Origin of the sequence: Achromobacter sp. RTa, from assembly GCF_000757485.1 — a bacterium.
In the GTDB taxonomy this organism is placed as follows: domain Bacteria; phylum Pseudomonadota; class Gammaproteobacteria; order Burkholderiales; family Burkholderiaceae_B; genus Achromobacter.
In genome coordinates, this window is the sequence record NZ_JPYO01000001.1 from 167,463 (window position 1) to 216,644 (window position 49,182).

46 protein-coding genes and 1 pseudogene (1 of these 47 cut by a window edge) are annotated in these 49,182 nt (G+C 67.3%); 17 read left to right on the forward strand and 30 right to left on the reverse strand.

The annotated features are described in order from the left end of the window. The 9 genes from JL37_RS00770 to JL37_RS00810 all read right to left on the reverse strand — a co-directional run. A protein-coding gene (locus JL37_RS00770) for a tripartite tricarboxylate transporter substrate binding protein (protein WP_043541296.1) crosses the window boundary here: on the reverse strand, positions 1 to 317 show its 5' portion. Its footprint begins 700 nt before the window's first position; only the first 317 of its 1,017 coding nucleotides appear in the window; its start codon is at positions 315 to 317; its stop codon lies off the left edge, out of view. A 39-nt stretch (positions 318 to 356) separates the two neighbouring features. Continuing rightward, on the reverse strand, positions 357 to 1,589 hold the full coding sequence (locus JL37_RS00775) for a CaiB/BaiF CoA-transferase family protein (RefSeq protein ID WP_043541297.1): 1,233 nt from the start codon (positions 1,587 to 1,589) through the stop codon (positions 357 to 359). Positions 1,590 to 1,647: 58 nt separating this feature from the next. Beyond that, positions 1,648 to 2,226, reverse strand: a complete 579-nt coding sequence (locus tag JL37_RS00780) for a UGSC family (seleno)protein (RefSeq protein ID WP_043541298.1) — start codon at positions 2,224 to 2,226, stop codon at positions 1,648 to 1,650. Between the two features lie 33 nt (positions 2,227 to 2,259). Next, complete coding sequence (locus tag JL37_RS00785; protein ID WP_043541299.1) at positions 2,260 to 3,375, reverse strand: hypothetical protein; 1,116 nt, start codon at positions 3,373 to 3,375, stop codon at positions 2,260 to 2,262. Between the two features lie 209 nt (positions 3,376 to 3,584). Next, positions 3,585 to 5,597 (reverse strand): acetyl/propionyl/methylcrotonyl-CoA carboxylase subunit alpha, encoded by a 2,013-nt coding sequence (locus tag JL37_RS00790; RefSeq protein ID WP_043541300.1) that lies wholly within the window; start codon positions 5,595 to 5,597, stop codon positions 3,585 to 3,587. A 56-nt stretch (positions 5,598 to 5,653) separates the two neighbouring features. Then, on the reverse strand, positions 5,654 to 7,261 hold the full coding sequence (locus JL37_RS00795) for a carboxyl transferase domain-containing protein (protein ID WP_043541301.1): 1,608 nt from the start codon (positions 7,259 to 7,261) through the stop codon (positions 5,654 to 5,656). A 305-nt stretch (positions 7,262 to 7,566) separates the two neighbouring features. Next, a complete protein-coding gene (locus tag JL37_RS00800; RefSeq protein WP_043541302.1) occupies positions 7,567 to 8,748 on the reverse strand; it encodes an acetyl-CoA C-acetyltransferase in 1,182 nt (393 codons plus the stop codon). Between the two features lie 33 nt (positions 8,749 to 8,781). Then, on the reverse strand, positions 8,782 to 10,689 hold the full coding sequence (aceK, locus tag JL37_RS00805) for a bifunctional isocitrate dehydrogenase kinase/phosphatase (protein WP_043541303.1): 1,908 nt from the start codon (positions 10,687 to 10,689) through the stop codon (positions 8,782 to 8,784). 19 nt (positions 10,690 to 10,708) lie between these two features. Further along, positions 10,709 to 11,887: an isovaleryl-CoA dehydrogenase gene (locus JL37_RS00810; RefSeq protein WP_043541304.1), complete on the reverse strand. Its 1,179-nt coding sequence runs from the start codon at positions 11,885 to 11,887 to the stop codon at positions 10,709 to 10,711. A gap of 247 nt (positions 11,888 to 12,134) precedes the next feature. On the opposite strand from JL37_RS00810, the gene JL37_RS00815 reads away from it, so the two are divergent. Genes JL37_RS00815 through JL37_RS00825 form a run of 3 tightly spaced genes read left to right on the forward strand, consistent with a single transcriptional unit; the run spans position 12,135 to position 15,025 of the window. Continuing rightward, on the forward strand, positions 12,135 to 13,313 hold the full coding sequence (locus JL37_RS00815; RefSeq protein ID WP_043541305.1) for a M20 aminoacylase family protein: 1,179 nt from the start codon (positions 12,135 to 12,137) through the stop codon (positions 13,311 to 13,313). Between the two features lie 57 nt (positions 13,314 to 13,370). Continuing rightward, the gene (locus JL37_RS00820; RefSeq protein WP_043541306.1) at positions 13,371 to 14,342 is read left to right on the forward strand and encodes a tripartite tricarboxylate transporter substrate binding protein; all 972 of its coding nucleotides are present in this window, start codon (positions 13,371 to 13,373) and stop codon (positions 14,340 to 14,342) included. Next, positions 14,339 to 15,025, forward strand: coding sequence for a TetR/AcrR family transcriptional regulator (locus JL37_RS00825; RefSeq protein WP_231570260.1), 687 nt, complete (start codon positions 14,339 to 14,341; stop codon positions 15,023 to 15,025). The genes JL37_RS00820 and JL37_RS00825 overlap by 4 nt, the downstream gene beginning before the upstream one ends. Before the next feature lie 31 nt (positions 15,026 to 15,056). On the opposite strand, the gene JL37_RS00830 is transcribed toward JL37_RS00825, so the two are convergent. Further along, positions 15,057 to 15,437 (reverse strand): MerR family DNA-binding transcriptional regulator, encoded by a 381-nt coding sequence (locus JL37_RS00830; protein WP_043541307.1) that lies wholly within the window; start codon positions 15,435 to 15,437, stop codon positions 15,057 to 15,059. Between the two features lie 73 nt (positions 15,438 to 15,510). On the opposite strand from JL37_RS00830, the gene JL37_RS00835 reads away from it, so the two are divergent. After that, a complete protein-coding gene (locus JL37_RS00835; RefSeq protein ID WP_043541308.1) occupies positions 15,511 to 16,578 on the forward strand; it encodes an MBL fold metallo-hydrolase in 1,068 nt (355 codons plus the stop codon). A gap of 29 nt (positions 16,579 to 16,607) precedes the next feature. Here the strand turns inward: JL37_RS00835 and JL37_RS00840 are convergent, their stop codons facing one another. After that, the gene (locus JL37_RS00840) at positions 16,608 to 17,234 is read right to left on the reverse strand and encodes a LysE family translocator (RefSeq protein WP_043541309.1); all 627 of its coding nucleotides are present in this window, start codon (positions 17,232 to 17,234) and stop codon (positions 16,608 to 16,610) included. A 135-nt stretch (positions 17,235 to 17,369) separates the two neighbouring features. Here JL37_RS00840 and JL37_RS00845 point away from each other — a divergent pair, with 135 nt between their 5' ends. Both JL37_RS00845 and metC read left to right on the forward strand, forming a co-directional pair. Further along, positions 17,370 to 18,092, forward strand: a complete 723-nt coding sequence (locus tag JL37_RS00845) for a nitroreductase (protein ID WP_043541310.1) — start codon at positions 17,370 to 17,372, stop codon at positions 18,090 to 18,092. Between the two features lie 91 nt (positions 18,093 to 18,183). Further along, positions 18,184 to 19,377, forward strand: coding sequence for a cystathionine beta-lyase (gene metC / locus JL37_RS00850; protein WP_043541312.1), 1,194 nt, complete (start codon positions 18,184 to 18,186; stop codon positions 19,375 to 19,377). Between the two features lie 19 nt (positions 19,378 to 19,396). Here the strand turns inward: metC and JL37_RS00855 are convergent, their stop codons facing one another. The 5 genes from JL37_RS00855 to argS form a co-directional block, all read right to left on the reverse strand. Beyond that, positions 19,397 to 20,344 carry an alpha/beta fold hydrolase gene (locus tag JL37_RS00855; RefSeq protein ID WP_231570261.1) on the reverse strand — a complete coding sequence of 316 codons (948 nt, stop codon included), beginning with the start codon at positions 20,342 to 20,344 and terminating at the stop codon, positions 19,397 to 19,399. Continuing rightward, positions 20,341 to 21,552 carry an ABC transporter substrate-binding protein gene (locus JL37_RS00860; RefSeq protein WP_043541315.1) on the reverse strand — a complete coding sequence of 404 codons (1,212 nt, stop codon included), beginning with the start codon at positions 21,550 to 21,552 and terminating at the stop codon, positions 20,341 to 20,343. Before JL37_RS00860 ends, JL37_RS00855 begins: the two co-directional genes overlap by 4 nt. 166 nt (positions 21,553 to 21,718) lie before the next feature. After that, positions 21,719 to 22,348 carry a thiol:disulfide interchange protein DsbA/DsbL gene (locus tag JL37_RS00865; RefSeq protein WP_043541316.1) on the reverse strand — a complete coding sequence of 210 codons (630 nt, stop codon included), beginning with the start codon at positions 22,346 to 22,348 and terminating at the stop codon, positions 21,719 to 21,721. Between the two features lie 80 nt (positions 22,349 to 22,428). Next, positions 22,429 to 23,136: an SPOR domain-containing protein gene (locus JL37_RS00870; RefSeq protein WP_043541317.1), complete on the reverse strand. Its 708-nt coding sequence runs from the start codon at positions 23,134 to 23,136 to the stop codon at positions 22,429 to 22,431. A 9-nt stretch (positions 23,137 to 23,145) separates the two neighbouring features. Next, the gene (gene argS / locus JL37_RS00875) at positions 23,146 to 24,843 is read right to left on the reverse strand and encodes an arginine--tRNA ligase (protein ID WP_043541318.1); all 1,698 of its coding nucleotides are present in this window, start codon (positions 24,841 to 24,843) and stop codon (positions 23,146 to 23,148) included. 324 nt (positions 24,844 to 25,167) lie between these two features. Here argS and JL37_RS00880 point away from each other — a divergent pair, with 324 nt between their 5' ends. The 6 genes from JL37_RS00880 (at position 25,168) to JL37_RS00905 (ending at position 29,269) form a co-directional block, all read left to right on the forward strand. After that, complete coding sequence (locus tag JL37_RS00880) at positions 25,168 to 25,515, forward strand: DUF1840 domain-containing protein (protein WP_043541319.1); 348 nt, start codon at positions 25,168 to 25,170, stop codon at positions 25,513 to 25,515. Between the two features lie 85 nt (positions 25,516 to 25,600). Further along, on the forward strand, positions 25,601 to 25,918 hold the full coding sequence (locus JL37_RS00885) for a hypothetical protein (RefSeq protein WP_043541320.1): 318 nt from the start codon (positions 25,601 to 25,603) through the stop codon (positions 25,916 to 25,918). Positions 25,919 to 26,137: 219 nt separating this feature from the next. After that, entirely contained in the window at positions 26,138 to 26,821 is a 684-nt protein-coding gene (locus tag JL37_RS00890) for a GntR family transcriptional regulator (protein WP_231570262.1), read from the forward strand. Beyond that, entirely contained in the window at positions 26,811 to 27,314 is a 504-nt protein-coding gene (locus tag JL37_RS00895; protein WP_052096723.1) for an ureidoglycolate lyase, read from the forward strand. Before JL37_RS00890 ends, JL37_RS00895 begins: the two co-directional genes overlap by 11 nt. A gap of 8 nt (positions 27,315 to 27,322) precedes the next feature. After that, entirely contained in the window at positions 27,323 to 28,240 is a 918-nt protein-coding gene (locus tag JL37_RS00900) for an allantoinase PuuE (RefSeq protein WP_231570263.1), read from the forward strand. A gap of 39 nt (positions 28,241 to 28,279) precedes the next feature. Then, positions 28,280 to 29,269, forward strand: a complete 990-nt coding sequence (locus JL37_RS00905) for a tripartite tricarboxylate transporter substrate binding protein (protein WP_043541323.1) — start codon at positions 28,280 to 28,282, stop codon at positions 29,267 to 29,269. A gap of 111 nt (positions 29,270 to 29,380) precedes the next feature. Here JL37_RS00905 and JL37_RS00910 read toward each other — a convergent pair whose 3' ends face one another. The 6 genes from JL37_RS00910 to JL37_RS00935 form a co-directional block, all read right to left on the reverse strand. Further along, positions 29,381 to 30,181, reverse strand: a complete 801-nt coding sequence (locus JL37_RS00910) for a carbohydrate ABC transporter permease (protein ID WP_043541324.1) — start codon at positions 30,179 to 30,181, stop codon at positions 29,381 to 29,383. Continuing rightward, entirely contained in the window at positions 30,178 to 31,053 is an 876-nt protein-coding gene (locus JL37_RS00915) for a carbohydrate ABC transporter permease (protein ID WP_043541325.1), read from the reverse strand. The genes JL37_RS00910 and JL37_RS00915 overlap by 4 nt, the downstream gene beginning before the upstream one ends. Before the next feature lie 15 nt (positions 31,054 to 31,068). After that, entirely contained in the window at positions 31,069 to 32,364 is a 1,296-nt protein-coding gene (locus tag JL37_RS00920; protein ID WP_043541326.1) for an ABC transporter substrate-binding protein, read from the reverse strand. 108 nt (positions 32,365 to 32,472) lie between these two features. Next, positions 32,473 to 33,528, reverse strand: a complete 1,056-nt coding sequence (locus JL37_RS00925) for an ABC transporter ATP-binding protein (RefSeq protein WP_043541327.1) — start codon at positions 33,526 to 33,528, stop codon at positions 32,473 to 32,475. 115 nt (positions 33,529 to 33,643) lie between these two features. Next, positions 33,644 to 34,441 carry a phosphodiesterase gene (locus JL37_RS00930; protein ID WP_043541328.1) on the reverse strand — a complete coding sequence of 266 codons (798 nt, stop codon included), beginning with the start codon at positions 34,439 to 34,441 and terminating at the stop codon, positions 33,644 to 33,646. A gap of 47 nt (positions 34,442 to 34,488) precedes the next feature. Next, complete coding sequence (locus tag JL37_RS00935; RefSeq protein ID WP_043541329.1) at positions 34,489 to 35,520, reverse strand: substrate-binding domain-containing protein; 1,032 nt, start codon at positions 35,518 to 35,520, stop codon at positions 34,489 to 34,491. A gap of 318 nt (positions 35,521 to 35,838) precedes the next feature. On the opposite strand from JL37_RS00935, the gene JL37_RS00940 reads away from it, so the two are divergent. After that, a complete protein-coding gene (locus JL37_RS00940) occupies positions 35,839 to 37,167 on the forward strand; it encodes an amidase (protein WP_043541330.1) in 1,329 nt (442 codons plus the stop codon). Positions 37,168 to 37,246: 79 nt separating this feature from the next. Here JL37_RS00940 and leuA read toward each other — a convergent pair whose 3' ends face one another. From leuA to JL37_RS00955, 3 genes are all read right to left on the reverse strand, one after another. Next, positions 37,247 to 38,956, reverse strand: coding sequence for a 2-isopropylmalate synthase (leuA, locus tag JL37_RS00945; protein WP_043541331.1), 1,710 nt, complete (start codon positions 38,954 to 38,956; stop codon positions 37,247 to 37,249). A gap of 400 nt (positions 38,957 to 39,356) precedes the next feature. Further along, a complete protein-coding gene (locus JL37_RS00950) occupies positions 39,357 to 40,334 on the reverse strand; it encodes a tripartite tricarboxylate transporter substrate binding protein (RefSeq protein WP_043541332.1) in 978 nt (325 codons plus the stop codon). A 183-nt stretch (positions 40,335 to 40,517) separates the two neighbouring features. Continuing rightward, complete coding sequence (locus JL37_RS00955) at positions 40,518 to 41,162, reverse strand: hypothetical protein (protein WP_043541333.1); 645 nt, start codon at positions 41,160 to 41,162, stop codon at positions 40,518 to 40,520. Here JL37_RS00955 and rpoN point away from each other — a divergent pair. Continuing rightward, positions 41,161 to 42,606, forward strand: a complete 1,446-nt coding sequence (rpoN, locus tag JL37_RS00960; protein ID WP_043541334.1) for an RNA polymerase factor sigma-54 — start codon at positions 41,161 to 41,163, stop codon at positions 42,604 to 42,606. The genes JL37_RS00955 and rpoN overlap by 2 nt on opposite strands. A 121-nt stretch (positions 42,607 to 42,727) precedes the next feature. Then, positions 42,728 to 43,009 (forward strand): bacterioferritin-associated ferredoxin, encoded by a 282-nt coding sequence (locus JL37_RS00965; RefSeq protein ID WP_043541336.1) that lies wholly within the window; start codon positions 42,728 to 42,730, stop codon positions 43,007 to 43,009. A 31-nt stretch (positions 43,010 to 43,040) separates the two neighbouring features. Here JL37_RS00965 and JL37_RS00970 read toward each other — a convergent pair whose 3' ends face one another. Beyond that, positions 43,041 to 43,895, reverse strand: coding sequence for a LysR substrate-binding domain-containing protein (locus JL37_RS00970; protein ID WP_043541337.1), 855 nt, complete (start codon positions 43,893 to 43,895; stop codon positions 43,041 to 43,043). Positions 43,896 to 44,027: 132 nt separating this feature from the next. On the opposite strand from JL37_RS00970, the gene JL37_RS00975 reads away from it, so the two are divergent. Together JL37_RS00975 and bfr are read left to right on the forward strand one after the other, a co-directional pair. Beyond that, on the forward strand, positions 44,028 to 44,942 hold the full coding sequence (locus JL37_RS00975; RefSeq protein ID WP_043541339.1) for a DMT family transporter: 915 nt from the start codon (positions 44,028 to 44,030) through the stop codon (positions 44,940 to 44,942). 375 nt (positions 44,943 to 45,317) lie between these two features. After that, positions 45,318 to 45,794, forward strand: coding sequence for a bacterioferritin (bfr, locus tag JL37_RS00980; RefSeq protein ID WP_043541340.1), 477 nt, complete (start codon positions 45,318 to 45,320; stop codon positions 45,792 to 45,794). 81 nt (positions 45,795 to 45,875) lie between these two features. Here the strand turns inward: bfr and JL37_RS00985 are convergent, their stop codons facing one another. From JL37_RS00985 to JL37_RS30630, 4 genes and pseudogenes are all read right to left on the reverse strand, one after another. Further along, positions 45,876 to 46,559 carry a hypothetical protein gene (locus JL37_RS00985; protein ID WP_197064568.1) on the reverse strand — a complete coding sequence of 228 codons (684 nt, stop codon included), beginning with the start codon at positions 46,557 to 46,559 and terminating at the stop codon, positions 45,876 to 45,878. A gap of 24 nt (positions 46,560 to 46,583) precedes the next feature. Continuing rightward, on the reverse strand, positions 46,584 to 48,191 hold the full coding sequence (locus tag JL37_RS00990; RefSeq protein ID WP_043541342.1) for a peptide chain release factor 3: 1,608 nt from the start codon (positions 48,189 to 48,191) through the stop codon (positions 46,584 to 46,586). 109 nt (positions 48,192 to 48,300) lie between these two features. Further along, on the reverse strand, positions 48,301 to 48,930 hold the full coding sequence (locus JL37_RS00995; RefSeq protein ID WP_043541344.1) for a LysE family translocator: 630 nt from the start codon (positions 48,928 to 48,930) through the stop codon (positions 48,301 to 48,303). Between the two features lie 43 nt (positions 48,931 to 48,973). Beyond that, a pseudogene (locus tag JL37_RS30630) lies at positions 48,974 to 49,182 on the reverse strand (RNA helicase); the annotation flags it as partial.

Genomic DNA, 49,182 nt, shown 5'->3' on the forward strand with positions numbered 1-49,182 from the left:
AGCAGCACGTAGCCGTCCGGCGCCGCCTTGGCCACCATGTCGGCGCCTATCATGCCGCTGGCGCCCGGCCGGTTGTCGATGACGACGGATTGCCCCAGCTTGTCCGCCAGCGTCGTTGCGACGATCCGGCCGACGATGTCGGTCGGGCCGCCGGGCGGATAGGGAATGACGACGCGCAACGGCTTGGACGGATAGCCGCTGGCGGCGTACGCCCTGGCGCCGCCGCCCAGCGCGCCCAGGGTGGCGCCGGCGGCGCCGATCAGCAGGCGGCGCCTGCGCGGGTTGCTCAATGCCTCTGCTCGAATGCGTGGTTCCATGGTTTGTCTCCCTTGTCGCTTTCTTGTGTAGGGCACAGCTCAGGGGCCGACCGCGATCGCGCCATCGCGCCGCAGTTCGGCCAGCGCCTGCGGCGCCAGTCCCAGCACGTCGCGCAGGACCGGCTCCGTATGGGCGCCCAATACCGGCGGCGCGCTGCGGTATTCCACGGGCGTCGCCGATAAATGCAGGGGGTTGCCGACCAGGTCGGCGCAGCCGGTTTGCGCGCCGGGCATCGGCACGCGCATGCCGCGTTGCAGGACCTGGGGGTCGGCGAACACTTGTTCCAGGCCGTTTATCGGGCCGCAGGGCACCGCCAGCGCTTCCAGTTCGCGCAGCCAGTGCGCGCTGGGACGGAGCGCCATTTGCGCCTGGATCAGGGGGATCAGCGTCTCGCGCGAGGCCAGGCGCGCGGTATTGGTGGCATAGCGCGGCTCGTCGGCCAGCTCGGGGCGGCCGATGGCGCCGCAGAAGCGGCGGAACTGCGCGTCGTTGCCTACCGTCACGATGACGTGGCCGTCGCGGGTGGCGAAGTCCTGGTACGGCACGATGTTGGGATGGGCATTGCCCAGGCGTTCGGGCTCGCGGCCGCTGGCCAGGAAATTCATGGCCTGGTTGGCCAGCGCCGCCACCTGCACGTCCAGCAGGGCCACGTCCACGTGCTGGCCCTCGCCCGTGCGGTCGCGGTGCGCCAGCGCGGCCTGGATGCCGGCGGTGGCATACAGGCCCGTCAGGATGTCCGTCAGCGCCACGCCCACCTTCAACGGCCCGGCGCCGGGCTGCCCGTCGCCGCGGCCGGTGATGCTCATCAGGCCGCCCATGCCCTGGATCAGGAAGTCATAGCCCGGCCGCGCGGCGTAGGGGCCGTCCTGGCCGAAGCCGGTGATGGAGCAGTACACCAGCCCCGGGTGCCGATGCCTGAGCGTGTCGTAGTCCAGGCCGTAGGCCCGCAGCCCGCCTACCTTGAAGTTCTCGATCAGCACATCGCATTGCGCTGCCAGCGCGGCCACCAGCCGCTGCCCTTCGGCGGTGGCGATGTCCACGGCGACGGACTTCTTGTTGCGGTTGGCGCCGGCGAAATAGGCCGATTGCGCGACTTCGCCCCATTGCGGATCGCTGATCCAGGGCGGACCCCAGCCGCGTGTGTCGTCGCCCTGGCCCGGCCGTTCGATCTTGATGACCTCCGCGCCCAGGTCCGCCAGCAGCTGGCTCGCCCAGGGGCCCGCCAGCACGCGCGAAAGGTCCAGCACCCGCAGGTGCGACAGTGCGCCCATCGTTCCCCTCCCCGTGTCGGCGCGTTCCGTGGCGCGCCATCGCGACGCAATGCGGCCGCTATTGCAGTTCCACGCGCACCTGCAGCGGAGCCTTGGTGCCCAGCCATACCTGCTGCGCCTGCTCCTTGATCTGGGCGACGCGCTGCGCCACCTCCTCGGCCGTGATGGAGCTGACTGGATGCGCGATCACGACAGGCTCCAGCGTCTTCATGCCGATGGCCTGCCGGGTCAGTTCGGTTTCGCGCGCGAATTCGGTGGTGATGATGACGGCGCTGGGCACACCCAATCGTTCCAGCGCGATGGAGTCGCGCACGCAGGCCGAGCAGCACGAACCGCAGTCGCCGATGGCGGTGAGCACGATGTCGTTCTCGGCCGCGATGCGTTCGATGAGTTCGGGGGCCGCATCCTTGGAGAAGCTGTGCTTGACGTAGTAGTTGACCTGGGCGAATTCGATGTCCTCGCCCAGCGCTGCCGCCGCGCCGCGCAGCAGCTTGTTGGCGTTCCACTTGGAGTTGTCGAGGATGCCCAGCCGCAGCCCGGCCAGGGCTGTCTTGCGCGCCGATACCGGCGCGTCCTCGAAGCGCAGAGCGCCGCGCGGGTCGAACACCGCGACTTTTTCACCGTTGTTCATCTGCATGTTCCTGCTCCTGGTTGTGTCCTGGGCGCCGCGTCAGATGGCGCAGGCGCCGCTCGTGCAATCGCCGGCTCCGGCGGCATTGGCGCCGTCGATCGCGCGCAGCACGGGCGTGCTCATGTGCCCCCAGCCGGGGATCAGCACCGAAAAACGGCCGGCCTCGCCGCCCATCACGAACAGATGGATGTGATCGGGGCTGTGCACGATGGGGATACGGGTGTCGTCCTCGCGCTTGTAGTACTTCGGCAGGTTGCGGTTGTAGACCTTGCCGTAGCGGTGGCCATAGGCCAGGTCGATGAAGCGGTTGCCGTGATTGACGTACAGGTAGTTGCGCACGTCGGCGCGCGACCAGCCGTGCTTGCCGATGGTCTGGGCATGCTCCAGGCCCAGCACCACGGCGATGTGGCCGCCCAGCACGGCGCTGTTGGACGCGATGGTGCTCATGGCGGAGCACATGGTGTCCAGGATGCCCTCGGGGTCGTTCGAAATATGGTTGGTCACGCTGTGCGGCGCCTCGGCGGCCATTGCGAAGACGGTGGAGTCCTCGGGCTTGTAGCCATGCTCCACGTGATACGGCGCCAGCGGGCTTTGCAGCTCGTTTTCGCAGACGCAGTAGGTATATTTGCCGGGATGGCCCAGCGTGCTCTTGTCCAGGTCACCGGGCCAGCCGCCGCCCACGTTCAGCATGATCAGGCGCAGCGCCCGGCCGATGGTGGCGTTGGCGCGGTTGCCCGAACCGAAGGCGTTGACGCCGCCGTTCATGCCGATCTCGCGGGCAATGGGCCCGTTGACCACCAGCAGGGGCGAGGCCACGTGCGTGGTCGCCTGCACGCCGTTGAGGTTGAAGGCCTGGTCGGTAATGGCCTTCACGCCCGCCAGCACCACCGGGGCGTACTCCGGCTTGCAGCCGGCCATCACCATGTTGATGGCCAGGACCTCGCGGGTCAGTTCGCCCCAGCGCGGCGCCACGCGGGCTTCCACGAAGCCGGCGTCTCCGCCCAGCCGTTCCACGATCTCGTCGATCTTCTGCCGGGTAGGCGGCACCACCGGCAGGCCATCGGTGAAGCCTCGCTCGTAGTAGTACTCCACCAGGTCCACGCCGGCCGGAACCATGCCCGCCGGCGACGCGTTGGTCTGCAGAACCGCGCTCATCGGAATCTCCTCGTTGCTGTCGGATGACGTTGCGAAGAGGATAGGAGCGGTACGCTATTTATAACAAGAACAATCTATTTCCATAAATGATTGCGAAAAATGCATAAATACATGAATACTGTGGCGCGCATGCGAATCGGGGCGGCCCGCAGGCCGCCCCGAGTTCACTTCCGCGGCGCATGGCGCCGCCGCGCGCGAGATGCGCCAGGCTATTCGCCGATCGCCACCAGTTCCGCTCCTTCGGTCACCTGGTCGCCCACGGCATAGAACACCTCCGCCACCTTGCCGCCCGCCGGCGCGGAGATGGTGTGCTCCATCTTCATGGCTTCCATCACGAGCAGCGGCTGGCCCTTCTCCACGGTGTCGCCGGCCTTGACCGAGATCGAGATGATCTTGCCCGGCATGGGCGCGGTCAGCCCGCCGCCATGTTCGCCCTGGGTGTCCTGCGAATGCGCCAGCGGATCGTAGAGCTCCAGCATGTGCGAGCCGGCGTCGGTGAAGACATTGGCGCGGTCCGCGTGCAGCACGACCGTGCCGGCGCTTTCGTGGCCGTTCAGCGTGATGCGCAGGCCATAGGCAAGGTTCGGATTGGCGCTGGCGTGGGCGCGCCACAGGAAGGCTTGCGGGCCGTCGCCGCAGTCCAGCGTCCAGGCCGCGCCGTCGCGCGCGACGAGCGCCTTGCGGGTCGTGCCGTTGTCCACCCATTGCAGTTCACGGTGGTAGCGGCCGCCCAGGCGCCAGCCGTCGCGGGCGTCCCAGGGATCGGTGCCGCCCTTGCCGGGCGCGCCCAGGCCCTGGCGCACCAGCACCGCGGCGCTGGCCAGGGCCAGCACGGAAGCGCCTGCGGCCTCGGGTTCGGGCAGCAGCGTGGCGCGCTGGCGCTCGATGAGGCCGGTGTCCAGGTCGGCGGCGGCGAAGGCGCTGTCCTTCATCAGCCGCGCCAGGAAGGCGACGTTGGTCTGCACGCCCACCGCCTGCGTCTGGGCCAGCGCCTGCAGCATGCGGGCGCGGGCCTGGTCGCGGTCGGCGCCGTGCACGATCAGCTTGGCGATCATGGGGTCGTAGTAGGGCGTGATCGTGTCGCCCATGCGCACGCCGCCGTCGACGCGGATGTCGCCGTTGACGAAGGCGGTATGCGCCGGCAGGCCCAGGTAGGCCAGCGTGCCGATGGAGGGCAGGAAGCCCTTCTCGGGGTTCTCCGCGTAGATGCGGGCCTCGATGGCGTGGCCGGTGATGCGCAGGTCTTCCTGGCGCGCCGGCAGCGGCTGGCCGGCGGCCACGCGCAGCTGCCATTCGACCAGGTCGTGCCCCGTGATCATTTCGGTGACCGGGTGCTCGACCTGCAGGCGCGTGTTCATCTCCATGAAATAGAAGCGGCCGTCCGGTTCGGCGATGAATTCCACCGTGCCCGCGCCCACGTAGCCCACGGCGCGCGCGGCCGCCACCGCGGCCTCGCCCATCGCCTGGCGGCGCTCTTCCGTCATGCCGGGGGCGGGCGCCTCTTCGATCACTTTCTGATGGCGGCGCTGCACCGAGCAGTCGCGCTCGAACAGGTAGACGCAATTGCCCTGCGTGTCGGCGAACACCTGGATCTCGATATGGCGCGGCTTTTGCAGGTAGCGTTCGATCAGCACGCGGTCGTCGCCGAAGCTGGACGCGGCTTCCCGCTGGCAGGAAGCCAGCGCATCGAGGAAGGCGCCGGACGATTCCACCACGCGCATGCCTTTGCCGCCGCCGCCGGCGCTGGCCTTGATCAGCACGGGATAGCCGATGGCGTCGGCCTGGCTCTTCAGGAACTCCGGGTCCTGATTGTCGCCGTGGTAGCCGGGTACCAGCGGCACGCCGGCCTTTTCCATCAGGGCCTTGGCGGCGGACTTGCTGCCCATGGCGGCGATGGCGGAAGCCGGCGGGCCGACGAAGGCGATGCCGGCGTCGGCGGCCGCCTTGGCGAAGTCTTCGTTTTCGGACAGGAAGCCATAGCCGGGGTGGATGGCCTGCGCGCCGGTGTCGCGCGCGGCCCGCAGGATGGCGTCGGCGCGCAGGTAGCTCGCGCGCGGCTCGGAGCCGCCGATGTATACGGCCTGGTCGCAGGACGCGACGTGGCGGGCGTTGGCGTCGGCGTCGGAATACACCGCAACGGTGCGGATGCCCATCCGGCGGGCGGTGGCGGCCACGCGGCAGGCGATTTCTCCGCGGTTGGCAATCAGCAAAGTGTCGAACATGGATGTCATCCAGGCTGAAATTATTCTTGAACTGCGGTGAGGGCGGCTGCGCCGCCCTACATGCGGAACACGCCGAACTTGGTGTCTTCGATGGGCGCGTTCAGCGCGGCCGACAAGGCCAGGCCCAGCACGCGGCGCGTATCGGACGGGGCGATGATGCCGTCGTCCCACAGGCGCGCGGTGGCGTAATAGGGATGCCCTTCGTGTTCGTACTGTTCGCGGATGGGAGCCTTGAAGGCGGCCTCTTCCTCCGCCGACCATTGGCCGCCGCGGGCTTCGATGCCATCGCGCTTCACGGTGGCCAGCACGCTGGCCGCCTGCTCGCCGCCCATGACCGAGATGCGGGCGTTGGGCCACATGAACAGCATGCGGGGCGAATAGGCGCGGCCGCACATGCCGTAGTTGCCGGCGCCGAACGAGCCGCCGATGAGCACGGTGAACTTGGGCACGTTGGCGGTGGCCACGGCCGTCACCATCTTGGCGCCATGGCGGGCGATGCCTTCGTTTTCGTACTTGCGGCCCACCATGAAGCCCGTGATGTTCTGCAGGAAGACCAACGGGATCTTGCGCTGCGCGCACAGTTCGATGAAGTGCGCGCCCTTCTGCGCGGACTCCGAGAACAGGATGCCGTTATTGGCGACGATGCCCACCGGCATGCCGTGGATGTGGGCGAAACCGGTAACCAGCGTGGGTCCGAAGCGCGCCTTGAACTCGTCGAATTCGGAACCGTCCACGATGCGCGCGATGACTTCGCGCACGTCGTACGGCTTGCGGGTGTCGGCGGGGATGATGCCGTTCAGTTCGGAGGGGTCGTAGCGCGGTTCGCGCACGGGCACGGTGGCCAGCGGCTGCGGTTTCTTGCGGTTCAAACGCGCGACCGCGTTGCGCGCCAGCTGCAGCGCGTGCATGTCGTTCGCCGCCAGGTGGTCGGCCACGCCCGACAGGCGCGTGTGCACGTCGCCGCCGCCCAGGTCCTCGGCGCTGACTTCCTCGCCCGTGGCGGCCTTCACCAGCGGCGGGCCGCCCAGGAAGATGGTGCCCTGGTTCTTGACGATGATCGACTCGTCGCTCATGGCGGGCACGTAGGCGCCGCCGGCGGTGCAGGAACCCATCACCACCGCGATCTGCGAGATGCCCTGCGCGGACATCTGCGCCTGGTTGTAGAAGATACGGCCGAAGTGTTCGCGGTCGGGGAAGACTTCGTCCTGCTGCGGCAGGTTGGCGCCGCCTGAATCCACCAGGTAGACGCAGGGCAGGTGGTTCTGCGCGGCGATCTCCTGCGCGCGCAGGTGCTTTTTGACCGTCATCGGATAGTAGGTGCCGCCCTTGACCGTGGCGTCGTTGCAGACGATCACGCATTCCGTGCCCGCCACCCGCCCGATGCCGGTAATGACGCCGGCGCCCGGCGCTTCGCCGCCGTACATGCCATGGGCCGCCATCGGCGACAGTTCCAGGAACGGGGTGCCCGGGTCGATCAGGTTCTCGACGCGGTCGCGCGGCAGGAGCTTGCCGCGCGCCACGTGCTTGGCGCGCGCGGCCTCGCTGCCGCCCAGCGCGGTGTGCGCCAGCTTCTCGTTCAGGTCGTCCAGCTGCGCCTGCATGGCGCGCGCATTGTCGGTGTAGTCCTGCGACCGCGTATTGATGCGGGATTCAATGATGGGCATGGGGTTCCACCCGTCCTGCTTGTTGGGAATTTGGGGGGGTAGGATGGGTGGAGCGCGAGAGATCAGCGGCAAGAACGCCGCCGCCTCAACGCGCGCAACCCATCGAACTGACGTTGTGTTGGGGCTGAAGATCAAAAAGAACCGCGGTGCTGCATGACGGTTGTGGGGCCCATCCCTTTCTGGCTGAGGCCGCTTGGGGATTTGATCCGGCCTGATGGGTTGCGCGCGTTGAGACGTTTGGGCTTTTGCCATTGGCCTCTCGCGCTTCACCCATCCTACGGCGGGGCTTTTGGCCCCGCCATTCCTCACACCATTTCGATCGCCATCGCCACGGCTTCGCCGCCGCCGATGCACAGCGTGGCCACGCCGCGCTTGCCGCCGGTCTTGCGCAGCGCGCCGACCAGCGTGGCCATCAGGCGGGCGCCGGATGCGCCGATCGGGTGGCCCAGGGCGGTGGCGCCGCCATGCACGTTGACCTTTTCATGCGGAAGCTTGAAGTCGGCCATGGCGGCCATGGTGACCACCGCGAAGGCTTCGTTGATTTCGTACAGGTCCACGTCCTCGGCCTTCCAGCCGGTCTTGGCGAACAGATTCTTCAGCGCGCCCACGGGGGCGGTGGTGAACCAGTTCGGCTCTTGCGAGTGCTGGCTGTGGGCCACGATGCGGGCCAGCGGCTTCACGCCCAGCTTCTCGGCCGTGGAGGCGCGCATCAGCACCATGGCGGCGGCGCCGTCGGAAATCGAGGACGAGTTGGCGGCGGTGACAGTGCCGTCCTTCTTGAACGCGGGCTTGAGCGTGGGGATCTTCTCCGGCATGGCCTTGGTAGGGGCTTCGTCGGTGTCGATCACGGTGTCGCCCTTGCGGCCGGCGACCGTCACGGGGGCGATTTCCCACTTGAAGCTGCCGTCTTCCGAGGCGGCGCGGGCGCGGCGCAGCGATTCCAGCGAGAAGGCGTCCTGCTGTTCGCGGGTGAAGGAATACTTGGAGGCGCAGTCCTCGGCGAACACGCCCATGGCCTTGCCCTTATCGTAGGCGTCTTCCAGGCCATCCAGGGCCATGTGGTCGTACACGGTGTTGTGGCCGTAGCGGTAGCCCTGGCGGCCCTTGAGCAGCAGGTACGGCGCGTTGCTCATGCTTTCCTGGCCGCCGGCGACGACGACGTTGGCGGTGCCCGCGGCCAGCAGGTCATGGCCGAACATGGCGGCCTTCAGGCCCGATCCGCACACCTTGTGGATGGTGGTGCACGACACGCCCAGCGGCAGGCCCGCGCCCAGCGCGGCCTGGCGCGCCGGGGCCTGGCCCTGACCGGCTTGCAGCACGTTGCCCATGATGACTTCTTCGACCAGCTCGGGCTTGATGCCCGCGCGTTCGACGGCGGCCTTGATGGCGACCGAACCCAGTTCGTGCGCGGCCAGGCCGGACAAGGCGCCCAGCATGCCGCCCATGGGCGTGCGGGCGACGGAAACGATGACGATGGGATCTGACATGACTAGCTCCTGTGAGGGTCGGGACAGCTCGGGTTACGAGGCCGCGTCGGTGCCCGGCGGGCGTTCGGGACGCAGGCGTCTGTCCGTATCGTAAGGGAAAAATTCTTCAATCCGGCCTTGCGCCACATGCGTCCGGCAGGCCTGCCACCATTCGGGTTCCAGCAGGTCTGAATGGTGACGCATGAAGGCGCCGCGCACGCGCGCGTCGCCCAGCAGGAAACGGCCGAATTCTTCCGGAAACACGTCATTCGGGCCGATGGCGTACCAGGGTTCCGACGCCATTTCCGCTTCCTCGTTGGGGGCGGGCGGAATGCGCCGGAAATTCATTTCGGTCATGCGCTGGATTTCGTCGTAGTCGTAGAAAACGACCCGTCCCAGCCGCGTGACGCCGAAGTTCTTGTAAAGCATGTCGCCGGGGAAGATATTGGCCGCGGCCAATTGGCGGATGGCGTCGCCGTATTCGCGCACGGCCGGGTCCAGCAGCGCGTCGGACGCCTGTTGCAGATACAGGTTGAGCGGGGTCATCCGCCGTTCGATGTAGACGTGACGGATGAGCACCGTGTCGCCGGTGACCTCGATCAGGCTCGGCACCAGCCGTTGCAGTTCGTCGAGCAGGGCCGGCGCGAAGCGGCTGCGCGGCAGCGCCACCTGGGAATACTCCCAGGTGTCGGCCATGCGCCCCACACGGTCGTGCAGCTTCACCATCTGGTACTTGCGCCGCACGGTGGCGTGGTCCATGCCGTCTTTGTCGATATGGTCCTTGATCAGCTTGAAGACGTAGGGATACGACGGCAGCGTGAACACGCACATCACCATCCCCTTGATGCCGGGCGCGATGTCGAACGCGTCGCGCGAATGGGCCAGGTGGTGCAGGAAATCCCGGTAGAACAGCGTCTTGCCCTGCTTCTGCAGGCCGATCATGGTGTAGAGCTCGGCCTTGGGCTTGCGCGGCAGCAGGCTGGACAGGAAGTTCACCACCGCCGCCGGCGTTTCCATGTCGACCAGGAAGTAGGCGCGGGTGAAGCTGAACAGGGTGCTCAGGTCGTCGGCGCCCAGCAGCAGCGCGTCCAGCCGGACCTGGCCCGCGGGATTGCGCGTGAGCGCCACGGTGAACGGATACACCGTGGACTGATTGATCAGGCGCCCGACGATGTAGGCGCCCTTGTTGCGGAAGAACAGCGAGCCCAGCGCATGGATTTGGCAATCGCTGGCGATGCGCCGGCCCACGTGGCGCGGAAGCTGGGCCCGCAGCTGTTTGACGGCCGCGCGCGCCAGCAGGCGGGTGTCGCGTGGCAGGTCTTCGAAGGGCAGCGCCAGGCCGAAATCCGCCACCATGCGGATCAGGCTTTTCTGCAGGCCCTCGGCCACCGGGTAGTACACCCGGTACGAGGGCTTGTGGCTGTCCAGGTATTCGGTGGCCACCGCGGGCCGCACGAACAGGAAATCGTTGTGGAAGTAATCGCGGTGCAGGATGCGGCAGGACACCGAATTGAAGAAGGTCTCGGCGCATTCGGGCTGGCGGTGCTCGCCCAGCAGGCCCACGTATTCCTGCTTCACTTGCTGCCAGAACGCGGTTTGCGCCTCGTCCAGCGGCGCGGGGCCGCCGGCGCCGTTGGCGCCGTTCGCGCCCGCCCCATTTGCATCGGCTCCGTTCGCCCCAGGCGGGGTCGGCGCCGAGCCCGGGCGGCCGCGCAGCGCGCCTTCCAGTTGCGAGGCGCATTCGCGCACCCGCATGTCGTAGTACTCGATGCGCTCGCGCGACAGGTGCTGGATGCCGTGCCAGTCCCCGGATTCGAACAGCGCCTTGGCGCGCTGCGCGCTGTAGCGGAACAGCGCGTAGTGGCGGTCGAAGCCGGCCAGGATGAGCTGCGCCACGTCCAGCGGCGAGGGCCCCGGGGCGGGGGCCTGCTCGATGTGCTGGACGTCGGACATGCGGATCATGGCGGGGCTCGGCCTGGGGTCAGGCGGTTTCGTTGAACAGCTCGCGGCCGATCAGCATGCGGCGGATTTCGCTGGTGCCGGCGCCGATCTCGTACAGCTTGGCGTCGCGCCACAGGCGGCCCACCGGGTATTCGTTGATGTAGCCGTTGCCGCCCAGGATCTGCACGCCTTCGCCCGCCATCCAGGTGGCCTTCTCGGCCGTGTACAGGATCAGCGCGGCGCAGTCCTTGCGGACCTGGCGCACGTGTTCCGTGCCCAGTTTGTCCAGGTTCTTGCCCACCTGGTAGCAGAAGGCGCGGCTGGCCTGCAGCGTGGTGTACAGGTCGGCGACCTTGCCCTGGATCAGCTGGAATTCGCCGATGGCCTGGCCGAACTGCTTGCGGTCGTGGATGTAGGGCACCACCACGTCCATCACGGCCTGCATGATGCCCAGGGGGCCGCCGGACAGCACGGCGCGTTCATAGTCCAGGCCGCTCATCAGCACCTTGACGCCGCCATTGACCTGGCCCAGCACGTTTTCTTCGGGGATCTCGCAATCCTGGAACACCAGCTCGCCGGTGTGGCTGCCGCGCATGCCCAGCTTGTCGAGCTTCTGCGCGATGGAAAAGCCCTTGAAGCCCTTTTCCACCAGGAAGGCGGTGATGCCGCGCTGGCGCGCTTCGGGATCCGTCTTGGCGTAGACCACGAGCGTGTCCGCGTCGGGGCCGTTGGTGATCCACATCTTGGTGCCGTTGAGCACGTAGCGGTCGCCTTTCTTGTCGGCGCGCAGCTTCATGCTGACCACGTCGGAACCCGCGCCCGGCTCGCTCATGGCCAGGGCGCCGATATGCTCGCCGGAAATCAGCTTGGGCAGGTACTTGGCTTTCTGGGCCGCCGTGCCGTTGCGGTTGATCTGGTTCACGCACAGGTTGGAGTGGGCGCCGTAGGACAGGCCCACCGACGCGCTGGCGCGCGAGATTTCCTCCATTACCACCATATGGGCCAGATAGCCCAGGTTGGCGCCGCCATATTCCTCGTCGGCCGTCATGCCCAGCACGCCGAGTTCGCCGAATTTGCGCCAGAGATCCATGGGGAATTGGTCGCTGCGGTCGACTTCGGCCGCGCGTGGCGCGATCTCGGCCTGCGCGAAATTGCGCACGGCGTCGCGCAGCATGTCCAGGTCTTCGCCCAAGTCGAAGTTCAGGCCGGGAAGATTCATCGATGTCTCCGTGATAGTGGGTACTTACATTCTTATGGATGCCCGTGCTCCGCGCCACGCCGCCTCAGGTGGGCCCATGATGCGCCGATCCGCCATCGCCGCGCAATGATGCACTGCAAATATTACGTTTACGTAAACGTAAATTGGAGTCGGGTTATCCCTAGGGGAAACGTGATTTCTCGCGGAGGGCCGATGAGTAATATTCGAATCTGTCCCTGAAATCCTGTACCACCGCGACGGAGTTGCCGTGCTCGAACTATCCAATCTAGACGAAATCGTGGCGCTGCGGCGCGATATCCACATGCATCCCGAGCTCTGCTACGAAGAGCACCGCACGGCCAAGGTCGTGGCGGACACGCTGCGCGGCTGGGGCATCGAGACGCACACCGGCATCGCCAAGACGGGCGTGGTCGGCGTGATCAAGCGGGGCACGTCCGGCCGCGCCATCATGCTGCGCGCCGACATGGACGCGCTGCCCATGCAGGAGGAAAATCAGTTCGAGCACCGTTCGCGCCATGACGGCAAGATGCACGGCTGCGGCCATGACGGCCACACGGCCATGCTGCTGGCCGCGGCCCGGCACCTGCAGACGGCGGGCGGCTTCGACGGCACGGTGTACCTGTGCTTCCAGCCGGCCGAGGAAGGCGGCGCGGGCGGCCGCGCCATGATCCAGGACGGCCTGTTCGCGCGCTTCCCGTGCGAAGCCGTGTTCGGCATGCACAACTGGCCTGGTTTGCCCGCCGGTTCGTTCGGCGTGTGCGCGGGCCCGATGATGGCGGCGGCCAACGGTTTCAAGATCACGGTCAAGGGCAAGGGCGGCCATGCCGCGGCGCCGCAGGATTGCAATGACCCGGTGCCGGCGCTGTTCGCCATCGGCCAGTCGCTGCAGACCATCCTGACGCGCAGCAAACGCCCGCTGGACGCCGCCGTGCTATCCATCACGCAAGTGCAGGCCGGCGGCAGCGTGATCAACGTCATTCCGAATACCGCCTGGCTGGGCGGCTCGGTGCGTGCCTATAGCACCGCGGTGGTGGACCTGATCGAGCGCCGCATGAACGAAATCGCCGGCAGCATCGCGGCCGCGCACGGCTGCGAGGCGGAGGTGTTCTTCGAACGCCGCTACCCGGCGCTGGTCAACACCGTGGCCGAGACCGGGTTCTGCATGGAAGTCATGCGCGAGGTCGTGGGCGAAGACCGCGCGCTGACGATCGAACCGGCCATGGCCTCGGAGGACTTCGCGTTCCTGCTGCAAGAAAAGCCCGGCTGCTATGTGTTCCTGGGCAATGGCGACGGCGAGCACCGCATGGCGGGCCACGGCCTGGGCCCTTGCATGCTGCATAACGCCAGCTACGACTTCAATGATGCCCTGATTCCGGCGGGCGCATCGTATTGGGTGCGCCTGGCGCAACGCTACCTGGCGGCCTGAGCGCCGCGCCAGCCCCGCTTTATCCAACGCAGTGCTACGCAACATCACTAGGACAATATGAAAAAGAAGACTTTGCTGATCGGGGCCGCGGGGGCGGCCCTGGCGATCATGGCGGGCGGCGCGATGGCGCAAGCCTGGCCGGCCAAGCCCATCACGCTGGTCGTGCCCTACACCGCCGGCGGCAGCGCCGATGCGATCGGCCGCCGCCTGGGCGACGTGCTGCGCAAAGAGGCCAATGCGACGGTCATCGTCGAGAACAAGCCGGGCGCGGGCGCGTCCGTCGGCACCGACTACGTGGCGCGCGCGCAGCCGGACGGCACGACGTTGCTGCTGGCGTCCACCAGTCCGCTGACGATCTTCCCGCACCTGGCCAAGACCAACTACGACCCGATGAAGGACCTGACGCCGGTGGCCAGCGTGGCCGTGGCGCCGGTCGCCATCGTGGCGACCAAGGCGCTGCCCGTGAAGGACTTCGCGGGCCTCGTCGACTACGCCAAATCGCATCCAGAAGGCGTGCGCTACGGCACGCCGGGCCAGGGCACCGTGGCTCACATCGGCATGGCGGCGGTCACCGCGCAGACGGGCACCAAGATGCTGCACGTGCCCTACCGCGGCAACAGCCAGGCGCTGACCGACGGGCTGGGCGGCGTGGTGGAGCTGCTGGTGGTCAATAGCGATGTGGTGCTGCCGCACGTCGCCAACGGCGCGCTCAAGCCGCTGGCCGTGATGGCGCCCCAGCGCCTGGCCGCCTGGCCGGACGTGCCCACCATGGCCGAGCTGAAGCTGCCGCAGGCGCAGTACTACTCGAACTTCGGCGTGTTCGCGCCAGCGAACCTGCCGCCCGCGGTGGCGCAGTCCTTGCAGGCCGCCCTGGCGAAGGCCGTGGCCAGCGCCGAGTTCCAGGACCTGCTGGCCAAGTCCTACCTGCAACCGGGCACCGCCGCCGGCGACGCCTTCGCCAAGCAGGTGCAGGCGGAATACGCAAGCAACGCCCGCCTCATCAAGGAAGGCAACATCAAGGCGGATTGAACTACGCCTTCCCGTCCGCGGCCGTTCCGGCGGCCTCCGGCGCCGCGCCCGCCACGGGCGCGTCCCGGCCCGCCTTGCGGCGCGGCCGGAACATCGTCAACGCCATCCCCGCCGTCACGACGAGCAGGCCCAGCACGATCGTCGCGCCCGTGCTCGACGTGTTCCGGCTGAAGGGCTGGCAGGCCGCCTCCATGGCGGACCTGGCCGAGGCCGCGGACGTCCAGCGCGGTTCGCTGTACCACGCCTACGGCGGCAAGGAACCCCTATTCCTGCTGGCCTTCGGCATTTACGCAGACCGCTTCCTGGCCGAGACGCGCAAGGCGCTCGACGCGCCGGACGCCCGGACGGCATTGCTGCGTTTTTTCGAGGTGGCCATCGCCAACATGACCATCGGCCAGCCCTCGCGCGGCTGCCTCACGACCCGCACGGCCACGGCTCTGGATGCGGCGGGCCCCGAAATCCGCGGCCGCCTGGCCGGCTTGATCGGCGACCTGCGCCAGCTCGTCGGCGAGGCGCTGGCGGCGCCGTCCATGCGGGCGGCGCTGGTCCTGGGGCCTGCGGAAACGGCGGACCTGCTCATCACCTTTGCCCGGGGCCTGGCGGTCATGGAACGTATCGAGGGAGACGCGGGGCGGCTGCGCGCCATGGCGCAGGCGCTGACGCGGACGCTGGTCCGGTCCTAGCCCGCGGGCAGCCGCGGAATGGCCGCGTTCTTCAGGGCTTCTGGGCGAGCAGCTCGCGGCACTGCTGTTCCTGCAGCGAGATTTCCTGCAGGGTGTCTTCGATGTCGCGGCGCTGCTGTTCCAGGGTGGCGCGATGCTGTTGCAGTACGCTCAGGTATTGGCGCAGCTGGACTTCGGTGTCGCCGGGCCCGTCGTACATGTCGATCAGGGTCAGGATCTCGGACAGCTGCAAACCCAACCGCTTGCCGCGCAGCGCCAGCTTCAGGCGCGTGCGGTCGCGCGGCCCGAAAATGCGGTTGCGCCCCTCGCGCGCCGGGCTGACGATCCCCTGGTCTTCATAGAAGCGGATCGTGCGGGGCGTGACGTCGAACTCGCGGGCGAGTTCGGAGATGGTCCAGGTTGACGAGGGCATGCGAGGTATGGCAGTTTACGTAAACGTAAATTATGATGACTTGACCGGAACGTCAAGCGTGGAGCGAGAGGCAATGAACCCCAACGAGCAGAAACTGCAGTACCCCTGGGCCGACTTCCAGCCCGAGGCCGGCCGGGCGCACGTGGTGGCCGAAGGGGTCAAATGGATACGGATGCCTTTGCCGTTCGCGCTGGATCATATCAACCTCTGGCTATTGCGCGACAACATCGACGGCAGGGACGGCTGGACCATCGTCGACTGCGGCATCGCGCGCGACGAGGTGAAGACACTGTGGGAACAGGTCTTCGAGAACGAGCTCGAGGGCCTGCCCGTGCTGCGCGTGCTGGTCACGCACATGCACCCCGACCACGTCGGCCTGGCGCACTGGCTGTGCGAACGCTGGAACGCTGGCCTGTGGATGACGATGACCGATTTCATGGTGGCCTCGCTGTGGTCGTCGCGCCGCGGCGACGCGGGCGCGGGCCCCGGCGGCCAATCGGCGGTCGAGCATTTCGCCCGCCATGGGCTCATCGACCCGGACGCGCAGGAACAGATCCGCCAGCGCGCCAACTACTATCCCAATCTGGTGCCGGCGATGCCGTCGCGCTACACGCGCATCCTGCACGGCGACCAGGTCCGCATCGGGGGGCGCGACTGGCGCGTGATCGTGGGCTACGGGCATGCGCCGGAACATGCGTCGCTGTTCTCCCCGGACCTGGCCGTGCTGATCTCGGGCGATATGGTGCTGCCGCGCATTTCCACCAACGTCAGCGTGTTCGACTACGAGCCGGACGCGAACCCCCTGCCCCTGTACCTGCGCTCGCTGGACCGCTACGCGGACCTGCCTGACGACACGCTGGTGCTGCCGGCTCACGGCCGTCCCTTCAAGGGCCTGCACGAACGCATCAAGCAGCAGCACGACCACCACCGCGACCGTCTTGCGGAAGTGCTGGAAGCCTGTACGGGCCAGGCGCAGTCCACCTCGGACATCGTGCCCGTGCTCTTCAAGCGCAAGCTGGACCTGCACCAGCTGACCTTCGCCATGGGCGAGGCGCTGGCGCACCTGCATGCCCTCTACTTCGAGGGCAAGCTCAAGCGCGCCCAAGGCGCGGACGGGATCGTGCGGTTTTCAGCCGCCTGATTACGGCAGGCGAGGCGCCGCCGCGCGCCTTAGCGCGTTGCGGTCGCCAGCCGCAGCGCCAGGCCCACGAATACCAGCGCGGCAATGCGGTTCAGCCAGCGCTTGGCGGTCGCCGAGCGCTGCAGCAGTTCGCCGAATGCGCCCGAGAAGAACGCGATGGCGCCGAACACCAGCAGCGTGGACACCATGAATACCGCGCCCAGCTGCATGGTCTGCACGCCAACCGGTCCCAGGGCCGGCGAGGTGAACTGCGGCAGGAAGGCGAAGAAGAACAGCAGCACCTTCGGATTGGTCAGATTCATTACGATGCCGCGGCGGTACAGCGCGCCCGGCTTCATGGGTTCGGGCCGCGTTCCGGCGCTGCCTCCGACAGGCGCGCGCAGGATTTGCCAGGCCAGGTACGCCAGGTAGGCGGCGCCGGCCAGCTTGAGCACGGTGAAGGCCATGGGCGAGGCCGCGAATACGGCGGCCAGCCCCACGGCCACGGCCGCCGTGTGGCCCAGCAGCCCGGTGCACAGCCCCAACACCACGAACATGCCCGCCTTGCGGCCCCAGATGGCCGATTGCATCAGCACGAACAGATTGTCGGGCCCCGGGGTCAGGGCCAGCAGGACGGCAATGCCGAAGAATGCAATCAGGGTATCGATGGGCAGCATGGGATCTCGCCTGGAACGGGTCGGTCGTCTACGCAAGGGCCGGAGATGGCATCATAAAGGCAAAGCCCCACACATCATGAGCGCCCCATGCGTCCCTCCGGGACCTCCCGGGCCCCGACCAGGAGAGACAAAACCATGCCCCGGTCCGCCACGCAGCCACGCCCGGAAAGCCCGTCCCACGCCGATCCGCGCCCGGATTCCGCGCTGGAAGCGTGGTTGCGCGCGCGCCATAGCTGCCGAGCATTTCTGCCCGAGCCGGTTCCGCGCGCCACGATCGAACGCATCCTGGACCTGGCGCAGCGCACGGCTTCCTGGTGCAACTGCCAGCCCTGGCAGGTGGCGATCACCGAGGGCGCGGGCACGGAGCGCTTGCGCGGCGCGTTGCAGCGCCGCGCCGGCCAGGCGGGCTTCACCCCGGATTTCCCATTCCCGCGCGAATATCAGGGCGAATACCTCGCCCGCCGACGCGAATCGGGCTTCCAGCTCTACGGCGCGGTGGGCGTGGCGCGCGGCGACCGCGAGGCCTACCGGCGCCAGGAAATGCGCAACTTCCAGCTATTCGACGCGCCGCACGTGGCCATCATCACCACCGACGAGGCGCTGGGCGAGTACGGCGCGGTGGATTGCGGCGGCTATGTCGCCAATTTCATGCTGGCGGCCCAGGCCAACGGCGTGGCGGCCGTGGCGCAGGCCTCGCTCGCCATGTATCCGGAAGTGCTGCGCGAGGAACTCGGCATACCGGCGGGGCGGCGCGTGGTCTGCGGCATTTCCTTCGGCTATGCGGACGCGTCGCACCCCGCCAACAGCTACCGCACGAACCGCGCGGCGCAGTCCGAAACCGTCACGTGGGTGGGCTGACCCAGGTCCGTCCCCACGACAGGGCGCGCCGCGCCTGATAAGGTTCACCTATCCGCTTTCCTCTCGTCCATTCGCAGCCGTCACCATCAAGATGCCTACCAAACACATCGATACGCTTCTGCAGCACGCGGGCACCGCCCCATTCAACCCCGAGACCGGCACCGCGCCCGTGCCGCTGCCTCCGATGCGGGCCAGCACGGTGCGCTTCGCGAATATCGCCGCGCTGGAGCAGGCTCAGCGCAGCAAGGCCGCCGGCGGGCGCGCGAGCACCTACGGCCGCATGGGCATGGACACGCATGCCGCGCTGGAGCAGGTCTTCACGCAGCTCGAAGGCGGCACGCACTGCTATCTGGCGTCGTCGGGGCTGTCCGCGATGACCATGGTGATGATGGCCCTGTGCTCGGCCGGCGACCACGCCCTGATCTCGGACTGCGTGTACGGGCCGATGCGCGAGCTGGACGACGCCGTCCTGAAGCGCATGAACATCGACATCACCTATTTCGCGGCGGGCGAAGACCTGGACGAGCTGGTGCGTCCGAATACCAAGCTGCTGTACGTGGAATCGCCGGGCTCGCTGCTGTTCGAGATGCTGGACATGGGGGCGATGGCCGCCGTCGCGCAGCGCCACGGCCTGGTGCTGGCCACCGACAACACCTGGGGTTCGGGCTATATCTACCGCCCGCTGACCTTGGGCGCGCACGTGTCGGTCATCGCCGGCACCAAGTATGTGGGCGGGCACTCCGACCTGATGCTGGGCGCCGTCGTCACCAACGACGAGGCGATCGCCCGCAAGCTGAACCGCACGCAGTACGCCATGGGCTATTCCATCAGCGCGGACGACGCCTGGCTGGCATTGCGCGGCGTGCGCACCATGCCGATCCGCATGGCGCAGCACGCTCGCCACGCGCTGCAGGTGTGCGAGTTCCTGAACAGCCGTCCCGAAACCGTGCGCCTGTTCCATCCGGCGTGGCCGCAGGATCCGGGCCACGCCCTGTGGCAGCGGGATTGCACGGGCTCCAACGGCATGCTTTCCGTCGAACTGCGCCTGTCGCCCGCGGCGGCGCGCGAGTTCGTCGATGCGCTGACGCTGTTCGGCATCGGCTTCTCTTGGGGCGGCTACGAAAGCCTGGTCCAGCTGGTGTCGGGCAAGGACCTGGCCAAGCACCGCTATTGGGGCGAAGGAGACAACGCGCTGGTCCGCCTGCACATCGGGTTGGAGTCGCCCGAAGACATCATCGCCGACCTGGCCCAGGCCCTGGAGAAGGCCGCGGCCGTCCAGGGCTGAACGCCGGCGCGCGCGGCCCTCAGGCCGCCGCGCCGCGTATCCAGGCGCCGATGCGCGCCGCGATGTCGTCGCTGTTGTCGTCCATCATGGGCATGTGCGAATTGCCCGCCACGCCCATGTCGGCCAGGCGCCACGTGGCGACGCGCGCGCCATGGCTCGCCAGTTCGCCGGCATAGGCCTGGCCCGTGGCGCACAGCCGTTCCCATAGCGGCGTGGCGTCCAGATAGTCACCATAGACGAACAGGAACGGCTTGCTGGCCACGCTGGCGGCGTCCACCTCGGGCGAGAAGCCCGAGGGTTCCACGCCGATGACTCCGCGCACCAACCCCGGCCTGGCGTGCAGGGCGCGGTAGGCAACCTCGCCGCCGTGGCTGTGCGCCAGCACCAGGCAGGGGCCGATGCGGTCGAGCGCCGCGCAGAATCCTTCCAGGGCGGCATTGTTGTTGCCCAGCCAGCGCGGCACCGCGTGGCGGATGAATTCGTCGAACGCGGCGATCGGGAAGCGCTGCCCATCGAAGGCGCGCCGCGCCGTGTAGTCCTCGGCGCGCCCGAACCGGAACAGCGACCAGCTTTCCTCGGCGTTGCGGATGATGGGCGCCTCCGGCCAGACTTCCTTGAAAGGCGCCCAGCCCGCGCGGCCGCGTTCGACGTTGTCGACCACGTAGACCGCGTGGCCCTGGCGCAGGAAATGCTGCAGCCAGCCCGGCCGGCCGTCCGGCGTCTGTTCCCACATCGCGCCCGTCATGCCGCCGCCATGCAGCAGCACGATGGGCAAGGGATGAGCCAGTTCCGCCGGGACGAAATACTGCACGTAGGCCTGCTCGAAGTGATACAGGCCGTTGGGATCGTAGGCCAGCGAGGCGCTTTGCGTGAACGCGATGTCGCGCGTCAGCTGGCCCGCGATGCGCACCTGCCTGCCGCCCGCGTAGAAGCTCCCGAAATCGGCCAGCGCCAGGGGCGGGTTCATTGCTTGGCCAAGGGGCATTGGCTTTCCGACAGCGGCCAGGCCAGTGTGTCGCCGGGGATGCGGCGCACGATGTTGTAGTAGTCCCAGGGCGCCTTGGACTGTTCCGGCGTCTTGACCTGCGCCAGCATCATGTCGCGCACCACCAGGCCGTCCTGGCGGATATGGGCGTTCAGGCTGAAGGGATCGTCGATGGGCAGCGATTTCATTTTCGCCATGACGGCGTCGGCATCCGTGGTGCCGGCCGCCTTTACCGATTGCAGGTAGTGGCGCACGGAGCCGTACACGCCCGCCTGCAGGAAAGTGGGCGGACGGCCGACGCGGGCCTCGAATTTCTTGGCGAAGGCGCGCGTGCCGTCGTTCATGTCCCAGTAGGAAGGCACGGTCAGATAGGTTTTCTGCGCCGCTTGCAGGCCCAGGCTGTGCACGTCGGTGAGAAGCAGCAGCATGGCCGCCAGGCGCTGCGTGCTGCCGATGCCGAATTCCGCGGCCTGCTTGATGGCAGAGATGGTATCGCCGCCCGCGTTGGCGATGGCGATGATCTGCGCCTTGGATCCTTGCGCCTGCAGCAGGAAGGACGCGAAGTCCGAGGCGTTCAGCGGGTGGTAGACAGTTCCCACCACCTCGCCGCCGTTGGCCTTGACCACCGCCTCGGTGTCCGCCGCCAGCTGCTTGCCGAAGGCGTAGTCCGAGGCCAGGATGAACCAGCGCTTGTTGCCTTCGTTCACCACCGCGGTCGCCGTGCCGCGGGAGAGCGCATAGGTGGTGTAGGTCCATTGCACGCCATAGGGCGAGCACTGCGCCTGCGACAGCGCGGTGGTGCCGGGGCTGGAGAACAGCACCAGCTTCTTCTTCTCGCGCGCGATGCCCTGCACCGCCAGCGCGACCGAGGAGTTGGGCACGTCCACGACCACGTCCACGCCGTCGGTGTCGTACCACTTGCGCACCATGCTGCTGCCGATGTCGGGACGGTGCTGGTGGTCGCCCGACACCAGGGAGATGGGCTTGCCCAGCACGCTGCCGCCCATTTCTTCGATGGCCAGCCGGGCCGCTTCGACGGAACCCTTGCCGGTGGCGTCGGCGGTGACGCCCGCCATGTCGGTAAGAACGCCTATCTTCACGCCCTCGGCGTCGCTGGCATGGGCCAGGCCCGCGGCCAACGCCAGGCACAGGCCGGCAGCCGCGCTGCTGCGCAGGAATTGCTGTCTCATTTCTTCCACCCGTTGGATGCCGCCGTGGCGGCGAATTATTGTGCGGAAAGTGTAGCGCGGGCGGGCGCTCCCGACGCGGCGCATGCTGTGCCGGCCGAGCCCTGGCCAAAACAGAAACGCCCCGGCCGGAGAGGCTCGGGGCGTCGGAATCCTTGCTGGGGGCGGATCAGTTGCGCGCCATGGGGATCAGGCGATCCACTTCCTTCAACGCGCCTTCATAGCTGTTGCCTGCCATGACCGGCGAGGTCATGAACTTGCCGCCCACGGCGAACGACGGGGTACCCTCGATGCGGTAGGCGTCGGCCAGCTGGCTGGCGCGCTGCACTTGCGTCTGCACGCTGAACGAATCGAAGACCGAATCGAACTTGGCGCGATCCACGCCCTGGGACGCAACCCAGTCGCCCATGGCCTTCTTGTCGAACAGGCGCTTGTGCTCGCCGTGGATGGCGGTGAAGACCTTGGCGTGCAGGTCAGGACGGTCCAGCGCCAGCAGCGTGTAGTAGAGCTGCTGCAGCGGCTTCATGCCGGCGTTGAAGGCGATGGGGATCTGCTTGAGCACCACGTCCGGCGGCGCGGTCTTGACCCAGTCCTCGACCAGCGGCTCGATCGCGGCGCAGTGCGGGCAGGTGTAGGCGAAGAATTCCAGCACTTCCACTTTGCCCGGGGTATCCGACGGCAGCGGCGGATTGATGGGTACGTATTGCTGCGTGCCTTGGGCATGGCTCGCCGGGCTGAAGAACGCCGTGGCGGCCAACGCGGCCGCGGCCAGGATGCGGATAATCTTGGGGGACACCATGGATGAGAGGTTCCTGAGTAAAAAGTTACAGACAGGGCCAGGGCCGGATAAGTTCAATGCCTGCGCCTGTGGGGCGCGCCTTACTGGCGCACCACCGCGGTTTCGATTTTGTTTTCGCCCAGCCTGCCGCGGGCGCGGTTCATGTCGTCCAGGCGGGCGAACGGCCCCACCCTGACCCGGTTGATGGGCTTGCCGTTCACTTCCGCCTTTTGCACGGCCACCGGCAGGCCCAGCAGGATGATGCGGGCCTTGAGCGATTCCGCGTCGTTCTCGCCCCGGAAGGCGCCTGCCTGCAGATAGTACGTGCCGGTAGCCGCGGAAGCCGCGGGGGCCGGCTTGGCGGCCGGCGCCGGGGCGGCCTTCGAAATGGGCGTGGGCGGCGTGGCGGGAGCCGGCGCCGTCGCGGCGGGCTGCTGCCGGGTGGAGGGCAAGGTTGCGATCAGCGCGCCCAGGTCGTCCATCTTGGAAGGCGGCTCGTCGGGCTTGGCAACGCCGGCGCCGGGCAGCGGCGCGGGGGCGGTTGCGGTGGGGCCCGTGGGCGCGGCGCCCGCGCCGCCATCGCGGCCGTACAGGCCGGCGTTGGGGTCCGGCGCCTGGCGGGGATCGGGCAGCTTGCCCGTGTCGCCCTGGCGGCTGGCCCGGTCCACGAAGGGCACGGGCGCCTTGGTGACGTAGAAGGCGACGACGGCGGCCACGATCAGGCCGAGGAGCAGGCCGGCCAGCGCCCCGTACAGGGTGCTGCCGCTTTCGCCGGAGGAACGGCGGGAGGTTTTGCGCTTTGTTGCCATGAACCGATGTTACATCCGCTCGGGCGCGGACACGCCCAACAACTCCAGGCCGTTGGCCAGCACCTGGCGCGTGGTCGAGGCCAGGCGCAGGCGTGCCAGCTTCAGCGCCGTGTCGTCGACCAGCACGCGCTCGGCGTTGTACCAGGCGTGGAAATCCGAGGCGCAATCACGCAGCCAGAAGGCGATGTGGTGCGGGGACAGTTCCTGCGCGGCCAGGGCGATCACGTTCGGGAATTCGGCCAGGCGTTGCATCAGGGCGAATTCGGTGGGTGCGGTGAGCAGCGCGGCGTCGGCCTGCGCCACGTCGGCGGCCGGCATGGCTGCATTGGCCACCACCGAGCAGATGCGGGCGTGCGCGTACTGGATGTAGTAGACGGGATTCTCGTCGCTCTTGGACAGCGCCAGGTCCACGTCGAACACGAATTCAGTGTCGGCGCGGCGCTGGATCAGGAAGTAGCGCACGGCGTCGCGGCCCACCCAGTCGATCAGGTCGCGCATGGTCACGTAGCTGCCGGCGCGCTTGGAGATCTTGACCTCTTCGCCGCCGCGCATCACCTTGACCATCTTGTGCAGCACATAGGACGGGTAGTCCTTGGGGATGCCTTCTTCCAGCGCCTGCAGCCCGGCGCGCACGCGCGCCACGGTGCCGTGGTGGTCGCTGCCCTGGATGTTCACGGCGCGATGGAAGCCGCGCTCCCACTTGGCCTTGTGATAGGCCACGTCGGGCACGAAATAGGTGTAGCCGCCTTCGCTTTTCCGCATGACGCGGTCCTTGTCGTCGCCCGTGCCGAGTTCGGTGGTGCGCAGCCACAGCGCGCCGCCTTCCTCGTAGGTATGGCCGCCGGCGATCAGCGCCTTGACCGTGGCTTCGACCCGGCCGGAGGTATAGAGCGAGCTTTCCAGGTAGTAATTGTCGAAGGCCAGGCCGAAGGCTTGCAGGTCCAGATCCTGTTCGCGGCGCAGGTAGGCCACGGCGAAGACGCGGATATCGTCCAGGTTGTCGACGTTGCCCGTGGCGGTGACGTCCACGCCGTCGGAATGGACGGTCGCGCCGGCCTGGAAGTCGCGCGCGATGTCGGCGATGTAGTCGCCCTTGTAGCCGTCGGCGGGCCAGTCGGGGGAATCGGTCGTCAGGCCGCGGGCGCGGGCCTGCACGCTGATGGCCAGGTTGTTGATCTGGTTGCCGGCGTCGTTGTAGTAGAACTCGCGGGTGACGTCCCAGCCGTTGGCGTCGTACAGGCGGCAGATGGCGTCGCCCAGGGCGGCCTGGCGGGCATGGCCCACGTGCAGCGGGCCGGTGGGGTTGGCCGACACGAATTCGACCAGGATCTTCTCGCCGCTGCGCGGGGCGCGGCCGAAGTCGGCGCCCTGCTCGGCCACGGCCGCGATGACGGCCTGGCGGGCCGCGGCGGTGACGCGCAGATTGATGAAGCCGGGGCCGGCGATCTCGGCGCTTTCGATCAGGTCGGCGGCGCCGGGCTGCGCCATCAGGGCGTCCACGATGGCCTGGGCGAGTTCGCGCGGATTGCGGCGGGCCGGTTTGGCCAGCTGCATGGCCACGTTGGTGGCGACATCGCCGTGGGCGGCGACCTTGGGGCGTTCCAGCAGCACGTTGGCTCGGGCCGTATCGGCCTGGCTGTCGGGCAGGCTTTGCGCGACGGCGGCCTGGATCAGGGAGATAAGCTGTTTCTGTTGCTCGAGGAGCATGGGCGTCTGGAGAAGTTCTGAGTTAGTGGCGGACGCGCCCGCGTGCCTGGCGGGCGGGGCAGGCAGGACGAGGCGCCGCCTGCTGTACGGACAGGGACCGCGCGCGTGCCCGATTCCTGGGCGGCGCAGGTTTTCCCGTCACGGGAATCTCCTGAATCATAGCTTGATTTGGCTTCCGGACAGGGCCTGGCCCGGCACGAGGTGCCTCCGGCCGGGCCTGTTCCAGGGACGAAAGGCAGGCCCTGGCGGACATCCGTCCCGCGGCCAGTTGGCATCCCCCGGGCGTTGCGGTAGTGTATGTAAGTAATCATTGTGGAGACGAATATGTTGATCACCTTTCACTCCAAGGTCGTGGCCGAGGTCCTGATGCTGACCGACCATGCGGGCGCGCTGTTGCAGGCGGCCGGCAAGTCCTTCGGCGACAAGATCCCGGAGCGCGGCGTCTTCACCGTGGAGCAGCTGCAACCCGCCATCACCGGCATCGAGCGCGCGATCGACGAATACCAGCGTGCCCACGAGGGCAGCGAGGAAGACGACGTCGACAAGGCGCCCGTGCCCCCGATGGCCCGCATGGTGGGCATGAAGGAGCGCGCCTTCCCCCTGCTGGACATGATGCGCCAGTCCCTGGCGGCCAACGCGGAAGTCACCTGGGAAGTGTCGCGCGGCTGGTAGGCGGCCGGGCAATGTCGCCGGACCGACAATCTGGCCGGCCCTTTTTGCCTACGCTTCTCGCCTGGCACTCTTAGAAGGAATCCCGATGCGCAGCGATATCACGATTGTTTTCGACCCCCGCCGTACGCTGGACCTTTCCGCCGACGTGGAGCCCTCCCCGCAGCGCCAGGCCGAGGCGCGCGACTGGTTCGACGGCGCCTGGGAAACGCTGGGCTGCGAACCGCTGCGCCCCAGCGGCAAGGTCCTGCTGCTGGATAAGGTGCTGGGGGTGGCGGACGCGCTGGGCTACGACACCCTGTCCACCGATGAAAAAGAAGCCCGCGAATTCGCGGACAACCTGGCGCTGGCCCTTGAGCGCCCGCGCATCACGGTGGATCTGCCCGGCCTGACGGTCGGTTACTGACCTCCCCCGCCCGCAGCATCCGGGCGGGCTTTCCTCTAGCATTCCCCGACCGTTCCGCCCGGCGTGTCCGCGGCGGCTCAGGCGTTTGTGCGCCTGTTTCTTCCGGATCGCGGGTTTTTCCCTAGTCTTTTCCCTTTGCCCGCCGTGCCGCGCTGACGCCGGCCAGGCTATAGTTCAGCTGGTATTCAAGTGGGATCCCACCGGGACCGCAATAGGAAAATGAACCAGGAATCATTCGAAGATCTTGCCGGCGACGGCCCGGCGCTGAGCGTATCCGAACGCACCTACCAGGCCTTGCTGGACCGTATCGCGTCCCGCCGCACCGGCCCTGGCGAGGTGATGGAAGAGCGCCGCCTGTCCGAAGAATTGAATGTTTCGCGCACGCCGATGCGCGCGGCGCTGAACCGCTTGTTGGGCGAGGGCATCCTCAAGCGCCTGTCCAATGGCGCCGTGGTGGTGCAGGAGTTCGGCGCCACCGAATTGCTCGAACTGCTGCAGATCCGCCGCCTGCTGGAAGGCGAGGCGGCGGCCATGGCCGCCGGCCGGATCCCGGGCGCCAAGCTGGCCTCGGTCAAGGCGCGCCTGGAAGACGTGATGCGCCATAGCGCCGCGGGCGGCGAATCCACCTGGACCGCCGACAACGAGGTCCACGACCTGATCTCCGCCCATTGCGGCAATAAATCGATGGCCGCGATGATCGCCGACGCCCGCCGTCGCGCGCGCCTGTGCAACGTGGAACGGCTGGCGGAACGCTCCGTGCAGGCGCGCGGCGAGCACTTGGCCATCGTCGAGGCCTTGCAGGCGGGCGATGGCGAAGGGGCGCGCCAGGCCATGGCGGCGCACCTGGACAATGTGCGCCGCGCCTTCGCCAAGACCTTGGGATACCTGCCCCATGAAGGCTGATCCGATGCGCCGCGTCGTGGCCGAACCCCTGACCTCCGAGGGCTTCGCCGAATTCGGCGAAGTGGTCGAGCATGGCGGCAGCGCGCGGCGCCGCCATCTGAGCCTGCCCTTCGCCCATGCGGCGCCCGCATGCCGGCCTGCCATGTGGGTCAGCCGGATCGACGCGGCGCTTGCCTGGCCCAGCCCGGTCGCGCTGCTGGAACGCCATCCCTATTCGTCGCAAACCTTCATCCCGCTGGACAACGCGCCGTACCTGGTCGTGGTCGCGCCCGACGGCGAGGGCGGCGCGCCCGACCTGTCCCGCCTGCGCGCCTTCATCGCCTCCGGCAGCCAGGGCGTGTGCTACCGGGCCGGCGTCTGGCATCAGGGCCTGTCCGTGCTGCGCGCCCCGGCCCAGTTCGCCGTCGCGATGACGCTGGCGGACGAAGGCGACGATGAATTCCTGGAAGTGGCCGCGTCAGTCGACATCGTGCCGCCCGGTTTTTCCCGTTGAACGAGGAAATCTCCATGCAACCCGATTATCCCCACCTGCGGCGCGACTTCGTCGGCTACGGCGCGGACCTGCCTCACGCGCAGTGGCCGGACGGCGCCCGGATCGCGCTGAACCTGTGCGTGAACTATGAAGAAGGCGGCGAACTGTCCGTGCCCGATGGCGACGAGGTCTCGGAGTCCGCGCTGACGGAAGGCGGGGGCGGCGGTTTCGCCGGCCGCGACCTGGCGGCGGAATCCATGTTCGAGTACGGCAGCCGCGTGGGCTTCTGGCGCGTTGCGCGCCTGCTGCGCGAGCGCGGCATGGCCGCCACCATCTTCGGCTGCGGCCTTGCGCTGGAGCGCAATCCGCAGGTGTGCGCCGCCATCCGCGAGGCAGGCTGGGACGTATGCGCCCACGGTTGGCGCTGGGAGCGCCACCAGAACCTGAGCGAGGAAGAGGAACGCGAGCGCATCCGCCGCACCGTTGCGTCCATCGAGGCGTCGGTGGGCGCCCGCCCGCAGGGCTGGTACTGCCGTTATGGCCCCGGCATCCACACCCGTAAGCTGGTGGCCGAGGAAGGCGGCTTCCTCTACGACTCCGACGCCTATAACGACGAGCTGCCGTACTACGTGGAAGTGGACGGCCGGCCCCACCTGATCCTGCCCTACGGGCTGGCCAACAACGACGCCAAGTTCATCCGCGGCGGCATGGCCACCGGCCAGGACCTGTTCGACTACCTGAAGGACGCGTTCGACATGCTGTACCGCGAGGGCGCCGAGCGTCCCCGGATGATGTCGGTGGGCCTGCATCTGCGGCTGGTCGGCCATCCTGGCCGCGCCGCCGGCCTGGAGCGCTTTCTCGATTACGTATCGCGCCAGCCGGGCGTGTGGATCTGCCGCCGCGCGGACATTGCGCGCCACTGGCTCGCTACCCATCCGCCCCGCTGAGGGCTCGCGCAGAAGAACCATCACAACAAGGAGACAAGCATGACCATTTGGATAAACAGGAAGCTCGGCGTGCTGGCGGGCGCTCTTGCGTTCGCCGTCGCGGCGCCGGCGGCGGCGCTTGCGCAGCAGTCCTATCCGGACAAGCCGATCCGGCTCGTCACGCCGTTCCCGCCGGGCGGCGCGGCCGACACGCTGGCGCGCGCGCTGGCCAAGAGCCTGAACGAGGCTTATGGCTCCACCGTGGTGGTCGAGAACCGCGCTGGCGCGGGCGGCACCATCGGCACCGCCTCCGTGGCCAAGGCCGCGCCCGACGGCTACACCCTGCTGCTGGGCAACGTATCCACGCTGGCGACCGCGCCCAGCCTCTACACCAAGCTCAGCTACGACCCGCTCAAGGACTTCACGCCGCTCACGCTGGTGGGCCGAAGCCCGCTGGTGTTCGCCGTGAATCCCGGCGTGAAGGCCAACAACCTGCGTGAACTGATCGATGCCGCCGCCGCTCAGCCCGGCTCGCTGGACTACGGTTCGTCCGGCGCGGGCAGCATCACGCACCTGACCGGCGAGCTGCTCAATGTGAACTTGAAGGGCGCCATGGTCCATGTGCCCTACAAGGGCAGCGCGCCCGTGGTCATGGCCATGGTGTCGGGCGAACTGGACATGGGTGTAACGCAGGTGGCCGAAATGCTGCAGCAATACCGCGCCAAGCAGGTGCGCGCGCTGGCCATTACCGGAAATCAGCGCCTGTCGGCCGTGCCTGACGTGCCCACGGCGGCCGAAAGCGGCATCAAGGGCCTGGACGCCACCACCTGGTACGCGGTCGTGGCGCCTCAGGGCGTGCCGCAAGCGGTCGTCGACAAGCTGCAGCCCATGCTCGTCAAGGCGCTGGAAAACCCCGGCATGAAGAAGCGCTTCGCCGAGGAAGGCCTGATCCTGGAATCCTCGACGCCCGAGGCGCTGGCGGAATTGATGCGCAGCGACATCCCGAAGTGGGCCGAGGTCGTCAAGCGCGCCGGCGTGAAACTCGACTGAAGCTCACGCACCCGCATCGCGGCAAGCCTCCCTTGGCGAGGCCGCACGGATCCGGCTCCGCCGGTCCGTAGCGGCGCCCCTTGAGGGGGGCGCGCAGCGCTCGGGGGTGGGCTACCTGATTCCGGCTCGCATGAACGATTGCACGAACTGGCGCTGGAACAGCAGGAAGGCGATCAGCAGCGGCGCGGCCGACATCAGGGTGGCGGCTGTGATGACCGACCAATCGATGCCCTGGTCGGTGGACGAGAACACTTGCAGCCCCACCGTCAACGGCCGCGACTCCACCGAGTTGGTGATGATCAGCGGCCACAGGAAGTTGTTCCAGTGGTGGCTGACCGACACCAGCCCGTAGGCCACGTAGATCGGCTTGGCCAGCGGCACGTACACCTTCCACAGGATCTGCAGCTGGTTGGCGCCTTCCATGCGGGCGGCCTCTTCCAGTTCGCGCGGCACCGTCTTGAAGGTTTGCCGCAAGAGAAAGATGCCGAACGCCGACGCGAAGTACGGCAGGCCGATGGCGAACACCGTGTCGCGGATGCCAAGCTGGCTCATCGAGCGGTAGTTCTCCACCAGCAGCACGTCGGGCATGATCATCAGCTGCAGCAGCACCAGCATGAAGACGAAGTCGCGCCCGCGGAACTCCAGCCGCGCGAACGCGTAGCCGGCCAGGGTGGACAGGACCAGCTGCGCGGCCAGCACCATCGTGACGAGCAGGAAGGTGTTGAGGAAATAGCGCGGGAACGGCGCGGCGTGCCAGGCCCGCACGAAGTTGTCCAGCGTGAGCGGCGCGAGCAGGTCGAAGCGGGTCGCGTAGGCGGGCGGATGGAACGCCGCCCACATGGCGTACGCCAGGGGCAGGATCCAGAGCAGGCCGAGCGCCCAGGCGCCCAGGGTGTCGAGCTTGTCTTTCATTGATAGTGCGTCCTGCGGTCCAGCCAGCGGAACTTGACCAGCGCGGTCAGCGCCAGCACCACCAGCAACACGACGGTCAGCGTGGCGGCATAAGCCGTGTCCCAGAAACTGAAACCCACCTGGTAGATGTAGTACAGCAGCAGCGTGCTGGCGTTGTCGGGCCCGCCGCGCGTCATGACGACCACGTGGTCGACCAGGCGGAAAGCGTTGATCAGGGCATTGATCAGCACGAACAGGGTCGTGGGCATCAGCAGCGGCCAGAGAATGCGCCGGAAGTACTGCCAGCGCGACGCGCCTTCCAGCATGGCGGCTTCGCGCAAGGACGGCGACACCGTCTGCAGAGCGGCCAGGTAGAAGATCATGAAGAATCCGGCTTCCTTCCATACCGTCACGAACATCAGCGCGGGCAACGCGGTTTCGCGGCTGCCGAGCCAATTGGGCCCGGGCGACCCGAACAGCTGCATCACCTGGGCGATCAGCCCGTACTGCGGGGTGTAGAAGAACAGCCAGATGTTGGCCACCGCCACCATCGGCAGCACCGTGGGCGTGAAGTACGCCATGCGAAGGAAACCGCGGCCGCGCAGGTTGCGGTTCACCCACAGCGCCATGATCAGCGCAATGCCGATGGATGTGGGTATCGTGCCCAGCGCGAACCACAGGTTATTCCACAGCGATTGCCAGAACACCGGGTCGTCGCGCATGACCGCGTAATTCTCCAGCCCGACGAACCGGGCCGGACGCGCGCCCTTGGGCGTGGAGAAAAAGCTGTGCCATAGCGTCGCCAGCGCCGGGTAATGCGTGAACGCGGCGAGCAGCACGATGGCTGGCAGCAGCAGCAGCCAGCCATAAAGCGCGTTTAAAGAACGACTCATCGTGCTAAGTGCCCATTACTTGTAGGAACGCAGTATGCGATCGGCCTCGCGTTGCGCGTCGGTCAAGGCCTGCTGCGGCGTCTTCGAGCCCGTCAACGCCGCCTGCAGGGCGTCGTTCAGGGTCTTGGTGACGCGTTGGTTCTCATGCGTGGAGAACTCCGCCACGCTGACTTCCAGCTGGTCACGCGCCACGGCGGCGGCCGGCACTTCCTGCGCATACTTCTTCATCTTCTCGGTCTGCCAGGCGGCCGGCGTAACCGCCACGTAGCCCGTGGCGATGCTCCAGTCCGCCGCGCGCTCGGGCGTGGTGACCCATTGCGCGAACTTCAGCGCGGCCGTCTGCTGTTCCGGCGTGCCGCTTTTGAAGATGTAGAAGTTGCCGCCGCCGGTGGGGCTGCCGCCGCGCTTCTTTTGCGGCATCATGGCGACCCCGAAGGGGAAGTCGGCGTTCTTGCGGATGTTGGTCAGATTGCCCGTCGTGGTCCAGACGATGGCGGCCTTCTTCTCCAGGAAGTCCTTCGGCGTGGTGCCCCAGTCGATCGTGCCGGTCGGCATGATCTTGTGCTTGGCGGACAGGTCGCGCCAGAACTGCGCGGCCTCGACCACGGCGGGCTTGTCCAGGTAGACCTCGTTGCCGGCCTCGTTCATCAGGATGGCGTCGTTGGGCGTGGTGAGCGCCTGGAACAGCCAGTAGGCGAAAGCGCCGCCCGAGGGGATTTCGATGCCCCACTGCGTGGTGTTGCCGGAGGCGTCCTGCTTGGTCAGCTTCTTGCCGTACTCGACCAGCTCGTCCCAGTTGGCGGGCGCGCGTTCGGGATCCAGCCCCGCGGCCTTGAACAGGTCCTTGTTGTAGTACATGACGATCGTCGAACGCTGGAACGGCACACCCCAGGTGTGGCCGCCCGTGCGGCTGTTCTGCATGAAAGCGTCATAGAAGCCGCCCAGCCACTTCTTGTCGGCGTCGCTCTTGGCCAGGCTGTCGATCGGAACGATGGCGTCCTCGTCGATCAGCGTGAACATGTCGGTGGACAACAGCACGGCCAGCTGCGGCGGGGTGCCGCCCTTGAGCGCGGTCAGCGCCTTGGCGATCGAGTCCTGGTAGGAGCCGGCGTAGATCGGCTTGATCTTGATGTCGGGATTTTCCTTCTGGAAATCCGCCACCATGTCGTCGACGATCTTGGTGATGGGGCCGCCCACCGCGACCGGATAATAGAACTCGACCTCGACGGGCTTGTTCTGCGCCTGCGCGGGCAGAGAAAGGCAAGCGGCGGCCAGGCTGGCGGCCAGGGTCTTCAGTACGATGCGTCGCATGTTGGTTTCCTTTTCTGTGTAATAGGCGTTTTTACCGCCGGGCCGCCCCAGGTAAATAGCGCCCCCTTTGGGGGGCAAGCCGAAGGCGCGGCATGGGGGCCATTTTTCTTAGCGTCCGTCGGTGTTGATGACCGCCGAATCGGCGGCAAAGAAATGCTGTTGCCCGTCCGGCCAGGACAGGCGCAGGGCTTCGCCTGCGCTTGCGCGCAGGTGTCCGCCCACGCGCACGGCCACGCCGCTGGTGTCGCCGACGCGGCACACCACGATCGAGTCTGCGCCGAAATACTCCACGCTCTCCACGGTGGCGGCGATGCCGTCGCCGTCGATGCGGATGTGTTCCGGCCGCACGCCCAGCTTCACCGCGCCGGCGGGCGCGTTCGCGATGGCGGGGCCTTCCGTGCCGGCGATCACGGTGGATCCGCGCGCTGCCGTCAGGCCGATCAGGTTCATGGGCGGCGTGCCGATGAAGCGCGCCGCGAATTCGCTGGCCGGACGCGCGTACAGGCCGTCGGGCGTGTCGTGCTGTTCGATCTGGCCGCCGCGCAGCAGCACGACCTGGTCGGCCATGCTCATGGCCTCGGTCTGGTCGTGCGTCACGTAGACCATGGTGATGCCCAGGTCCTGCTGCAGCGCGCGGATCTCGCGGCGCATTTCGTGGCGCAGTTGCGCATCCAGGTTCGACAGGGGTTCGTCCATCAGGCAGACCGGCGCTTCCGATATCACGGCGCGGCCCAGCGCCACGCGCTGCTGCTGCCCGCCCGACAGTTGCGAGGGCTTGCGGTCCAGAAGATGGTCCAGGCCGAGGAGGCCGGCCACGCGCTTGAGGCGGCGGTCGTAGTCGCGCGCCGGTTCCTTGCGCACCTTCAGGCCGAACAGGATGTTCTCGCGCACCGACAGGTGCGGAAACAGCGCGTACGACTGGAACACCATGGAGATGCGGCGCTTGGATGGCGGAAGCTGGGTGACGTCGCGGTCGCCGATATGGATGCTGCCCGAGGTGGGCGTGTCCAGCCCGGCGATCATGCGCAAGGTGGTGGATTTCCCGCAGCCCGAGGGACCCAACAGGACCGTGAAGCTGCCGGCGGGAACCGAAAAGCTCACGCCATGGATCGCGGCGGCGCCGCCGTACTGCTTGGTGAGGTTATCCAGAACGATGGATGACATGCTGTCTCAAGATCTAGTAGTTAGATCCGCATTGTTGCCTGTTATGAAAACCTTTTCATTGTGCAGCGCAAACATGACGGATGTATGGCAATGCGGGGTAGTCTAGCCGCTGGTTTCAGGCGAAAGGATAGGGGCCGGGGTATTCCCCAATGACGGCGTGGTGCGTGACCAGATTGCCTCCATGCCACCAATGCAGCTGGTAGCCCGGCGGCTCCATGATGTATTGCAGCGTCGGGCGCGGCCCCAGTTCGAGCGCCAGCTGGTGCGCCGTGCCCGGACAGGTGGACGCGATCGTGCCGCCGAAGCGCTGGAATATCGTGCGGTGCAGATGGCCGCAAAGCACGCGCTGCACGTTCGGAAAGCGCGCCACGATGCGTTCGAGTTCGGGTGCGCCGGCGAGCAGGCCGATGGCGTCCATGTGCTCGATGCCGGTCACGAAAGGCGGGTGATGCATCAGCACCAGCGTGGGCCGGTCCGGCTGTTCGGCCAGGCGCGCGGCCAGCCAGTCCAGCCGGTCCTGGCAAAGCTCGCCGTGGCTCTTCATGGGCACGACGGTGTCCAGCGCGAGCATGCGCAGCGGATAGGTTTCGATGGCGTACTGGATGAACGGGCCCTGGCCTTGCAGGTATCCGTGATCGGGAAATGCGGCGCGCAGTCCGGCGCGGTCGTCATGGTTGCCGGGCAGAAGGAAATACGGGATCTCCAGCGCCTGCAGATGCTCCCGCAGCGCCTGGTACTCCACCGGCTTGCCCAGGTCCGTCAGGTCGCCGGTGATGAGCACGCAATCCGGCCGCGGCGTCAGGGCATTGAGCGCGCGCACGGCCGGGGCGAGGAAGGCGGCGGGATCGATGATGCCGTAGGCCTTGTCGCCGGGAGTGCGCATGTGCAGGTCGGTAATCTGTGCGATGAGCATGACGCGAAAAATATAGGATGGTTATCGTGGAATGGTTCCGGCGGCCGCTAGGCGGCGCTGGAAGCCTTGCGGCGGACTGGCGCCGCGGTGCCGCCGACGACGATGCAATGGGGCAGGCGGTCCGATTGTGGCGGATGGCCGTGGATCTGCGCCAGCAGGTTCGAGCAGGCGGCTTCGCCGATGCCGTCGCTGGGCTGGGCCACGGTGGTCAGCGGCGGCGTCAGCAAGGCGCCGAAGCGCATGCCGTCGAACCCGCACACCGAAATGTCGGCCGGCACCGACAGCCCCAGGGCCACCAGGTCGGCGATCACCGCGGTGGCCAGCAGATCGTTTGAGCAGAACAAGGCGGTGGGCGCCTGCTTGCCGCGCAGCGCGGCCTTCAGCACGTCGGCGTCGCTGCCGGTGTGCGAGCTCATGGAGATGTGCTGGATGGCTTCCAGGCCGAGCCGCTTGGCGCAGGCGCGGGCGCCCACCAGGCGGCGGCGCGCGCGGTCGGATGCCGTCAGCGGGCCGGTCACAAGCGCAATGCGGCGGTGGCCCAGCGCGGCCAGGTGGGCCACCATGTCGCTCGCGGCGGCGCGGTTGTCCACCGATGCATAGGGATGGGCGGCCGATTCGTTGTAGACCAGCACGTACGGGATGCCGGCGCTGTCCAGGTCGTCCAGCGTGGCGCTCTTGGCCACGTCGGCGACGGTGAGGATCAAGCCATCCACCTGGTGGTCCATCAGGCCCTGGACGGCGGCCGATTCCACCGCGGGGTCGTAGCCGGTGGCCGTGAGCATGACGCTGTAGCCGGATTCGCGCGCGCGGCGTTCCGCGCCTTCGAAGCACTCGGCGAAGACCGGGTTGGACAGCGTGGGCAGGATCAGCCCGATGGTGCGCGTGCTGCCCGAGCGCAGGCTGCGGCCCACGCGGTTGGGCCGGAAGCCCGCGCGCTTGGCCACGTTGCGGATGTGCGCGAGGGTGTCGGGGTGCACGATGTCCGGCTGGTTGAACGCGCGCGACACCGTCGCCGGCGATACCCCGGCCTTGCGAGCCACTTCGATAATGGAAAAGCGGGGCGACGAGCGCGATGCCATGGAGGGTATTGCTGCCGGGTCAGTGAAAACGATTTCATCATACAAGACAAATATGACCTTTGTGTTGCACGCGTTTGCGCTATGCTGGGGGAACGCAACAACAAAGCCAAGGCGCGACGCGGGGTTTACCCAAGGAAAACAAGGCGTTTTCCGTGTTTTTCCCAATTGACGCGGAGTGAACAATGGTTGAAGTCGGTCCGTCCAGAACGCATGGCAAGCCTTTGCCTCGTGGAATCGGGCAGGCCCTCGGTCAAGGGGACCGGGTGCGTAGTTCAGCCGCCGCGCGTGATGCGCGGCGCCGGTAAAGAGGAAAGGACCATGTCTACAGCCTTGAACAGACTTGGCGCGCTGGAAGCCGCGCGCAAGCTGCAACGGCGTGAATTAACCGCGGAACAGCTGGTGCGTGCCTGTTTCGCTCGAATCGAGCAGCGCGAGAACACCGTGCATGCCTGGACCGCGCTGCAAAAACAGGCCGCGCTGGACCGTGCGCAAGAGCTCGACCGCGGCGCCCTGCAAGGTCCGCTGCACGGCCTGCCCATCGGCGTGAAGGACCTGTTCGACACCGTCGACCTGCCCACGCGTTATGGCTCCCCGATCTACGAGCGCCATCGCCCGGGCCTGGACGCCGCGTCCGTGGCGCTGTGCCGCGGAGCGGGCGCGGTCGTCATCGGCAAGACCGTCACCACCGAATTCGCCACCTACCAGGCGGGCCCCACGCGCAACCCGCGCAACGAGGCCTACACGCCGGGCGGCTCGTCCAGCGGCTCGGCCGCCGCTGTGGCCGATGACATGGTGCCGTTCGCGCTGGGTTCGCAAACCGCGGGCTCCATCATCCGCCCCGCGTCCTACTGCGGCATCGTGGGTTTCAAGCCCACGTTCGGCGGGATACCCCGCGCAGGGGTCAAGAGCCTGGCGGAATCGCTGGACACGGTCGGCGGCTTTGCGCGCTCGGTGCCGGACGTGGCGCTCTTCGCCTCGGTCCTGATGCGGGATCCCCGCATGCTGGAGCTGGCCTACGACGGCAAGCCGCGCATCGGCATGTACCGCAGCCTCCAGTGGCGCCATGCGCAGGCGGAAACCAAGGAAGCCTTCGCGCAGGCCGCGGCCATTCTGTCGCGGGCCGGCGCCATCGTGGAAGAGGTGCCTCTGCCGCCGGAGCATTGCGTGCTGGTGCAACTGCATTCGGACATCATGGCGTTCGAGGCCTCGCAGGCGCTGGCCTACGAGCGCCTGGAGCACGCGGCGCAGCTCAGTTCCAAGATCCAGGCCATCCTGGACGCGGGCTCGCGCATCACGGCGGAAGAGCACCTGAAGAACCTGGAGCGCGCCGCGGAGTCCCGCGCGCGCGTGGACGCGTGGTTCGACAAGTACGATGTGCTGCTCGCGCCCAGCGTGGCCGGCGAGGCTCCCTTCGCGGACCTGGGCACCGGCGACCCGCAGTTTTCCCGCGCCTGGACCCTGTTCGGCGTGCCTTGCCTGAACTTGCCGTTCGCCACCGGCCCGCAAGGCCTGCCGGTGGGGCTGCAACTGGTGGGCAGGCGCCACAGCGATCACTTCACCTTGGCGGTTGCCGCTTGGATCCACCAGCGCCTGCTGGCCGCCAACGCGCCGGACATCGGCGCGTCCGACATGTGGCCCAGAGGGTGAAGGCGGAATGGCCGCAGCCCCTGCGCCAAACAAAAAGCCCGCCGGATAAGGCGGGCTTTTCTTCATGCCAGGACGCGGATCACGCGGTCTCGGCCGTTTCTTGCTCGGTGGCCACGGCGCTCGCGTTAGCGTGGCGGTTGACGGCGCTCAGGACGGCCTGGAACGAGGCGGTCACGATGTCGCGGTCGATGCCCACGCCGAAGCCAGTGCTCGAATCGCCCACGCGCAGCTCCACATAAGAAGCGGCGCGGGTGTCGGTGCCGGTGCCGATGGCATGTTCGTGGTAGTCCATGATGCGCACGGGCACGTCCAGCGCGGCCACGAAGGCCGAGATGGCGCCGTCGCCCTTGCCGGTCACGATGCGGCGTTCGCCGTTGTATTCCAGTTCGGCCTCGATGCTGAAATGCTGCCCTTCGCCGGCGGCGGGGTTGCCGTCGATGCGGTGGCGCACGAGCTTCCACGGGGTCTTCTGTTCGAGGTATTCGCGGTTGAAGATCGTGTGCACGTCGTCGGCGGTGACTTCGCGGCCGGTTTCATCGGTGACGCGCTGGATGGCGCGGCTGAATTCGATCTGCAGGCGGCGCGGCAACACCAGGCCATGTTCTTGCTCGAGCAGGTAAGACACGCCGCCCTTGCCCGACTGGCTGTTCACGCGGATCACGGCGTCGTAGCTGCGGCCCAGGTCGGCGGGGTCGATCGGGAGGTACGGCACTTCCCAGACGGCGTCGGCCTCCTGTTGGGCGAAGCCCTTCTTGATGGCGTCCTGGTGCGAGCCCGAGAACGCGGTGAAGACCAGGTCGCCCGCATACGGATGGCGCGGGTGCACGGGCAGCTGGTTGCAGTATTCGGCGCAGCGGCGCACTTCATCGATGTCCGAGAAGTCCAGGCCGGGGTGCACGCCTTGCGTGTAGAGGTTCAGCGCCAACGTGACGAGGTCGACGTTGCCGGTGCGTTCGCCGCTGCCGAACAGGCAGCCTTCGATGCGGTCGGCGCCGGCCATCACGGCGAACTCGGCGGCGGCCACGGCGGTGCCGCGGTCGTTATGCGGGTGCACGCTGAGCACGATGCTGTCGCGGCGCGCCAGGTTCTTGTGCATCCATTCGATCTGGTCCGCGTACATGTTCGGGGTGGTGGCCTCGATCGTGGCGGGCAGGTTCAACACCATCTTGCAGTCCGGCGTGGGCTGCCATACGTCGGCCACGGCGTTGGAGACTTCCAGCGCGAATTCGGGCTCGGTCGTGCTGAAGACTTCGGGCGAGTACTGGTAGCGCCACTGGGTTTCCGGGTGCTGGGCCATGTACTGTTTCACGAGGCGGGTGCCGGTCGTGGCGATGTTCTTGATTTCGTCCTTGCTCATGTTGAACACGACCTTGCGGAACGCCGGCGCGCAGGCGTTGTACAGGTGGACGATGGCTTGCTTGGCGCCCGCGGCGGATTCGACCGTGCGGCTGATCAGGTCTTCGCGCGACTGCGTCAGCACGATGATGGTGACGTCGTCCGGGATGCGCTTTTCGTCGATGAGCTTGCGGACGAAGTCGAAGTCGGTCTGCGAGGCGGACGGGAAGCCGACTTCGATTTCCTTGAAGCCGATCTTCACCAGCTGTTCGAAGAAGCGGAGCTTGCGCTCGACGCTCATCGGCTCGATCAGGGACTGGTTGCCGTCACGCAGGTCCGTGCTCATCCAGATCGGCGCGGCGGTGATGCGGCGGCTGGGCCAGGTGCGTTCGGAGAAGTCGCGGGCAAACGGTACGAAGGGGACGTATTTGGCGGCGGGGTTGGCAAGCATCATGACTACACCTCGATCGGTTTCTTTTGAATCCCGGGAGTACTGCTCTCGGCGGCATCGCGACCGGATGGCGGCCTTGTGCCAGGGTTTGCCGGAGTTTGTCGAAATCGACCGGCAGGATTCAGAGATATAAGGGAAAAATCGCGTGTGGCAAGCGTGGCTGCCGAGCTACCACGGGGACACTAGGCCCGGCAACCGATCGGTAGGTATAGCGATAGCGCGATGGAGGAGGTGCGAGCGCGCAGGCCGGCGACCGGAGCGGCGGAGCGTCCGGTGGCAATCGCGAGGGAGGTGCGGTAAGCGGCCATAGGTTGCTAGTCAACCATACTTTCGGCGGGAGTGCAAACGGAAACATCCAAAAAAACGGGGGGCGGAACGCCCCTCCGTTATTTTCCGTGCATGGTCACTGCGTCTGCATGTGGCCGTTTTTCACGACTTTACCAAGACGTTCGCGTTCGCTTGCCGCGAATTCGGCGAAGCTGGCGCGCGAGCCGCCGCCGGGTTCTATGCTGCTTTGGCGCAACGCGTCCTGCACTTCCTTCGTTTGCAGAGAGGCGTCGACCGCGGCGTTCATCTTGTCCAGCACGTCGGCGGGCGTGCCCGCGGGTGCGAACAGGCCGGCCCAGTGGCCGATGCGGATCCCCGGAAAGCCCGCTTCCGCCGTGGTGGGGATGTCCGGCGCGCTGGCCATGCGCTTGTTCCAGGTGGTGGCGAGCGCCTTCAGCTTGCCGCTCCGGATCAGCGGCAGGGTCACGATGCTGGCTTCGGACGTGGCGTCGACCTGGTTGCCGATCACGGCTGTGACGCCCTCCGAGCCGCTCTTGTAGGCGATGGGTTCAATGGGCAGGCCCGTGGCCTCCTTCATCATCTCGGCCACGAAATGCGGCGTGCTGCCGTTGCCGGCGGTGGAGAACGTGATGCGGTCCGTCTTGGCCTGTCTGGCGCGCGCGACGAAGTCCTTCAGGTCCTTGGCCGGATTGGACGGATTGGCCACGATGACGGATGGCGTGATCGACAGTAGCGCCACCGGGGTCAGCTCCTCGTCCTTGTAGGGCTGATCCGAGCGGATCAGGCTGTTGGTGACGGTGCCGTTGCTGCCGACCAGATAGGTGTAGCCGTCCGCGGCGCTGTGCGCGACATGCGCTGCGCCCACGACGCCGCCGGCTCCGGGCCGGTTTTCGACGATGACGGGCTGGTGCAGGGCCGACCCCACCGCCTTCGCGATGATTCTTGCGACCAGGTCGTTGGCGCCGCCAGCGGTGAACGGGGCGACGAAGGTAATGGGTTTGTCGGGCCAGGCCGCCAGGGCGGGGGTAGCGGCGAACGCGGCCGAGCAGGCCACCAGCAGGCCGGCGGCATAGCGGGCGGGGGTACGGGACATGAATGCGACTCCAGGGGGCTGGCTGCGCAGCCGGCAGGTCCGGTTGCCGGTAGAGTTGTTATGCCATCTGCGCGGCCGGCGGTTGTGCGAGCCTGGAACTGCCAGTATAGGGACGCTGGCTGGCAGCGGACTGAAACAAACAGGCCGCCCGAAGGCGGCCTGGGTTGGAAGGCGGGGGGCGGCCTAGCGGGCCGGGCCGATGCGCGGTTCGATGTAGTGGTCGCCGCGGGTTTCGCCGCGGACGGCAACCTCGGGATTGGGGCGCCCGTCGTCGCGGGGATCGCGGCCCGGGCGGATGTCGGCGCCTTCCAGGATCCGTGCCTGGTCGGCCACCATCGCGATCTTGCCGATGCGGTTGTGGCGGATTTCAGACAGGGAACGGCGCAGATCGCCCACCGTGAAGGGCTCTTGCCGGTCGCCCCAGGTCCAGCGCAGCACGCCCAGGGACTCTTCCGACAGGTTCGGAGCCAGGTCGGCCAGCACGTCCGTGCCGACCGGCGTGGCGCTGCCCGAGGCGAGGCTGGCGGCCAGCCAGGCCCGGACGGTGAAGAAGACGATCAGGGACCAGATGGCGGCGACGGCCCACCAGAGGTATGGATTGACCTTTTGCACCATGTCCATGGTGGGCTGGCCCAGCGAATGCAGGAAGTCGTAGTTCATGGTGCGGCCGAAATCCAGTATCCAGCGGGCAACCAGGTACCAGATCACAAGGGCGACGGCGATGACGATCGCACGCACAATGAGTCGGGGAAGCGCCAGTTTGAGCAGGGTCTGGCCAATAAGGCGGCAGTCCTGGCGGACGCTTGCGGGCGAAGTCAGATTCATCATGCAAAATATTGTACCTATGACCCGTCCAATTTTAGAACTGCGACCTGGTCAGCATCTGACGCTGACGCCACAGTTGCAGCAATCGATCCGATTGTTGCAGCTGTCCACGCTCGAACTCGAGGCCGAGATTTCGCAGGTGCTCGCGGAGAACCCCTTGCTGGAGCGGGACGACGAACCGCAGTCGACCGAAACGCAGGCCGATTCCGAGCGCGAGTCCTCCGTGCAGGACGACGAGCCGCCGGTCGAGCGCGAGACGCCGGCCGAGGAAATGCCGGGCTCCGGCGGCGTCTATCCGGACGAGGATTCCTCGATGCCGGAGGCTGCCCGGCCGGACACGCTGCGCGAACACCTGGTGGGCCAGTTGGTGCTGACGCGGGCGGAACCCCGCGACGTTGCGCTGGCGGGGCTGTTGATCGACGAACTGGACGAGAACGGCTACCTGGGATCGCCGCTGGAGGAAATCCTGGGGTGGCTGCCTGCTGAAATGGAGCCGGACCTCGACGAGCTGAAGGCCGCTCTTTCGCTGCTGCAGTCGTTCGATCCGGCGGGCATCGGGGCCCGCGACATGGCGGAATGCCTGCTGTTGCAGCTGCGCAACCCGGACCTGGCGCGCCTGCCCGAAGCGGCGGACAGCGCCGTGCTGGCCTGTGCGCGCCGGATCTGCGCCGAACACCTGGCCCTGTTGGCTACCGGCAACACTGTAAAGCTGTGCGCGGCGGCGGGCTGCGACGAACCCACCTTCCGGGCGGCCCACGCCCTGATCCTGCGGCTGGAGCCACGGCCCGGGCGCGCCTGGACCGTGCCCGCCGCCGATTACGCCGTGCCCGACGTCATCGTGCGCAAGACCCGGCGCGGCTGGCAAGCCACCCTGAACAGCGCGGCCGTGCCCAGGCTGCAGATCAACGGGCTGTATGCCCAGATGCTGGGCAACCAGAAGGAATCCGCGCATGCGGGCCTGCAATCGCAATTGCAGCAGGCCCGCTGGATGATCCGCAACGTGGAGCAGCGTTTCGACACCATCCTGCGTGTGGCCCAGGCCATCGTGGAGCATCAGACCGCTTTCTTCAGCCAGGGGCCGGCCGCCATGCGGCCGCTCATCCTGAAGGACATCGCGGGCGAGCTGGGTTTGCACGAATCCACGATTTCGCGCGCTACAACGCAGAAGTACATGCTCACTCCGTTCGGCACGCTGGAGCTCAAGCGCTTCTTCGGCACGGGCGTATCGACGGAAGGCGGGGACGCCACCTCCGCCACGGCGGTGCAGACCTTCATCCGGCAGATGGTGGCGGAGGAGAACCGGGCCAAGCCCCTGTCCGACAGCCAGATCACCCAAAGACTGGCCGATCAGGGGATAGTCATCGCCCGCCGGACGGTGGCAAAGTACCGCGAGGCGCTGCGGATTGCCCCCGCCGCGCTGCGCAAGGCGCAGGCTGGCGCCCGCTGAAATAAGGGACGGACAGCATCAAATTCGTCCCTTATTTCAAGGACTTGCGTGACATTCCGGTTGCAAATTTATTTAGGGCAAGGGCTTGCCAGTCAGCGAATAATTTTCGATAATTATTCTCATGTACATTTGCGTATGTAATGCCATCACCGAACGCCAAGTCCGCGCCAGCGTGGACGGTGGCGCGACGACGCTTTCCGACCTGCAATTCGAGCTGGGCGTGGCCACGTGCTGCGGCTGCTGCGCGGCGACCGCCGCCGAATACCTGCCGGGCGGCCGCTGCTCCAGCGTGTGCGACGTGCGCTCGATTGCCGTTCCGGTCAATCCTCCGGCCACCATGGTCGAATCGGGCGCGCCTGCTGCCAACAGCAGCTTCCCGATTCCGCTCGTCGCCACGGCCTGAGCGATTGGCTCCCTTGCCGGCTCGCTGCCTGTCATGCGGCGAGCCGAGTCGTTTCCTTCTCGCAAAAATCCTCGATAGTCATTGCCAGCCGGCGCACCGGTTCACGCGCGGGCTCGACCACGCATAGCGCCAGTTCGGTCGGCGGTACCGCGGGCAGCTCCGCGTCGACGATCCGGTGGCCTGCACCGATGCAGCGCCGTTCCAGCAGCGCAACCCCCAATCCCCCCGCCAACGCCGCCTGCAGGCCCAGCAGGTTCGGGCTCTCGTACGCGATGCGCCAGTGCCGGCCGGCGGCTTCCAAGGCGTGGATCGCCCGGTTGCGGTAAATGCAGCCCTGCGGGAAGGCCACCAGAGGCACCGGCTCGGCGCCGGCCAGGTCCAGCGAGGGGCTGCAGATCCAGTGCAGGTTTTCGCGCCAGGTCGCCAGCGCGCCGCCGGTTCCCGGTTCCCGCTTGATGAGCGCCACGTCCAGGTCGCCCCGTTCGAGGCCGCGCGCGAGCGAGGCGGTCAGGTCGCAGCGCACCGACAGCCGCACGTCGGGACGCGACAGGGCGAACTGCGACACCACGGCGGTCAGGGTGTCCGCGGCGAAATCGTCCGGGATGCCCAGCCGTATCACGTCCACGCGCTTGCGCCCGCTGACCGCTTCCCGCACCTCGGTCGACAGCGCCAGCATCCGCCGGGCGTAGCCCAGCAAGCGCTCGCCGTCCTCGGTCAGCGAGACCTGGCGGCCCTCGCGGATGAATAGCGCGCAGTCCAGCGACTCTTCCAGCTTGCGGATCTGCTGGCTGACGGTGGACTGGCTGCGGTGCACCCGTTCGCCGGCCGCCGTGAAACCCCCGGCATCCACCACCGACACGAAACTATGGAGAAGATCGAGATCCATCGGGTCACTCCAACACGCATTTGATTTTCAAATACTGTCGATCCGAATAAAGAGTTTGTCAATGGATCCGGGCCCGCGCAGAATCGCCTCATCCGCCGCGCTTGCGGCTTTCGCATCCTCCCTGGATTCCTCATGAAGGCCACCTCTACCTTGTCCGCCAGCGCCTTGCCCGCCGGCGCCGCGCCCGGCATCAGCTGGGCGCCGATCGCGGCGTTCTGCCTGCTGTGGAGCTCAGCGTTCGCGGCGGCGAAGATCGCGGTGCGGGACTGCCCGCCCCTGACCCTGCTGACCATCCGCTTCCTGGTCGCCGGCGCGCTGATGCTGGGCCTGGCGGCGGCGAGCGGCCGTTGGAAGCTGCCCGCGGGCCGGGACCTGGCGGCGCTGGTGCTGCTGGGCGTGCTGAACAACAGTCTGTACCTGGGGCTGAGCTGGTCCGGCATGACTACCGTATCGTCGGCATTCACCGCCGTGCTGATCAGCACCAATCCACTGCTCATCGGCGTGCTGGCGGGCCCCGTGCTGGGCGAGCGCCTGGGGTGGCGCAAGCTGGCCGGCCTGTGCCTGGGGTTGGCGGGCGTGGCCTTGGTGTTGCGTTCCCGGTTGTCCGGCATGCAGGAGGACCTGCATGGCACGCTGCTCGTCACGGGAGGCCTGGTGGCGCTGGTGGCGGGCACGCTGCTTTACAAGCGCCTGAAGCCGGCCTCGGGCCTGTGGACCTCGACGGGCATACAGTCGCTGGCCGGCGCGGCGGCGTTGCTGCCTTTCGCGCTGGCGAACGAGAGCATCGGCGACGCGCGCATGACGGCCAGCCTGTTCTGGAGCATGGCCTACATGATCGTCGCGGTGTCGATGGGCGGCTACTACCTGTGGTTCATGATCCTGGGGCGGGCGAGCGCCACGTCGGCGAGCGCGCTGCATTTTCTGATGCCGCCGCTGGGCCTGTTGTTCGGATGGCTGGTGTTGAGCGAACCGGTGTCGTGGCTGGACCTGCTGGGCATCGTGCCCATCGCGTTCGGCATCTGGCTCGCGACCCGGCGCAGCCCCTGAGACGCATCGAGCGCGGGCTTGCCGCGGGGTTGTTGATATGCAACGAGCGGCTCCGCGCGGTTTTACCTGCCGCCTGGCGAGGCAGGGGGCCGGATCATTGCCCGCCTTCGCCGCGTCGCTTGATGGAATCGGCGGGTTCGCACGCGGTCAAGCCGCATGGACACTGTCTTGAGCATGCAAGGCATCACGCACGCATACTCATTCTCATTAGCCTATCGCTTCCTTCTCGCGGTCCTAAAGCGGTTTACCAAATGCGGTGCAAGGCTAGGCGCGGGCCCGCGCCAGATGGTAGTCTGCCGAAGTTGCGTACGCGCGGCATCGTGCGCTCCTTTGTCGCGATGCACTCGCGTCGCGCCTGACTGCAAGGAGTCCATCATGAAAGGCGACAAAACCGTCATCCAGTTCCTGAACAAGCAACTGACCAACGAGCTGACGGCCATCAACCAATACTTCCTGCATGCGCGCATGTTGAACCATTGGGGCTTCGACAAGCTGGGCAAGCACGAGTACGAAGAATCCATTGGCGAAATGAAGCATGCCGATCGCCTGATCGAACGCATCTTCATGCTGGACGGCCTGCCCAACCTGCAGGATCTGCACAAGCTGCTGATCGGCGAAGACGTGCCGGAACTGCTGGCCTGTGACCTGAAGCTCGAGCAAGGCGCGCAAGCCACCGTCAAGGAAGCGATCGCGCACTGTGAGTCGGTCCGGGATTACGTGTCGCGTGATCTGTTCCAGGACATCCTGGACGACACCGAAGAGCACATCGACTACCTGGAAACGCAGATCGAGCTGATCGACAAGGTCGGCCTCCAGAACTATCTGCAAAGCCAGATGTCCGTGCCGGAATGATTGCCGGACGGCAATGAAAATGGCGCCCCGCGGGGCGCCATTTTTTTCATGCCGCGGGCGTTCGGCCTGGCGGCCGGGCGCCTATGGCCGGGCCGGGCATTCGGCCATGGTGCCCCAGGCGCGATTGGGGCCGCAATACTTGTTCCGCGCGGCCCAGGAGCAGGACGGGCGCTCGAAGAAGCCTTGCGTGGCGCAGTGCGCGAGTTCGCGCTTGAGCGCATCTTGCCAGCCCAGCGCGCCGGGCGCCTGCGCGGTGTTCGGGGGCGGCGGGGGAGCCTGCACCATCTGGGGCGTGCCGTAGCCGCCGGCTTGGGCCTGGCCGCCATTGACCGCGGCCGAAGTGCCGGGGGCCTGCAAGTCCAGCGTGCTGACGTCCGACGGGCCCGAGGGCAGCGGCACGTTCGAGGCCGCGGCGATTTCGCGGGCCTGTTCCGGGCTGATGCGCTCGCGCGAGATCTTCACGGAAGGATCGCTCACGCTGTCGAACAGGGATACGGTATTGACCTGCCATTCCCGGTCGGCCGGCTTGTCGGGCACGCCCAGCGTGCCGTCGATGCGGGGCTGGGGAGGCTGCGCCACATAGGGGCGGCCGTTTGCGTCCAGCACGGGCTGCTGCGAAGCCGCCGTGTCCTGGCCAGGAGCGGGCGCGGCGGTTGGCGCATGCGCCACCAGCCAGTCACCCAGTTGAATGCCGCCCCAGGCGGACGCGCCAAGCGCGACCAGGAGCGTTGCGAATAAGAAACGCCAAGACATTGCTACCCTCATCTGCCGTGCGGAACCCCAACGGGTCTACGCTTTGTCTCCGAAAACCTTGCCGCCGTGCTCCCGCATGGCGTGGAATTTCACATCGGGATACAGTTCTTCGGCAACGCGCAATTGCGCGGGAGAACCGATCAAAAACGCCGCCGCATCCACAACATCATAGGCGATATGGGCTGCATTGGCATCCATGAACTTGCGCAGCGCCTTGGGGTTTTCAGACGTAATCCAACGTGCCATTGTGTAGCGGGAAGGCAGCATCCGGGCGTCCACGCCGTACTCCGTCTTCAGCCGGTGCGCGACCACTTCGAACTGCAGCTGGCCGACCGCGCCGAGCAGCAGGGAACCCCCGGCGGCCTCGGGGCGGAACACCTGGATGGCCCCTTCCTCGCCCAGCTGGGTCAGGCCGGTGCGTAGCTGCTTCGTGCGCAGCGGGTCCTTGACTTCCACCGCCTGGAACAGCTCGGGAGCGAAGAACGGCAGGCCGGTGAATTGCAGCGTTTCGCCTTCGGTCAGCACGTCGCCCAGTTGCAGCACGCCGTGGTTGGGGATGCCGATCACGTCGCCCGCATAGGCCTCGTCCAGCAGCTCGCGCCGCTGCGACAGGAAGGACACCACGTTGTTGGGGCGCATTTCCTTGTTGGTGCGGGCGACCTTCAGGCGCATGCCGCGCTCGAAGCGGCCGGAGCTGACGCGCACGAAAGCGACGCGGTCGCGGTGCGCGGGGTCCATGTTGGCCTGCACCTTGAAGACCACGCCGGTGAACTTGGGTTCTTCGGGCTGCACCTCGCGCTGCAGCGCCACGCGCGGGCCCGGGCGCGGGGCCTGTTCCACCAGCGCATCCAGGACTTCCTGAACGCCGAAGTTGTTGATGGCGGAACCGAAGAACACGGGAGTCTGCTTGCCGGCCAGGAACTGATCGCGGTCGAAGGCGGGAGCGGCTTCATTGATGAGCTCGATCTCGCTGCTGGCCTGCTCGAACGCCGCGCCGAAGCGCCGGGCGATTTCGGGATTGGCCAGGCCTTCGATGAAATCGTCGCTGTCCGAGCGGCGCTCCTGCCCGGGGCGGAACACGCGCATGCGGTCGCGGCGGATGTCGAACACGCCGCCGAACGCCTTGCCCATGCCGACAGGCCACGAAAACGGCACCGCGTCCATGCCCAGGTGGCCTTCGATTTCGGACAGCAGGTCCAGGGGCTCGCGCACTTCGCGGTCCATCTTGTTGATGAACGTGATGATGGGCGTGTTGCGCGCGCGGCAGACCTGCAGGAGGCGGATGGTCTGCGGCTCGACGCCGTTGGCGGCGTCGATCACCATCAGGGCCGCGTCCACCGCCGTCAACACGCGGTAGGTGTCTTCGGAGAAGTCCTGGTGGCCCGGGGTATCAAGCAGATTGATGACGCAATCGCGGTACTCCATCTGCATCACGGAGGACGCCACGGAAATGCCGCGCTGCTTTTCGATCTCCATCCAGTCGGACGATGCGTGGCGCGATGCCTTGCGAGCCTTGACGCTGCCGGCGATCTGGATCGCGCCTGCGAACAGCAGCAGTTTTTCGGTCAGCGTTGTCTTGCCCGCGTCAGGGTGGGAAATGATGGCGAACGTACGGCGCCGCGCAACTTCTTGGGTGATGTTCATGATCGGAGGATTTTACTTAACGCCGTTTCTTCGCCCGGCGTGGTCCGGTATCGGGCACGAAAGCGCGCGGGGCATGCGCCGCAGCCGGCGCATGCCCCGCGCATGGGGTTCAGGAATGGCGGCGGAACGACGCCAGGAACACGCCCGCCAGGATGAACAGCGAACCGAAGGTCCGGTTCATCCAGCGGATGTGCTTCGCGTCGCGCAGCATGCGCAGCACGCGCGCCGCCAGCAGCGTGTAGACGCCCATGGCCACCAGGTCGGTGAACGCCAGCGTGCCCGCCAGCGCCGCGTATTGCGGTATGAGCGGCAGCGTGGTGTCCACGAACTGCGGCACCACGGCCAGCAGGAACACCGTGCCCTTGGGATTCATGGTGTTGATCAGGAAGCCCCGCAGCACCAGATCGCGGATCGAGGCGCGCTTGGGATCGCCGGCATCGACGGCGACCGGCGCCGCATCCGTGCGGATCTGGCGCACGCCCAGGTAGATCAGGTAGGCCACGCCCAGGTACTTGACCACATTGAAGGCCATTTCCGAGGTGGCCAGCACGGCGCCCAGGCCCACGGCCACGACGACGAACTGGAACAGGATGCCCATGATCAGGCCGGCCGTGTTCCAGTAGCCGCGCGAGAACCCATACTTCAGCCCGGAGGACATTGCCGAAATCGCTCCCGCGCCGGGCGAGAACGAAATGGCCCAGGAGGCCAGGAAAAACGTCAACCAGGTGGATAAAGGCATGGTGCGGGTCCGTGGATCGCGGTTCTGGGGGTGCCGACGAATATTACTTGCTCAACAGTGCGGCGCGCGGGCCGCCGGCGGGACGGCCGGAACCGCCATTGCCGGCCGGGCGGGCGGCGCCTTCCGGACGGCGATGGTTCTGCTGGGGCCGGTTTTCGTTGCGGCCAGCGTGCGCCGGGCGGTCGCCGGCCGGCTTGCCGTCGCGCGGGCCATGGCTGGCGCGGCCTTCGCCGGAGCGGGCCGGGGCCTGCG

What these genes read in the sequence shown, in the direction of transcription:
- JL37_RS00985 (WP_197064568.1), bottom strand. Translation starts at nt 46,559, where the DNA reads ATGAGGGTAGCAATGTCTTGGCGTTTCTTATTCGCAACGCTCCTGGTC.
- aceK (WP_043541303.1), bottom strand. Translation starts at nt 10,689, where the DNA reads ATGATCCGCATGTCCGACGTCCAGCACATCGAGCAGGCCCCCGCCCCG.
- JL37_RS00800 (WP_043541302.1), bottom strand. Translation starts at nt 8,748, where the DNA reads ATGTCAGATCCCATCGTCATCGTTTCCGTCGCCCGCACGCCCATGGGC.
- argS (WP_043541318.1), bottom strand. Translation starts at nt 24,843, where the DNA reads ATGCTCCTCGAGCAACAGAAACAGCTTATCTCCCTGATCCAGGCCGCC.
- JL37_RS00780 (WP_043541298.1), bottom strand. Translation starts at nt 2,226, where the DNA reads ATGCAGATGAACAACGGTGAAAAAGTCGCGGTGTTCGACCCGCGCGGC.
- JL37_RS00820 (WP_043541306.1), top strand. Translation starts at nt 13,371, where the DNA reads ATGAAAAAGAAGACTTTGCTGATCGGGGCCGCGGGGGCGGCCCTGGCG.
- JL37_RS00935 (WP_043541329.1), bottom strand. Translation starts at nt 35,520, where the DNA reads ATGGCATCGCGCTCGTCGCCCCGCTTTTCCATTATCGAAGTGGCTCGC.
- JL37_RS00845 (WP_043541310.1), top strand. Translation starts at nt 17,370, where the DNA reads ATGCCCCGGTCCGCCACGCAGCCACGCCCGGAAAGCCCGTCCCACGCC.
- JL37_RS00835 (WP_043541308.1), top strand. Translation starts at nt 15,511, where the DNA reads ATGAACCCCAACGAGCAGAAACTGCAGTACCCCTGGGCCGACTTCCAG.
- JL37_RS00855 (WP_231570261.1), bottom strand. Translation starts at nt 20,344, where the DNA reads ATGAACCCGCCCCTGGCGCTGGCCGATTTCGGGAGCTTCTACGCGGGC.
- JL37_RS00910 (WP_043541324.1), bottom strand. Translation starts at nt 30,181, where the DNA reads ATGAAAGACAAGCTCGACACCCTGGGCGCCTGGGCGCTCGGCCTGCTC.
- JL37_RS00970 (WP_043541337.1), bottom strand. Translation starts at nt 43,895, where the DNA reads ATGGATCTCGATCTTCTCCATAGTTTCGTGTCGGTGGTGGATGCCGGG.
- leuA (WP_043541331.1), bottom strand. Translation starts at nt 38,956, where the DNA reads ATGATGCTTGCCAACCCCGCCGCCAAATACGTCCCCTTCGTACCGTTT.
- JL37_RS00775 (WP_043541297.1), bottom strand. Translation starts at nt 1,589, where the DNA reads ATGGGCGCACTGTCGCACCTGCGGGTGCTGGACCTTTCGCGCGTGCTG.
- JL37_RS00795 (WP_043541301.1), bottom strand. Translation starts at nt 7,261, where the DNA reads ATGCCCATCATTGAATCCCGCATCAATACGCGGTCGCAGGACTACACC.
- JL37_RS00905 (WP_043541323.1), top strand. Translation starts at nt 28,280, where the DNA reads ATGACCATTTGGATAAACAGGAAGCTCGGCGTGCTGGCGGGCGCTCTT.
- JL37_RS00865 (WP_043541316.1), bottom strand. Translation starts at nt 22,348, where the DNA reads ATGGTGTCCCCCAAGATTATCCGCATCCTGGCCGCGGCCGCGTTGGCC.
- JL37_RS00955 (WP_043541333.1), bottom strand. Translation starts at nt 41,162, where the DNA reads ATGATGAATCTGACTTCGCCCGCAAGCGTCCGCCAGGACTGCCGCCTT.
- metC (WP_043541312.1), top strand. Translation starts at nt 18,184, where the DNA reads ATGCCTACCAAACACATCGATACGCTTCTGCAGCACGCGGGCACCGCC.
- JL37_RS00950 (WP_043541332.1), bottom strand. Translation starts at nt 40,334, where the DNA reads ATGTCCCGTACCCCCGCCCGCTATGCCGCCGGCCTGCTGGTGGCCTGC.
- JL37_RS00830 (WP_043541307.1), bottom strand. Translation starts at nt 15,437, where the DNA reads ATGCCCTCGTCAACCTGGACCATCTCCGAACTCGCCCGCGAGTTCGAC.
- rpoN (WP_043541334.1), top strand. Translation starts at nt 41,161, where the DNA reads ATGCAAAATATTGTACCTATGACCCGTCCAATTTTAGAACTGCGACCT.
- JL37_RS00785 (WP_043541299.1), bottom strand. Translation starts at nt 3,375, where the DNA reads ATGAGCGCGGTTCTGCAGACCAACGCGTCGCCGGCGGGCATGGTTCCG.
- JL37_RS00915 (WP_043541325.1), bottom strand. Translation starts at nt 31,053, where the DNA reads ATGAGTCGTTCTTTAAACGCGCTTTATGGCTGGCTGCTGCTGCTGCCA.
- JL37_RS00975 (WP_043541339.1), top strand. Translation starts at nt 44,028, where the DNA reads ATGAAGGCCACCTCTACCTTGTCCGCCAGCGCCTTGCCCGCCGGCGCC.
- JL37_RS00885 (WP_043541320.1), top strand. Translation starts at nt 25,601, where the DNA reads ATGCGCAGCGATATCACGATTGTTTTCGACCCCCGCCGTACGCTGGAC.
- JL37_RS00880 (WP_043541319.1), top strand. Translation starts at nt 25,168, where the DNA reads ATGTTGATCACCTTTCACTCCAAGGTCGTGGCCGAGGTCCTGATGCTG.
- JL37_RS00890 (WP_231570262.1), top strand. Translation starts at nt 26,138, where the DNA reads ATGAACCAGGAATCATTCGAAGATCTTGCCGGCGACGGCCCGGCGCTG.
- JL37_RS00840 (WP_043541309.1), bottom strand. Translation starts at nt 17,234, where the DNA reads ATGCTGCCCATCGATACCCTGATTGCATTCTTCGGCATTGCCGTCCTG.
- JL37_RS00990 (WP_043541342.1), bottom strand. Translation starts at nt 48,191, where the DNA reads ATGAACATCACCCAAGAAGTTGCGCGGCGCCGTACGTTCGCCATCATT.
- JL37_RS00930 (WP_043541328.1), bottom strand. Translation starts at nt 34,441, where the DNA reads ATGCTCATCGCACAGATTACCGACCTGCACATGCGCACTCCCGGCGAC.
- JL37_RS00965 (WP_043541336.1), top strand. Translation starts at nt 42,728, where the DNA reads ATGTACATTTGCGTATGTAATGCCATCACCGAACGCCAAGTCCGCGCC.
- JL37_RS00870 (WP_043541317.1), bottom strand. Translation starts at nt 23,136, where the DNA reads ATGGCAACAAAGCGCAAAACCTCCCGCCGTTCCTCCGGCGAAAGCGGC.
- JL37_RS00995 (WP_043541344.1), bottom strand. Translation starts at nt 48,930, where the DNA reads ATGCCTTTATCCACCTGGTTGACGTTTTTCCTGGCCTCCTGGGCCATT.
- JL37_RS00925 (WP_043541327.1), bottom strand. Translation starts at nt 33,528, where the DNA reads ATGTCATCCATCGTTCTGGATAACCTCACCAAGCAGTACGGCGGCGCC.
- JL37_RS00895 (WP_052096723.1), top strand. Translation starts at nt 26,811, where the DNA reads ATGAAGGCTGATCCGATGCGCCGCGTCGTGGCCGAACCCCTGACCTCC.
- JL37_RS00920 (WP_043541326.1), bottom strand. Translation starts at nt 32,364, where the DNA reads ATGCGACGCATCGTACTGAAGACCCTGGCCGCCAGCCTGGCCGCCGCT.
- JL37_RS00860 (WP_043541315.1), bottom strand. Translation starts at nt 21,552, where the DNA reads ATGAGACAGCAATTCCTGCGCAGCAGCGCGGCTGCCGGCCTGTGCCTG.
- JL37_RS00810 (WP_043541304.1), bottom strand. Translation starts at nt 11,887, where the DNA reads ATGAATCTTCCCGGCCTGAACTTCGACTTGGGCGAAGACCTGGACATG.
- JL37_RS00790 (WP_043541300.1), bottom strand. Translation starts at nt 5,597, where the DNA reads ATGTTCGACACTTTGCTGATTGCCAACCGCGGAGAAATCGCCTGCCGC.
- JL37_RS00940 (WP_043541330.1), top strand. Translation starts at nt 35,839, where the DNA reads ATGTCTACAGCCTTGAACAGACTTGGCGCGCTGGAAGCCGCGCGCAAG.
- bfr (WP_043541340.1), top strand. Translation starts at nt 45,318, where the DNA reads ATGAAAGGCGACAAAACCGTCATCCAGTTCCTGAACAAGCAACTGACC.